General features: G+C 47.3%; 50 protein-coding genes (1 of these 50 running past the window's edge). 13 read left to right on the top strand and 37 right to left on the bottom strand.

Annotated features, from left to right (window positions below; all coding sequences use genetic code 11):
* The 17 genes from OXH39_21015 to leuS form a co-directional block, all read right to left on the bottom strand.
* A protein-coding gene (locus OXH39_21015; protein ID MCY3552950.1) for a hypothetical protein crosses the window boundary here: on the bottom strand, positions 1-109 show its 5' portion. Its footprint begins 698 nt before the window's first position; the window shows 109 of its 807 coding nt (coding positions 1-109); the start codon lies at positions 107-109; its stop codon lies beyond the left edge, outside the window.
* 57 nt (positions 110-166) lie between these two features.
* Entirely contained in the window at positions 167-940 is a 774-nt protein-coding gene (locus OXH39_21010; GenBank protein ID MCY3552949.1) for a hypothetical protein, read from the bottom strand.
* Position 941: 1 nt separating this feature from the next.
* Positions 942-1493 carry a hypothetical protein gene (locus OXH39_21005; GenBank protein ID MCY3552948.1) on the bottom strand — a complete coding sequence of 184 codons (552 nt, stop codon included), beginning with the start codon at positions 1491-1493 and terminating at the stop codon, positions 942-944.
* A gap of 234 nt (positions 1494-1727) precedes the next feature.
* The gene (locus OXH39_21000; GenBank protein MCY3552947.1) at positions 1728-2504 is read right to left on the bottom strand and encodes a hypothetical protein; all 777 of its coding nucleotides are present in this window, start codon (positions 2502-2504) and stop codon (positions 1728-1730) included.
* A 126-nt stretch (positions 2505-2630) separates the two neighbouring features.
* The gene (locus tag OXH39_20995) at positions 2631-3356 is read right to left on the bottom strand and encodes a hypothetical protein (protein ID MCY3552946.1); all 726 of its coding nucleotides are present in this window, start codon (positions 3354-3356) and stop codon (positions 2631-2633) included.
* 57 nt (positions 3357-3413) lie between these two features.
* Positions 3414-4169: a hypothetical protein gene (locus OXH39_20990; GenBank protein MCY3552945.1), complete on the bottom strand. Its 756-nt coding sequence runs from the start codon at positions 4167-4169 to the stop codon at positions 3414-3416.
* 2 nt (positions 4170-4171) lie between these two features.
* Positions 4172-5674, bottom strand: a complete 1503-nt coding sequence (locus OXH39_20985; protein MCY3552944.1) for an IMP dehydrogenase — start codon at positions 5672-5674, stop codon at positions 4172-4174.
* 66 nt (positions 5675-5740) lie between these two features.
* Positions 5741-6439 carry an HAD family hydrolase gene (locus OXH39_20980; protein MCY3552943.1) on the bottom strand — a complete coding sequence of 233 codons (699 nt, stop codon included), beginning with the start codon at positions 6437-6439 and terminating at the stop codon, positions 5741-5743.
* Positions 6440-6678: 239 nt separating this feature from the next.
* Positions 6679-7260 (bottom strand): 3-isopropylmalate dehydratase small subunit, encoded by a 582-nt coding sequence (gene leuD / locus OXH39_20975; GenBank protein MCY3552942.1) that lies wholly within the window; start codon positions 7258-7260, stop codon positions 6679-6681.
* A 243-nt stretch (positions 7261-7503) separates the two neighbouring features.
* Positions 7504-7710, bottom strand: coding sequence for a DUF2281 domain-containing protein (locus OXH39_20970; protein ID MCY3552941.1), 207 nt, complete (start codon positions 7708-7710; stop codon positions 7504-7506).
* 66 nt (positions 7711-7776) lie between these two features.
* Positions 7777-9177, bottom strand: coding sequence for a 3-isopropylmalate dehydratase large subunit (gene leuC / locus OXH39_20965; GenBank protein ID MCY3552940.1), 1401 nt, complete (start codon positions 9175-9177; stop codon positions 7777-7779).
* A gap of 61 nt (positions 9178-9238) precedes the next feature.
* Complete coding sequence (locus OXH39_20960) at positions 9239-10150, bottom strand: Bpu10I family restriction endonuclease (protein MCY3552939.1); 912 nt, start codon at positions 10148-10150, stop codon at positions 9239-9241.
* A 2-nt stretch (positions 10151-10152) separates the two neighbouring features.
* Positions 10153-11400: a DNA methyltransferase gene (locus OXH39_20955; protein ID MCY3552938.1), complete on the bottom strand. Its 1248-nt coding sequence runs from the start codon at positions 11398-11400 to the stop codon at positions 10153-10155.
* A gap of 204 nt (positions 11401-11604) precedes the next feature.
* Positions 11605-12780, bottom strand: a complete 1176-nt coding sequence (locus tag OXH39_20950; GenBank protein MCY3552937.1) for an ABC transporter substrate-binding protein — start codon at positions 12778-12780, stop codon at positions 11605-11607.
* Positions 12781-12924: 144 nt separating this feature from the next.
* Positions 12925-14736, bottom strand: coding sequence for a ribonuclease J (locus OXH39_20945; GenBank protein MCY3552936.1), 1812 nt, complete (start codon positions 14734-14736; stop codon positions 12925-12927).
* 117 nt (positions 14737-14853) lie between these two features.
* Positions 14854-15879 carry a hypothetical protein gene (locus OXH39_20940; GenBank protein ID MCY3552935.1) on the bottom strand — a complete coding sequence of 342 codons (1026 nt, stop codon included), beginning with the start codon at positions 15877-15879 and terminating at the stop codon, positions 14854-14856.
* Positions 15880-15934: 55 nt separating this feature from the next.
* Positions 15935-18490: a leucine--tRNA ligase gene (leuS, locus tag OXH39_20935; GenBank protein ID MCY3552934.1), complete on the bottom strand. Its 2556-nt coding sequence runs from the start codon at positions 18488-18490 to the stop codon at positions 15935-15937.
* A 235-nt stretch (positions 18491-18725) separates the two neighbouring features.
* Here leuS and OXH39_20930 point away from each other — a divergent pair, with 235 nt between their 5' ends.
* Both OXH39_20930 and OXH39_20925 read left to right on the top strand, forming a co-directional pair.
* A complete protein-coding gene (locus OXH39_20930; protein MCY3552933.1) occupies positions 18726-20240 on the top strand; it encodes a DUF839 domain-containing protein in 1515 nt (504 codons plus the stop codon).
* Positions 20241-20585: 345 nt separating this feature from the next.
* Positions 20586-21455 (top strand): site-specific DNA-methyltransferase, encoded by an 870-nt coding sequence (locus tag OXH39_20925; protein MCY3552932.1) that lies wholly within the window; start codon positions 20586-20588, stop codon positions 21453-21455.
* Between the two features lie 29 nt (positions 21456-21484).
* Here the strand turns inward: OXH39_20925 and OXH39_20920 are convergent, their stop codons facing one another.
* The 4 genes from OXH39_20920 to OXH39_20905 form a co-directional block, all read right to left on the bottom strand.
* The gene (locus OXH39_20920; GenBank protein ID MCY3552931.1) at positions 21485-24295 is read right to left on the bottom strand and encodes a VWA domain-containing protein; all 2811 of its coding nucleotides are present in this window, start codon (positions 24293-24295) and stop codon (positions 21485-21487) included.
* 69 nt (positions 24296-24364) lie between these two features.
* Positions 24365-26053, bottom strand: coding sequence for a DUF4838 domain-containing protein (locus tag OXH39_20915; protein MCY3552930.1), 1689 nt, complete (start codon positions 26051-26053; stop codon positions 24365-24367).
* A gap of 14 nt (positions 26054-26067) precedes the next feature.
* Positions 26068-27330 carry an MFS transporter gene (locus tag OXH39_20910; protein MCY3552929.1) on the bottom strand — a complete coding sequence of 421 codons (1263 nt, stop codon included), beginning with the start codon at positions 27328-27330 and terminating at the stop codon, positions 26068-26070.
* Positions 27331-27344: 14 nt separating this feature from the next.
* Positions 27345-28379 (bottom strand): isochorismatase, encoded by a 1035-nt coding sequence (locus tag OXH39_20905; GenBank protein MCY3552928.1) that lies wholly within the window; start codon positions 28377-28379, stop codon positions 27345-27347.
* Positions 28380-28607: 228 nt separating this feature from the next.
* Here OXH39_20905 and OXH39_20900 point away from each other — a divergent pair, with 228 nt between their 5' ends.
* From OXH39_20900 to OXH39_20890, 3 genes are read left to right on the top strand one after another with little or no spacing between them, the layout of a single operon-like run.
* The gene (locus tag OXH39_20900) at positions 28608-29207 is read left to right on the top strand and encodes a hypothetical protein (GenBank protein MCY3552927.1); all 600 of its coding nucleotides are present in this window, start codon (positions 28608-28610) and stop codon (positions 29205-29207) included.
* 12 nt (positions 29208-29219) lie between these two features.
* Positions 29220-29768: a class IV adenylate cyclase gene (locus OXH39_20895; GenBank protein MCY3552926.1), complete on the top strand. Its 549-nt coding sequence runs from the start codon at positions 29220-29222 to the stop codon at positions 29766-29768.
* 44 nt (positions 29769-29812) lie between these two features.
* On the top strand, positions 29813-30004 hold the full coding sequence (locus tag OXH39_20890; GenBank protein MCY3552925.1) for a hypothetical protein: 192 nt from the start codon (positions 29813-29815) through the stop codon (positions 30002-30004).
* 125 nt (positions 30005-30129) lie between these two features.
* Here OXH39_20890 and OXH39_20885 read toward each other — a convergent pair whose 3' ends face one another.
* Both OXH39_20885 and OXH39_20880 read right to left on the bottom strand, forming a co-directional pair.
* Complete coding sequence (locus OXH39_20885; protein MCY3552924.1) at positions 30130-31077, bottom strand: hypothetical protein; 948 nt, start codon at positions 31075-31077, stop codon at positions 30130-30132.
* Positions 31052-32614 (bottom strand): O-antigen ligase family protein, encoded by a 1563-nt coding sequence (locus OXH39_20880; protein MCY3552923.1) that lies wholly within the window; start codon positions 32612-32614, stop codon positions 31052-31054. The genes OXH39_20885 and OXH39_20880 overlap by 26 nt, the downstream gene beginning before the upstream one ends.
* A gap of 150 nt (positions 32615-32764) precedes the next feature.
* Here OXH39_20880 and OXH39_20875 point away from each other — a divergent pair, with 150 nt between their 5' ends.
* Positions 32765-33961: a hypothetical protein gene (locus OXH39_20875; GenBank protein MCY3552922.1), complete on the top strand. Its 1197-nt coding sequence runs from the start codon at positions 32765-32767 to the stop codon at positions 33959-33961.
* A gap of 26 nt (positions 33962-33987) precedes the next feature.
* Here OXH39_20875 and OXH39_20870 read toward each other — a convergent pair whose 3' ends face one another.
* Complete coding sequence (locus OXH39_20870; GenBank protein ID MCY3552921.1) at positions 33988-35187, bottom strand: SpoIIE family protein phosphatase; 1200 nt, start codon at positions 35185-35187, stop codon at positions 33988-33990.
* Positions 35188-35463: 276 nt separating this feature from the next.
* Between OXH39_20870 and OXH39_20865 the strand changes: the two genes are divergently transcribed.
* Genes OXH39_20865 through OXH39_20850 form a run of 4 tightly spaced genes read left to right on the top strand, consistent with a single transcriptional unit; the run spans position 35464 to position 40838 of the window.
* Entirely contained in the window at positions 35464-39762 is a 4299-nt protein-coding gene (locus OXH39_20865; GenBank protein ID MCY3552920.1) for an AMP-binding protein, read from the top strand.
* 11 nt (positions 39763-39773) lie between these two features.
* On the top strand, positions 39774-40454 hold the full coding sequence (locus OXH39_20860; GenBank protein ID MCY3552919.1) for an HAD-IB family hydrolase: 681 nt from the start codon (positions 39774-39776) through the stop codon (positions 40452-40454).
* Positions 40445-40642 carry a hypothetical protein gene (locus OXH39_20855; protein ID MCY3552918.1) on the top strand — a complete coding sequence of 66 codons (198 nt, stop codon included), beginning with the start codon at positions 40445-40447 and terminating at the stop codon, positions 40640-40642. The genes OXH39_20860 and OXH39_20855 overlap by 10 nt, the downstream gene beginning before the upstream one ends.
* Positions 40632-40838, top strand: coding sequence for a hypothetical protein (locus OXH39_20850; protein MCY3552917.1), 207 nt, complete (start codon positions 40632-40634; stop codon positions 40836-40838). The genes OXH39_20855 and OXH39_20850 overlap by 11 nt, the downstream gene beginning before the upstream one ends.
* Before the next feature lie 46 nt (positions 40839-40884).
* Here OXH39_20850 and OXH39_20845 read toward each other — a convergent pair whose 3' ends face one another.
* From OXH39_20845 to OXH39_20820, 6 genes are all read right to left on the bottom strand, one after another.
* Positions 40885-41256 carry a type II toxin-antitoxin system death-on-curing family toxin gene (locus OXH39_20845; GenBank protein ID MCY3552916.1) on the bottom strand — a complete coding sequence of 124 codons (372 nt, stop codon included), beginning with the start codon at positions 41254-41256 and terminating at the stop codon, positions 40885-40887.
* Positions 41253-41648, bottom strand: a complete 396-nt coding sequence (locus tag OXH39_20840) for a tetratricopeptide repeat protein (GenBank protein ID MCY3552915.1) — start codon at positions 41646-41648, stop codon at positions 41253-41255. Before OXH39_20840 ends, OXH39_20845 begins: the two co-directional genes overlap by 4 nt.
* A gap of 167 nt (positions 41649-41815) precedes the next feature.
* On the bottom strand, positions 41816-42307 hold the full coding sequence (locus tag OXH39_20835) for a DUF3368 domain-containing protein (GenBank protein ID MCY3552914.1): 492 nt from the start codon (positions 42305-42307) through the stop codon (positions 41816-41818).
* Between the two features lie 3 nt (positions 42308-42310).
* A complete protein-coding gene (locus tag OXH39_20830) occupies positions 42311-43549 on the bottom strand; it encodes a tetratricopeptide repeat protein (GenBank protein ID MCY3552913.1) in 1239 nt (412 codons plus the stop codon).
* Between the two features lie 219 nt (positions 43550-43768).
* A complete protein-coding gene (locus OXH39_20825) occupies positions 43769-44041 on the bottom strand; it encodes a hypothetical protein (protein MCY3552912.1) in 273 nt (90 codons plus the stop codon).
* A gap of 651 nt (positions 44042-44692) precedes the next feature.
* Complete coding sequence (locus OXH39_20820; protein MCY3552911.1) at positions 44693-44845, bottom strand: hypothetical protein; 153 nt, start codon at positions 44843-44845, stop codon at positions 44693-44695.
* A gap of 181 nt (positions 44846-45026) precedes the next feature.
* On the opposite strand from OXH39_20820, the gene OXH39_20815 reads away from it, so the two are divergent.
* Together OXH39_20815 and OXH39_20810 are read left to right on the top strand one after the other, a co-directional pair.
* Complete coding sequence (locus OXH39_20815; protein MCY3552910.1) at positions 45027-45974, top strand: hypothetical protein; 948 nt, start codon at positions 45027-45029, stop codon at positions 45972-45974.
* Between the two features lie 116 nt (positions 45975-46090).
* Positions 46091-47350: a DegT/DnrJ/EryC1/StrS family aminotransferase gene (locus OXH39_20810; GenBank protein ID MCY3552909.1), complete on the top strand. Its 1260-nt coding sequence runs from the start codon at positions 46091-46093 to the stop codon at positions 47348-47350.
* A gap of 7 nt (positions 47351-47357) precedes the next feature.
* Here OXH39_20810 and OXH39_20805 read toward each other — a convergent pair whose 3' ends face one another.
* Positions 47358-48119, bottom strand: a complete 762-nt coding sequence (locus OXH39_20805; protein ID MCY3552908.1) for a GNAT family N-acetyltransferase — start codon at positions 48117-48119, stop codon at positions 47358-47360.
* 121 nt (positions 48120-48240) lie between these two features.
* On the opposite strand from OXH39_20805, the gene OXH39_20800 reads away from it, so the two are divergent.
* The gene (locus tag OXH39_20800; protein ID MCY3552907.1) at positions 48241-49041 is read left to right on the top strand and encodes an MBL fold metallo-hydrolase; all 801 of its coding nucleotides are present in this window, start codon (positions 48241-48243) and stop codon (positions 49039-49041) included.
* A gap of 36 nt (positions 49042-49077) precedes the next feature.
* Here OXH39_20800 and OXH39_20795 read toward each other — a convergent pair whose 3' ends face one another.
* The 6 genes from OXH39_20795 to OXH39_20770 all read right to left on the bottom strand — a co-directional run.
* Positions 49078-50958 (bottom strand): HlyD family efflux transporter periplasmic adaptor subunit, encoded by a 1881-nt coding sequence (locus tag OXH39_20795; GenBank protein ID MCY3552906.1) that lies wholly within the window; start codon positions 50956-50958, stop codon positions 49078-49080.
* A 128-nt stretch (positions 50959-51086) separates the two neighbouring features.
* Positions 51087-52403 carry an ABC transporter permease gene (locus tag OXH39_20790; protein MCY3552905.1) on the bottom strand — a complete coding sequence of 439 codons (1317 nt, stop codon included), beginning with the start codon at positions 52401-52403 and terminating at the stop codon, positions 51087-51089.
* 12 nt (positions 52404-52415) lie between these two features.
* On the bottom strand, positions 52416-53720 hold the full coding sequence (locus tag OXH39_20785) for an ABC transporter permease (protein MCY3552904.1): 1305 nt from the start codon (positions 53718-53720) through the stop codon (positions 52416-52418).
* 284 nt (positions 53721-54004) lie between these two features.
* Positions 54005-55306 carry an ABC transporter permease gene (locus OXH39_20780; protein MCY3552903.1) on the bottom strand — a complete coding sequence of 434 codons (1302 nt, stop codon included), beginning with the start codon at positions 55304-55306 and terminating at the stop codon, positions 54005-54007.
* 465 nt (positions 55307-55771) lie between these two features.
* Positions 55772-57073: an ABC transporter permease gene (locus OXH39_20775; protein MCY3552902.1), complete on the bottom strand. Its 1302-nt coding sequence runs from the start codon at positions 57071-57073 to the stop codon at positions 55772-55774.
* Positions 57074-57231: 158 nt separating this feature from the next.
* The coding region (locus OXH39_20770) for an RNA polymerase sigma factor (protein MCY3552901.1) at positions 57232-57671 on the bottom strand (440 nt) is incomplete at its 5' end.

The following is a 57671-nucleotide window of genomic DNA, read 5'->3' as shown; positions in this document are numbered from 1 at the left end:
CGAAGGTCTTACCTTCGCGTTCGCGTCGCCTTGCAATCGGTTCTCGTAAACTTGGCGTTCGTCCTAACTCCGCGTTGGGGACCCACGTGTTGATAAAGTTTTCGTTCAAAAATTCTATGATTCGATCTTCAGAGAGCTCAACTGCCCTCAGGATTTTACCACTCCCTCAGCACCCCTCGTCAAAGAGCGGTCCATCCACTGAGATGACATGGATTGGTTTCCCTTGCGCGGGTGCCATCTCTAACGCTTCCTCCAGCGATACCCAGTTAATTTGCTGAAACTCATAGAAACACGATACGAGCGCGCGTTCGGCTTCTTCTTCCGTGATTGACGCGGTGAATTCGACATCAGTAGGTTGTGTGCCAGCAGCAAGTTCTATTCGCGGGCAAAAGCCGATTTCCGCTGCGCCACCCGGGTGCGCCGGTGCTTTCCAACCCGCGTCAAAGTTCAGTGTCGTTTCAGGTACGTACATCCTGAAGGACACAACTTTCTCTCGGATTCGGTCAATAACCAAGTGTCCAGTAAATTGTGAAGGCGTAAACCACCCATTTTCCATGACGAATTCCGCGTGAATACGGAACAGAATCTCGGCAAATTCGTTATTGTAAGCACGCAGACATGACCACAAACCAAAAGAATCTCCATTATTGATGTGCAAATCCAAGCTCGGGTTCGGGTGAAGTTGCCTTAGCAACGTTAGCGCGCCTTCTGCTTGAATCTGCCAGCATCCACCGACCGAAGCCGCTTCTGATGGGAGAAACGCTTGAAAAACGGATGTGGGATGCTGCTTTTTTGGTTCAGCGACCCGAAAGTTCGCCAATTCGTCCCACTTCACGTGGAAGTTGTATTGCGTGTATTCGATCGGCGCGATGAAGCCTTTGACAGAGACTTCTGTGTCCCCATTAAGATTGAGCGTGATTTTGTCTGATAAAATACACATTTCAATTCTCCACTACAGAAATTTTTGCCTTAAAAGCGTTGGTACTGCCTTTCTCACTCCTACCGTAACACCCGGTAGCACCCAACTTAAAAAACTGACCTCGGTCAAAACGATGCGTGAGTTGCCCTGTTTCATCGGGTTCCAACCACTTCATCGCAAGTACCATGTATTTAGTCACTCTTTCTGTTGTAGGGAGGTCGTCGTCACCATCAACCAAATAGAAGTGCCCTTCTGCGTCGGCTCTACCGGTTTCAATATCAACGGTTAGCGTACCACCATTTTCAAACGCCCTTGTATCAATTACAACGACTGTGTAATCCTTATAACCAACCGTCGGTGTTCGGAAAACATCCATGACCTCCTGAGAAGACACCTCACTGTTCAAAGTAATATTACCCAACCCGGGCTGCTTTCCGTCTAAAGCTTCCTTGAGAAATATAAGGTAACTTTCCTCATCTCGGAGTTTAAATTTATTCCAATTGTAGTCGAAGAATTCATTGACAAGCAGTCTGCCCATCAATTCAAACTCTGGTGAGATGACGAAACAATCCACGGGTGAACCTTTCTTTGATCCGGTCTTCCACCCCTTTATAATGGCTTGTGCCAACGGATGGCTTGTGTCAAACGTTTTTCCCTCTCGTTCGCGTCTTTTGGCAATCGGTTCTCGCAGACTATGTTTACGCCCTAATTCAGCATTCGTTACCCAAGTGTTGATGAAATTTTCGTTCAGGAATTCAATGTTCTGATCGTCAGAGAGAGCACCTGCCCTCAGGGTCTTGCCACTCCCTCAGCATGATTCGTCGAAGAGCGGCCCACTTATCGAGATGGCATGAATTGGTTTCTGTTGTGCGGGTGCCATCTCCAACGCTTCCTCCAGCAGTACCCAGTTAATTTGTGCTGACTTGTAAAAACGTAACATCAGTGCTTGCAATGCTTCCTCTTGGGTGATCGCTTCTGTGAATTTGGCATCTTGCAAAACATCTTGTGTGCCTGCACAGAGTTCCATTTGCGGACAAAAACCGATGTCCGCTCCGCGGAGTCCATCTCTAATTTTCCAACGTACATCAAAGTTTAGTGTGGCAGCCGGAACGTGCATCTTGAGGGAGGCAACTTTCTTTTCGTTCTGGTCGATAATCAAATGTCCAGCAAACTGCGATGGTGCAAACCAGCCTTTTTCTAAAACGAATTCCGCATGGATACGGAACAGAATCTCAGCAAACTCATTGTTGTAAGCGCGTAGAAATGCCCATAAACCGTAAGAATCCTCCCCACCAATTTTCAACTCCAATTGTGGGTTTGGACTGAGTTGCCTCAGCAGTGTTAACGCCCCTTCTTCTTCAATTTGCCAGCATTCACCCACAGAGACCGGTTCTTGTGGCAAAAATGCTTGAAAAACGGAGGCAGGATATTGCTTTTCGGGTTCAGCAACCCGAAAGTTTGCTAATTCGTCCCAATCCACGTGGTAGTTGCGCTGGGTATATTCAATCGGTGCGATGAAGCCTGTGACAGACACTTGTGCATCACGGTCAAGATTAAGTGCAATTTTGTTGTTGAAAGTTTTCATTTTTCGTTAGGAACTTCCTTTTTCGTATAAAATACCATTGCTATTAGAAGGAGGCAATGATTCGCTTATACACATTTTTGGATGCACTTATGTAAATCATATTGTATCAATGAAGCCTTGCAAATACTACATTGATTCGGGTTTTTCTGCTGGCTCTACAGAGATTCTTGCTTGAAAAGCGTTGGTACACATTTCGCCTTCGTCCCAATATCCTGAAGCACCTAACTTAAAACGTTGCCCTCGGTCAAAACGGTGTGTGAGCTGTAGTGTATCTCCCGGTTCACCCCACGTCCCAGTAAGTGCATCTTTCGGTTCTTCTTCATCTATGGAAAGTTCGCCATCCTCGTCAAATAGATAAAACTCACCCTCACCACCACCCCTACCGATTTTAATATCAATGGTGAGTGTCCCGCCGTTTTCAAAAGACGTGACATCAACCACGACAACCGTGTAATCTAAATAACCGACAGTTGGTGTCCGAAAAACGTCCAGCACTTCCTCTACAGGGTGTTCACGGGTAAGAACAATGTTTCCCAATCCGGGCTGTTTTCCTTTCAAGGCTTCCCTGAGGAATGCGTGATAATATTTTGCTGGAGAGGTATTATCCCTTGCGAGTTCATTGAACTGTTGTTTACCCATCAGTTCAAATTCGGGTGATATAACGAAGGAATCCACCGGCGACCCTTTTCTTGAGCCGGTTTTCCATCCGTTCATGATGGCTTGTGCCAAAGCGTGGGTTGTATCAAACGGCTTGCCTTCGCGTTCGCGTCTTTTGGCAATCGGTTCCCGCAAACGACGGACACGTCCTAATTCAGAGTGGGGGACCCATGTGTTAATGAAATGCTCGTTCAAAAATTCAATAATTTCGTCTCTTGAGAGGACACCTGCCCTCAGACCTTTGCCACTCGCTCAGCAGGACTCATCGAAGAGCGGTCCATCTAATGTGACCGCGTGGATCGGTTTCTGCTGTGCCGGTGCCATCTCCAACGCCTCCTCCAGCGGGACCCAGTTAATGTGCTGAACCTTGTAGAAACACGATATCAGTGCGTGTTCGGCTTCTTCTTGTGTGATTGATGTGATGAATTCGACATCGTGAGGTGGTGTCCCTGTGCAGAGTTCCATTTGAGAACAATAGCCGATCTCGGATCCGATTGTGTTCCGATAAGCATCGAAATTCAGTGTCCCTTTAGGGACATGCATCTGAAAGAATGCGATTTCTTCTTTGATTCGGTCAATAACGAGATGACCAGCAAACTGGGAAGGTGTGAACCTCCCCCCTTCTATGACAAATTCCGCATGGATGCGAAAGGTGATGTCGGCGAATTTATCGTTGCAAGCACGTAGACATGCCCACGAGCCATACGAATCTCCGTTATTGACATCCAAATCCAATCTCGGTTTCGGATTAAGTTGCCTGAGTAATTCCAAAACACCCGCCTCAATTTGCCAGCAATCACCCACCGAAACCGGTTCCGATGGAAGAAATGCCTGAAAAATGGATGCGGCATGTTGCTTTTCTGGTTCAGCGACTTGCAGATTTGCCAATGCCTCCCACTCTACATGGAAGTTGTATTGGGTGTATTCAATCGGCGCGATAAACCCTTTAACATTGGCTTCTGTGTTCCGGTCAAGATTGAGTGTGATTTTGTTGTTGAAAGGTTCCATTTTCATCCATCCTGTGTTGTTCTTGGGATAATATCGTGAACACCGCCTTCGCGAATACTCGCTGAAGAGACTAACACAAACCTCGCTTTTTGACGAAATTCCGGTAGCGATATGGCCCCACAATTACATAGAAGTGACCGGATTTTTGCGAGGGTCGTTTTCAAATTATCGTTCATCTTTCCTGCATAAGGCACATAAGCGTCGGCACCCTCCTCGAACAGCAATTCTGGACCGCCCCCTTCGTGGTAGCGTTGCCAATTAGAGGCGCGTTTTGTTCCTTCGCCCCAATATTCTTTCACTGTATTCATACCCAATTTTCTTAGCTTACTTGGACTTTCATCAAATCTTGCGAAATATCTGCCCATCATCACGAAATCGGCACCCATAGCGAGTGCCAAACCGATATGATAATCTTGGAATATGCCGCCATCTGAGCAAATCGGCACGTAAACACCGGTTTCCTTCAAATACAGGTCTCTTTGCCGGGCGACTTCAATGACGGCAGTCGCTTGCCCACAACCAATCCCTTTCTGTTCTCTTGTTATACAAATGGCACCGCCACCGATGCCCACTTTTACAAAATCAGCACCGGCTTCTACCAAATACATGAATGCATCTCCGTGAACGACATTCCCGCCGCCCACTTTTACAGTATCATTGTATTCATTTTTAATAAATCGAATAGTGTCTGATTGCCATTCTGTATACCCTTCTGAAGAATCAACACAAATAATATCGACACCCGCTGCGACCAGTGCTGGCACTCTCTCTTTGTAATCTCGTGTATTAATTCCGGCACCCACCACGAGTCTTTTCTGGGAATCTACGGATTCAAGTGGATTTTTCTTATGGTCATCGTAATCTTTCCTGAAGACCAGATGTAACAGTTTACGATTTTCATCAACGATCGGCAGACAATTTATCTTGTGTTTCCAAATGAGGTCGTTGGCATCTTCAATCGTAATTCCCTTTTGACCGACAATCAGTTCGGGAAACGGTGTCATGAATTCGCGTACTTTAGCGTTTAAATCCACTCGACTCAGTCTATAGTCCTTATCCGTTATGAGTCCGAACAGTTCTCCTGAAGACGAACCATCTTCGGTTATAGGAATCGTCGAGTGTCCTGTTTCTTCGGTGAGTTTCACGACATCTGCTATCGTGCTATCACACTTTAAATTTGAGTCGCTGACGACGAAACCCGCTTTGTGGCTTTTAACTGTCCGTACCATTGCTGCCTGCTCTTCAATACTTTGGGAGCCATAAATAAAGGATATCCCGCCCTGTCTTGCGAGTGCAATTGCCAAATTGTGATCCGAAACAGCCTGCATGATTGCTGAAGCAAACGGAATGTTCACTTCCAGAGATGGCGGTTGCTGCCCAACTTTAAACTTCACGAGCGGGGTTCTCAGGATAACGTTTTCAGGGATGCAATCCTTCGTGGTTAAGTTGGGTAAAAGCAGGTATTCGCTGAAAGTCCGGCTTGCTTCAGAAAAAAAATGAGCCATGATTCATTCCTCCTGTCAAAAAACAAAAAATGGTTGTTTGAGATTCTCGATTTGGGTAACACATAATTATGCTAATTCGGAAACGATGTCGCACAACTCCGCGATCTCATCAATGGCAATCCCCTGCCAGTTTTCTACTTCCGGTCGATATGAGTCGTAGACATCTGTTAAATCGACTCGTTTTAGTATGGGTAGCATGCCGACCGCTGCTGCACCCGTCAATTCCTCACCACTCCCGTCTCCAACGTAAAGACACTCCTGTGGTTGGACCTTCAGCCGTTCACACGCTACCTGGTAGATGCGCCGCGATGGTTTCCTAATCCGTTCTTCACAGGAGAAAACAGGAACGTCAATGTACTGAGCTAACGAAGATTGCGAGAACGCAGATGGAATAGGCGGTCTGCAATTCGTAATAAGACCTAAAAGTAAACCATCACTTTTTAGTGTATCTAACGCCTTTAGGACCTTGGACTCAATCACGAGTGTACTCTCTGAGAATTCATAATGTAGAGTGACAACCTGCTCAATTTGGGTCGTATTCACTTTAACACTTAAGCGACGACATATCTCAAGTATATTGTCTTCAACGGCATAATAGCCGCCTGAGGATTTATCGTTGATTGTTTCCAGCATGACGTGCCGGAATTTTAGGTATGGAATATCAAGGGTTTTTGCCATCTGTTCTTGGACCTGGTCGTACGCTTGGCTGCTGAAATTTTCAACTAATGTACCGTATAAATCGAATATGATGGCTTTGTAAGGCATCTCTCCACCGGATGCTAAAGTTGGGACGATTTTAAGATGAAAACAGGCACTGTTGTTATGGTTAACTCGCAAGTGCCTGGTTTGTTCAGATTTTTGCTGTTAGCGTCTGGAAAAATTGGAATCTAAAACTCTCGATCCCATGAGCACCTTCAATAAAGGTTTGTGGCCCTTACAATCGTTTTTATTGCCATAAATATCTCTTTACTGAAAGCCGATGGTTTCCGACTGCTGACAGCCATTTATCGATTTTCATAAGCGGCAATGTCCGCTTCATATTGCAAAGTCCAACCGATTTCATCGAGTCCGTTGAGCAGGCAGTACTTCTCAAAATCACCGATTTCAAAAGTGTGGGCAGTGCCGTCAGAACAGATGACTGATTGTTCCTCTAAGTCTATCATCAGCTGGTAGCCCTCGGTGTTCTGTGCCTCTTGACTGAGTGAGGTAACAACGTCCGCAGGCAGTGCTATCGGGAGGATGCCGTTCTTATAGCAGTTGTTACGGAAGATGTCCGCAAATGAGGGGGCGAGAATCGCTTTGAAGCCGTACTGCTGGAGTGCCCACGGGGCGTGTTCACGGGAACTGCCACAACCGAAATTCGCACCGGCGATGAGAATACTCGCACCTGCGTAGCGTGGGAGGTTCAGCACGAATTCTGGGTTTGGATCTCCGTTTTCAAGGTAACGCCAGTCGTTAAAGAGAAATTCACCGAAGCCTGTCCGTTCAATCCGTTTCAAAAATTGCTTCGGGATAATCTGGTCAGTATCAACATTAATCCGGTCGAGTGGGACGACACGTCCGACATGTTCTTTAAATGCTTCCATTTTGTATTTTCTCCTAATATTTCATAGTAAAATTGGGTGCTATATCACCAAGGCATCTCATCCATAGTAAAATACACAATTACTTGGACATTACAAGGAGCGAGGTTGCAAACCTCGCCAGCGAATATGGGCCGCAGGGTGTCCAAAAGTGGACAGCCCCAGCCGTGGCGGGGTTGCAAACCTCGCCAGCGAATGTGGGCTTACTGTTCCCTGCAAAGAAAATATTGGTGTCCGCGAGGGACACTAATCCCTCCAATCTGACGCTTTTTTCTGGAGCTCGAGGGCTGTAAACTGGTCACGATACGCTTTTAATCCGCCAACCCATTCCAAGTTTGGTTCTTTCTTTCGTTTTGAACTTTTTTTGGTTCGTAGAAAATCAATGAAATGGATGACTTCTTCTTGGAGTTCGGGAGGAAGCTCCCTGATTTTTTCAATAATGGTAGATTCCATTGTTACCCCGTATTTCCTTATATTGGGTTGGAAGAAAAGGATCCGCCTTCCAATCTTCTACGTTTCCTATTGAAATTTTCGGATGTCAACGAAATGACCTGTAACCGCCGTTGCAGCTGCCATCTGTGGACTGACGAGATGCGTGCGTCCGCCTTTACCCTGCCTGCCTTCAAAATTCCGGTTCGATGTACTGGCACAACGTTGACCCGGCATCAAGATATCGGGATTCATACCGAGACACATACTGCAACCGGCTTCACGCCATTCAAAACCTGCCTCTTGGAAAACCTTGTCAAGTCCTTCCGCCTCCGCTTGACGTTTGACTGCCTGCGAACCCGGAACGACCATCGCATTGACGGTCTCTGCGACTTTCTTGCCTTTGGCGACTTCCGCAGCAGCCCGTAAATCGCTGATACGAGAGTTAGTGCAGCTACCGATGAAAACCCTGTCTACAGGAATATCTGTTATCGGGGTGCCGGGTTGGAGGTCCATGTATTCCAAAGCGTGTTCTGCAGCGCGTTTGTCGTCGGTTGTGTCCATGTCCGTAGGATCCGGTACGCGTCCTGTCACATCTGTTACCATCCCGGGGTTTGTGCCCCACGTTACCTGTGGTGCGATGTCCGCTGCGTCGAGTTGTAGCGTTCGGTCATAGGTTGCGCCTGCGTCAGTCGGGAGTTGTTTCCAGCGTTCAACTGCTGCGTCAAAGTCTTCGCCTTCCGGTGCGAAACGTTTACCAGCGATGTATTCGTAGGTGGTATCGTCAGGGGCAATCATACCCGCACGTGCGCCTGCCTCGATTGACATATTGCACACGGTCATCCGTTCCTCAATGCTGAGGGCGCGGATCGCAGAACCTGTGTACTCGACCACAGCACCGTTACCGCCGTCAATACCGATATGCCCGATAATCGAGAGGATGATGTCTTTTGCGGTCACGCCGTAGGGAAGTGTGCCATCAATCCGAATCTCAAAGGTTTCGGATTTCTGTTGCAAGAGGCATTGGGTGGCGAGGACATGTTCAATCTCACTGGTACCGATGCCGAAAGCGAGTGCGCCCAACGCACCATGCGTTGAGGTATGGCTATCGCCGCATACAATGGTTTTGCCGGGCTGCGTGATACCGAGTTCGGGTCCGATAACGTGGACGATGCCTTGCTCAGGACTATCGATGTCGTAGAGCGGGATGTCAAACTCGGTGCAGTTTTCTGCGAGCGTTTCCATCTGTTTTGCTGCGATTAGGTCAGTGATGGGCAGTGATCTATCTGTCGTCGGTACGTTGTGATCCATCGTGGCGAACGTCAGATCGGGACGGCGTACCTTTCGGTTGTTGAGCCGCAACCCTTCAAATGCCTGTGGGGATGTGACTTCGTGGACGAGGTGTGTGTCGATATAGAGGATCGGCACCTCATCCGCGGAGGCGCGCACGAGATGCGCCTCCCATATTTTTTCGTACATCGTTTTTTTCATGGTTTTCTTTTACCTATTAATTATAACGCAATTCAACTTGAGAATTGAAATAACCATTAAATTAGAAATAGCCTCTCGTAATTACATCATTCTCAGGACTCTCGCCAACAACCTTACGAACGTGATCTAAAAATCTGAGGAACACTTCCGCCGAAAAGGGATTGTGTTCTAAATATTGAGCGAATTTCCTTCTATTTTCTTTTCTCCCTTCAACACTACTGAACGCGCGACGAACCTCAGAAGAAAGCCTTTTTGCTTTACGTAATATGAGAATTTCGTCAATAGCTGTAGTATTAGTACTTATGGGGAACATATCAAGCCATTCACATAATAAATAATATTTCGCTCCTGGAACAGCAAGTTTAACATCCAAAGCGGTCGCGGCCGCTTCTTGAAACATTGTTTTATCAAGATTTGTTTTGCACTCCGCCGCAACATAAGCGATATTAGTTTCTTCCGTCACATTGCTATGAAAATCCTCATAGTGCGATGAGCGAACAAATAATCTCCTACTTATGGCAAAATCATGATCTTTATTTCTGAATCGCATACCTCCACCTACTCTATCTTCCCTAATACTTGACTCAAATCTAATTCCCGAAAAACAAGTCATTGGACCAAAATCTAAATCATAGTCTTGAAATAAATTAGAAAGGGTTGACATTAATAATATGGGAAGAAATTCTTCAATAATGGTATTATCAAGCTTAAGTTGACCTTTCTGCCGATAAAGGAAATTGTTGTCGCTATCAAATATTACATTTAACTCAATATATTGTTTGTATTCATTGAGTATGTCAACCATATCAATGACAATTTTTCGATGTTCACCCGATACTGACTTTAGGTTCTCTAACCACTTTTTATATAGTGTCCCTGCTTCCAAGATACGGGGACGGTCAGTTTCAGGAAGTTTTTCATTTGTAAGCAACGCGTTTAACTTATCACCATGAGGTGTTGGTGGAATATACACACTTAAATCCCTTTCGTACTCTTAGCATTAAACAAAGGTGATGGATGAACGCCGTAAATATTCTTTACGGCTAATTTTATATCTTTCTTTGACTTTTCCGGGACTGTTGAATACGAAGCTTCTAATGTTTCTTGAGCCACGTTCCGTGCCTTCTCTAAATATACCTCAGGTAATGAATGTTCAAAAGGCGGGGAAAAGTGGAGAATATCTTCAAAAATACTTTGTCCAAAACTATTACGAAATACCCTCTGTTGCTTGAGAATTAAGTTAAATCCCAAAGATCTATGACAAACTTCGGCCACAATCTCACCGTTAAAGAACCGTGTCCCTTTTACCTTCGATTCTCTACCTACCACCAAAATTAATCTTGCCCCGGAACAACATATTCTCGCTAACTCACCGAGTGCTTGAGCCATGTCAAGACAAAACTGTACAACTGTCAGAAATCTATTGGCTCTGTGTTTTCTATTAGCGCCGAACTCTGATCTTGAGACTCCTAACAAATTCCAATTCAAAGCTTCCATTGATGCCCGATATTGCTGGTGATAATTAAAAACGTTAATATATGGCGGTGAGGTGATTACAAGATCAACCGATTCATCGCATAAGGGGACTTCACGGGCATCTGAAAGAAAAACCTCAATCGGTTGATGTGAAAACGGCAGTTTAATCACAAGTTGCCTGAGATTTTCCCAAACTTTAAAAATTTTCTTCACTGATATATCGGTTTGATAAAAATCTAGTAAGGTAATCAAGGTTTCCAACAATCCCTGCTGGAAACGGTCATCCACCTTTGGCAGCAATCCAACAAGTTTAAGTTTAACCGCCTCAAAGTTTGCTTTACTATGAACTTGTTCAATATTCTGAAAAAGTGGCAATTCGAGCAAAAATTCATCATGAAGGAGATTTGACACTGTCTGTAAATGTGAACGGCGTAAATCAAGAGGGATGTTTATAAAACGGTAAGTCTGTGCTAGCATGACAGCAGCAGGATTAATTTCAGTGCCGCTAGCTTTCAGCCCAGCCATTCCGGATTCCAAAAGAACAGTTCCACTCCCAAGAAATGGGTCAAATACAGTAGAATCGCTATCAGAATAATTATCTAAGAACACCTGAACCAGCTGAGGTGAAAATTGCCCTTTCCAACGTAGAGGATTACTCCGATACTTATTCGCAATATTGAGATCCGCTTGAAGTATTTCCTCTGTATCAAAGGGCGTATCTGCATAAATCCCATTCAAAATTGGCATTATAATACCTATAAAATTTGTTTGTTCTCTGCTGTCCAGTTAATGGATTGCCAAATTACAGGCAGATAAGTTCGTAGTAGAATGATTCATCACCCGTCGCAATGTGAAATAAATCACACGACTCCAAGTCTCCCTTAATTTTAGATTGGATAATCCAGTAGATTTCCAGAACTTATTACGCGAAGGCTACCGTCGAGTTGTTCTTTACTCAAAAGGTTGCAATGTACCGTCTTTGGCTATCAGTACCCGCGGCTCGTAAACAGCGTCTCCGTCGGCATTAAAAGAGAATTTGCCAAAAACTGTGTCAAGATTACTGATGTTCGCCAACGCGTCTCGGATTGAGATAGAATCGGTTGCTTGAGCATTCTTAATCGCCTCTGCTAAAATGTGAACGGAGGCATACGATGCCGTAGCGAAGACATTTGGTTCCATGCCGTAAGTCGCGCTGTAGTTCTGAACAAAGGCTTGATTTCCGGGTGTGTCGTCCGTGGGGAGCCAACCGATAAAAGTTATTACGCCTTCAGCGGCGGCACCTGCGGCTGCCACCTCAACATTGGTTACTGAGCTCACAATAAACGGAACGGATATCCCGAGTTGGTGGGCTTGAATCAGTATTCCGGGTTTTTCAGGTGGTAATGCCGAAACAAAGATGGCATCGGGATTTAACGCCTGTATTCGGGTTAATTGCGGTGAGAAGTCGGGATCTCCACTCCGGAAGGATTCTGTAGTGAGGACCTCAATACCCTTTGCAGTAAACGCTTCTTGTAATGCCGTGTCTCGATCTGTAGAAAAGCCATCGGTTTCATCATACATCGTAGCGACGCGTTGATAGCCGAGTTTCGCGTATGTTATTTCAATGCCTTTAGGAACCACAACGTCTGTCGTGAGCGGGATCCGAAAGACAAAATCACCGATCGCGCTAAGACCACGCTCACCCGATGTCGGGCTGATTGCGACAATCTGATTCTCTTGCGCAATGGGAAAAGCCGCTCTCGTCGCGCTTGACGACGCTGGCCCGATAATAACAGACATGCTGTCTTCATGAATCAGTTTATTGAAAGCATCAACCGCACCCTCCGGCGTACTGGTGTCGTCTTCAATAATAAACTTGAGTTTTATATTGCTGGGTCGCGATTCGGAAATCGTTCCTACAGGTTGCGGGTTGTTAATTTCACTGAGAGCGAGGTCGAAGCCTTGTTTCATGAGTTCGCCTGCGGCAGCCAAGTGCCCCGTCAAAGGTAAAACGACTCCGATGGAAATTTCGTCACTTTTACCTTCTATTTCAGGTGTGGCAGGTTGGACAATTTGGGATACCCGCTCACAGGCGGAAAAGCCTATTATCAAGGTGGCAATTGCCACGATTAACATAAATGATTTCATACTATATGTTCCTTTCTTTTTCGTAGTCGTCAGCGATCAGCAGTCGGCTATCAGTTACTGTCATCGAAGGTCTAAGTCCTCACGAGAACGCAAAATGTTGTCAATGGAGACTGACAGCTGATGGCTGAAAGCCGATAGCCATTATCAAACCCGCATGACGACGGGGAAAACGAGCGGGGTCCGCTGCATCTGTTTTGAGAAAAACCGGCGGAGCGCGCCTCGAATTTCGTCTTGGACGGTCTCCGTTTCGTGTTTCTGTTCATCGCTCAAATTTTCGATGACGCGCCGGGTGATTTCTTTTGCTTTTTCTACCAGTTCTTCCGATTCGTCCATGTAAATAAACCCACGTGAAATAATCTCTATTTGTCCAGCGTTGAGTGCTGTTTTAGAGTCGCTATCGGCTGTCGGCTCTTGGCTGTCGGTAGTTGCTGATGTTTCGTCTGTCCCAATGTCCTCTTGCTGACTGCCGGCTGCTGATTGCTGATTGCTATCACCCGTGTCGCTGTGCAAGACAACAATAGGGACGAGGATGCCCTCCTCCGAAAGTTGGATGCGGTCGCGTAGGACGATATCCTCAAGTTCAATTTCCGGCTTGCCGTCAACGAGGACGCGTCCAGAGCGTCCCTCACGTCCAAAAACCTCGCACGTCTCAGGTGTAAGGCGGATGAGTTCACCATCTTCAGCGACTTTAATGTTGTCGCTGGGGATGCCGACAGACTCAGCGAGTTCAGCGTGTCGTACAAGGTTTTGGTATTCGCCGTGCATCGGGATAAAAAACTTGGGTTGTAAGAGATTGAGCATCAATTTTAGGTCTTCGGTTGATCCGTGTCCCGAGACATGAACGTTGGCGTTACGCTCATGGTATATCTTCGCGCCGCGTCTGATCAGGTGGTTCACTACATTCCCGATCGCCTTTTCGTTGCCGGGTATGATTCGAGCAGAGATGACGACCGTATCGCCCTGTTCCACCTTTAAAAACGGGTGATTGTCGAGTGCCATCAATGACATGGCAGATCGAGGTTCACCTTGGCTGCCGGTACTCAAAATCACAACTTCGTGCGGTTTGAACATAGACGCATCGCGAGCGTCAATGAGATAGTCCGGGTTCAGGTTGAGATAGCCGAGTTCGGAAGCGATACGCACGTTATTGAGAAGGGAACGTCCACTGACAGCAATAAGCCGTCGATGTCTATTTGCTAAATCAATGAATTGCTGGATTCGGTGTAGACTTGAAGAAAAGGTACAAAGAAAAAGTTTCTGCTCTGTTTTCTGGAAAATATTGTCTATGGTATCATAGATGCTCCGCTCAGAAGGCGTTTGCCCGGGGCGTTCTGCGTTTGTGCTGTCGGAGATGAGCAGAAGCACACCTTCTGAACCCAAGCGAGCGAGCGTTTGGATGTCACTCAATTTGCCATCGACAGGGGTCATATCAAACTTGAAGTCGCCTGTATGGACGATAACACCGATCGGTGTGCGCAGCGCAATCGCTACACTATCTGGAATGCTGTGTGTGACATGGATGAATTCAGCCGAAAAACCGCCTAATTCGACGGTGTCACCGGGGGCAATGGTATTGAGTTGTGCCTTGCCGAGTACGTTATATTCACGTAATCTCCCACTTGCAATCGCGAGCGTGAGTTGCGTGCCGTAGACCGGTACATCTAACTGTCGTAAAACGTAGAATAAGGCACCAATATGATCCTCATGTCCATGGGTTAGAAGGATGCCGCGAATCTTCTCTTTCCGTTCAACGAGATAGTGGATGTCTGGGAATATCAGATCAACACCGGGCATGTCTGCATTCGGTAGCATGAAACCGGTATCAATGACGATAATGTCGTCCTCGGTCTCATACACCATCATGTTGAGTCCAAATTCACCTAAGCCTCCTAATGGAATAATCGAAACGTTTTTCGTATTTATCTGTTCACTCTTAACAGGTGTGGAATTTGTCATAAAAAGTTATTCAGCCAACTACTGACTGCCGCTTAGGTTTACCAATACTTGCGGCAATTATTGTTATTGATTAATTTCAAATACATGTTTGTGTTGTCTAAGCCTTAATGGTTTGCTTTACCGCCAATGCAGATCAAGATAATCGTAAGCAGTTGAGGTAATCTGCTGCATTTTGGCGGTTTCAACGTCTAAGGTGAAGATTTCGCTGGTACGTCGCCCGTCCAAATCGGCTCCGATAAATGCGACCCGGCTTCCGTCTGGAGACCATGTCGCGTTACGTCCCTTGTACAAGCTCAGATTCAGATAGTTCTTAAATCGTCCGCGCGCTACAGTCGCAACGCAGATTTCGCCTGATACATAAAACAGGAGCTGTTTACCATCTGGTGACCATTCTTCAATCTTTTGACACGGCGGCTCGTCGCGCTGTAGAAACCATTTTCTATTTATACTGACGACCTCCGGTTCTGCAAGCGCGAGGAGGCCATCGGTCATAAACGCGATCCATTTACGGTCTGGCGACCACTCGGGCCATGTTGTTCCATTCGGTAATGCCTCAAGCAATCTTCTTTTCGGTTCTTTAACGGTTTCACCTTTGGCATCCCAATGTAGCCATCCCTTTGCCCACTGCTGGGTCCGCCACCGTTTTATTTTTCCATCAACCGTTACCACCCAATTTTCCAATGGATCTTTCGGACGGTCAATCTCGACCACAACCAGAAGGGCATGACTTAACGGGGACCACCAGAAATCGTGAATCTCGTACTCTCTTTTGATGAGTCGCTTTTTCTTGGTACCATCTGCCCACATTACATATAGCGATTTTGCGCCGTCCACCCCGGATATGTAAGCGATTCGTTCCGTATCGGGGGACCATCGCGGGTTGCGCGAAAGCCCATCATCGGTGAGTCGGCGGAAATCCGTGCCGTCCGGATTCATCGTACAGATGTTATACTGATAGAACTCCCACCACTTTTCTGTATCCCTGCCTCTCTCCAACATCCGCGTCGAGGCTCGAAAACCGTCTTCATGCAAAAAAGGCTCGCGAATGGTAAAGACGAATTTTCCCGTACCATCCTCTGCAAACACGCCTCCGCCTAACGTGACAACTAACATGAGAACACCGATCAGACATTTGATAGGCATAAATCTACTTTCTTGGACGTTTTGTGGTGATGTTCTACCTATTTCAAGGTGATTTCTAAACAACGATATTGATAAGGTTGCGCTTCGGCACGACGATAACCTTCCGAACTGGCTTCCCTTCAACGAAACGCTGAACCCGTTCATCTGCAAGTGCTGCTTCCTCAATTTCTTTATCAGTTGCATCGGCAGAAAGTTCGAGACGGCTGCGAAGTTTCCCGTTGACCTGTGCAATGATGGTTACAGTAGCACTCGTCAGGACGGATTCGTCGTGTGTGGGCCACTGCTCGTGCGCGATGAATCCCGTTTCATTGAGACGATGCCACAATTCCTGCACAATATGCGGGGCATAAGGCGAAAGCAGATGCAGGAAGATTTTCAAGGTCTCCTTGGGTAGCGATTTCGCCTGTGTAGCAGTATTAACGAAAATCATCATCTGGCTAATCGCTGTATTCATCTTATCAATCGACTCCGTATCCTCTGTTACCTGCTTGATAGTTTTGTGGAGTTCGCGCCAAAGTTCGGGCACTGTTGTGCCGGCAGCGTCGGTCAATTTCTCGCTGAGTTCGCCGCTCTCTTCATCAATAACAAGCCGCCAGACGCGTTGCAGGAATCGGTAGACCCCTTCTACCCCTGCATCCTGCCACGGTGTGCTAGCTGTGACTGGACCGATGAATAGCAGATAGAGACGGAGTGCATCCGCACCGTAATTGTCAATAACGTCGTCCGGATTGATGACGTTAAAGCGCGATTTCGACATCTTCTCTATTTGCACATTGAGGGGTAGGCTGGAAGTTTTCACAACCGATTTTCCATTGTTCTGTTCAACTTCGTGTGGATAGTAGTATTTACCCGCATCGTCTTGATACGATTCAGCGAGGATCGTGCCTTGGTTTATCAAGCCTTGGAACGGCTCTTTTGTGGAGACGAGGCCACTATCGTAAAGCACTTTATGCCAGAAACGGGCATAGAGCAAGTGCAAAACGGCGTGCTCGGCACCTCCCATATAGAGGTCTACCGGCATCCAATAGCGTTCAAGTTCAGTATCAAAAGGTGCCTCAGTATTATGTGCATCGAGGAAGCGGAGATAATACCAACAAGAACCTGCCCATTGCGGCATAATGTTCGTTTCCCGCGTCGCCGTTTGACCATCAGGCAGTGTCACCTTCAACCAGTCTGCATCAGCGCGGGCAAGTGGCGGTTTGCCATCTTCTGTCGGTTTATAGGCATCAATAGACGGCAGCTCGACAGGTAGTGCCTCGTCTGGCAGTTGAACAATCGTTCCGTCGTCAAGGTGTGCCAATGGGAAAGGTTCACCCCAATACCGTTGCCGTGAGAAAAGCCAGTCCCGTAAGCGGTATTGAACTTGACGCGTGCCTCTTCCCTCGCTTTCGAGCCAGGCAATCATCTTTTCTTTCGCTGCAGCAACTTGCAAGCCGTTGAGGAAATCTGAATTGACGCAGACACCATCTCCTTCAAAAGCCTCCTCCTCAATAGGTTTTTCACCTCCGCTAATGACCTCAACGATAGGAATGTCAAAAGTCGTAGCGAATTCGTGATCGCGTTCATCGTGGCCCGGTACTGCCATGATAGCACCCGTGCCATAAGTCATCAGAACATAGTCCGCGACCCAAATTGGGATAGGCTGGTTGTTGCAAGGGTTAATGGCATACGCCCCTGTGAAAACGCCAGTTTTTTCTGTCGCCAGATCCGTACGTTGGAGATCGGATTTGTTAACGGCTTCCTCAACGTAAGCATTAACAGCGGATGCTGCATCAGGGTGTGTTATTTCAGAAACGAGAGGATGCTCTGGTGCAAGTACGCAATAGGTTGCCCCAAAAAGCGTATCGGGACGCGTTGTGAAAACGGTGAACGTTTTATCGCTGTCTTCAATATTGAAAGTAATGTCTGCACCTTCCGATTTGCCGATCCAGTGCCGTTGCATCTCTTTGAGACCCTCGGGCCAATCCAATAGATCTAAGTCTTCCAACAACCGTTCAGCATAAGCGGTAATTTTGAGCATCCACTGGTGCATGAGGCGACGTTCGACTGGGTCTTCAGTTTCGACGTATTTTCCATCTTTTACTTCTTCGTTTGAGAGGACAGTGCCTAACGCTGGGCACCAGTTGACCGGCACATCGGCGAGATATGCTAAGCCCTTTTCATAGAGACGGAGAAAGATCCATTGCGTCCATTTGTAGTATTCAGGTAGAGAGGTGTCAATTTTGCGAGACCAGTCGTAAGTGAGACCGATGCGTTGGATCTGCTGCTGAAAGGTTTCCGTATTCCGTTTTGTAACATCCGCTGGGTGTTCATTTTCGCGGACTGCGTACCGCTCTGTGGGAAGTCCGAAGGCATCCCATCCCATCGGGTGCATCACGTGATAGCCCTGCATCCGCCGAAAATTGGCGAGTACATCGGTCGGGACATAGTTTTTGGCGTGTCCCATGTGAAGCCCAGCACCTGAAGTATAGGGGAACATGCCAAGCACATAGAATTTCGGCTTCGTCTTTAGGGTCTCAATATCGTTTGGAACTTTGAATGCTTCTTTTTTTTGCCACTCGGCTTGCCAATAGGGTTCTATTTTCGCCGGGGCGTAAGGATGGTTCTCCATTTCTTGTTCTTCTCCTTTTTCATAATAAGCGTGTTGGTTTTACGAAAATAAATTTTAACACAACTCTGCTCTATTGTCAAGATGGCTTTTTTCAGTGAGGTTGCGATAAACTTTTGAAAAAAAATCAAAAGTATTGTAAAATATTAAAGTTATACTTTAATATGTGAAGAAAAGCATTCCGTCTACAATACAAAGATTTGATAACCGCTTAACGTTCGCTTGATGAGGGAAATTTATGAAAAATAAACTATCTCGACGGCAGTTTCTACACTCTGGCGCGCTCGCGACCGCATCTGCAGCGGTCAGTCTCGGATTTTTAGGATGTAGCAATGCATTGATTCAAAAGGTGCCGGGCTTTGAACCTCCACCGCCCTTTGAGTTTGTGCCGACTGCGAACCGTCTCCTTGATCTCCCCGAAGGATTTACCGCGCACGCTTTTTCGAGAACGGGTGAAAAGATGGACGATGGACTTTGGGTACCGGGCGGACACGATGGCATGGCAGCTTTCCCGGGTCCCAACGGTAAGACTATCCTCGTCCGAAATCACGAATTGGTCGCTACTGCTAAATCTGTGGGACCCTTTGGATGGAATAACGAAAAGATTGCGCGTGCTGCTGTTGACAAATTCTATGACGCTGGATCCGGTGAACTACCCTGCCTCGGTGGGACGACGACGCTTGTCTATGACACGCGGACAAAAACACTGGAAAAACATTTCTTGAGTCTGATAGGAACAATCCGGAATTGTGCCGGTGGACTGACACCTTGGAATACGTGGCTTACCTGTGAAGAGAATGTACAGAAGTTTGACAAAGAAAACACCTATGAAGCAGACCACGGGTACAATTTTGAAGTCCCGGCTTCCGCTGACATAGGATTAGCCGACCCGATCCCGTTGAAGGCGATGGGCCGTTTCAATCATGAAGCGGTGGCTGTTGATCCCAAAACTGGGATTGTCTATGAAACCGAAGACAGGGGTGATAGTTTAATCTATCGGTTTATCCCGGACCAACCGGGGGAACTCGCTGCAGGCGGTAAACTTCAGGCATTGAAAATTCGAGACCTTGAAAGTGCAGATACCCAAAACTGGCGAGACCGGAATCAAAAGATTTTCTGGTGGACATACAATCCGGTACCAGTCGGAGAAACGCTTGCGGTTGAATGGGTGGATATTGAGAATGTGGAATCGCCAAATGATGACCTCCGTATACAAGGGGCTGAAGATAAAGGTGCGGCGAAGTTCGCACGCGGTGAGGGGATATGGTATGGCGATAATCAAGGGACAGGAGAGTTCTATATTGCCTGCACCAATGGCGGTATTGAATATAAAGGGCAAATTTGGAGATATAGACCGAGTCCTTACGAAGGTACAAGTCGTGAGGAACAACAACCCGGTACGCTTGAACTCTTCATCGAACCAAACGATGTCAATCTCATGGAAAATGCAGATAACTTGACAGTCACACCTTGGGGCGATTTAATCATCTGTGAGGATGGTCCAAATGAGGAGTTCCTCATCGGCGTAACACCTGAAGGAAATATCTACCGATTCGCTCGAAATGCCGGTAATCTGTCTGAACTCGCGGGTGCGACGTTCTCACCGGATGGTACAACGCTTTTTGTAAACATTCAGAGTCCTGGGATTACATTGGCAATCACTGGTCCTTGGCACCAAATTCGGCAGCGTTCTGAGGTACTATGGCAGAAGCCTAATAATACGGCATCAACGAGCGCGTCTCTTGGTGGCTAACAATCAAAATCTCGCTGCTTAAAACTTTCCAAGGGCACTTGAAACCCAACGCATTCTCACACTGACAGTGTTTTGAGGTGTTGGGTTTCGCTATATCTATTCTACAGGAATAGTTCAACCAAAATTAGCATCCTCCGCATAAACTATAGATTCTTTGTCTTTTCCCTCTCAACCCAACCTACGTGCTTTTGACAAAATATTTACACACCCGCTTGATTTCTTTTCCTAAACGTGGTATTATTTTGATAACTGCTTACAGTGAAAAATTTCTGTGCGATACGATAGCATTTTTCAGCAAAACCTTCATATTCATATCACGAAAGACGATTAAAGGCAGATCATTGGATGACAGGAATAAAAACAGACCTTTATCTTGGAGATTGCTTAGAGGTACTCTCCGATTTTGATGCAGATTCATTTGACCTGATTATAACCTCTCCTCCGTATGCGGACCGGCGTTCTAAAACTTATGGCGGAATCAGACCAGATGAATACGTCAATTGGTTTCTGCCGCGTGCCGAAGAATTTTTGAGAGTACTCAAGCCATCCGGCACATTTATTTTAAATATCAAGGAGCAGGCTATTGACGGAGAACGGCATACTTATGTTATTGAGTTGATACTTGAAATGAGAAAGCAGGGGTGGTTGTGGACAGAGGAATTTGTGTGGCACAAGAAAAACTGTTATCCGGGCAAGTGGCCCAACCGATTCAGGGATGCTTGGGAAAGATGTTTGCAGTTTAATAAAAACAGAAAATTCAACATGTATCAAGAATCAGTTATGGTGCCGATGGGAGATTGGGCGGAAAAAAGGTTGAAAAAACTCAGCGAGACAGATCAGAGTCGAGATACGTCGAAGGTCGGAAGCGGATTCGGCAAAAATGTCTCAAATTGGCTGGATCGAAAGATGGCATATCCGACAAATGTTTTACACTTAGCAACAGAAACGGGAAATCGAAAGCACAGTGCCGTTTTTCCCAAAACGTTGCCTGAGTGGTTTATTAAGCTGTTTACGAAAGAAAACGATTGGGTACTCGATCCATTTGCTGGTGCTGGTACGACGTGTCAGGTCGCTCAAGCGTTGTTGAGAAATTCCGCTGGTATTGAGATTTTACCTGAGTATTATCAAATGGCAAAGGAGAATATTAAGCAGAGAGCACATCTTGAAAACCAATCCCAGGTTCAATTTAGTTCACGCCAACTCACATTTCAATAATTCAACCTTCCTAACGAAAGCCCACCGAATCATCGTACCCTTCTTTTAGCAGCCAATAATCGGTTCATTGAAGTCTCTGCTGGCTGTGGAGATGTTGTGCTTTCTGGAGCGCGTTCGCCCGGTGGAATAGCATCTGATGGTGTAGGTGTGCCATGGATTCCTGCTGGGCTGATCGCGGGTTTGCTACGGAATCTAACGAAAAGTCGCGATTCGGAGATCGCTCCTACGAGTCTGTGTGTTATGCTGAAACGTCGGAGGATCATCTCCAATACAAAGAGTAGCGCAGCGGCGACTAATAACGCTTGGGCAAGCGACATCTGCCTTTCGATTGGCGTTCCCGCGGGTGTTGCTATTTGTGTAGGTGTCGGTTCGTGGATACCGGCGGTGCCAGCTACAAGCATTTTTAGTAAGGCGGTATCGGTCCCAAATTCCGCATATTCTGCTGGATAAGGGAGCGACAGGACTTCGATTTGTTGATGCGCATCGCCTTCGCGCTGGGCAGTAACTATATAGGAGCCGCTATCCTGCATCTGGAATGTGCCGTTGTAGCGCGTCGGTGTCAATTGTTGGATTTCAACGATTTCGTTTGTGCCGTCCGGAGCAACGACGTGAACCCTATAAGATGCTTCTGAGGGTGTCCGTGTGTCAATATTAACCTCCCCTACGCCGTGGTTCGCGGACACCACGAGATCGAAATCGGAACCTGCGTCCGCCGCGGGCACCGTCCAATTGATAACTTGTCCCCAAAATTTCCCGAAGTTGTGCCACGGTATCCACGCTTTCGACCATGCTGGTTTAGCATCCGATGTCCACGCGATTGCTTTCCCCAACCCAAAATTCCAAGCCGCAAGAATCGGTTCCTCCTTATGTGAGCGGATGAGTACTTGCGCGGTTTCTTTTTCCGTCGTCGCGACATAGCCGTAGAGAAGCGGTGGTGTTCCGATGTCTGCCACAATCGGTTCATCTGGCGAAACAATGACAGGTTGGAAGGGTTCTTGAACCGTGTAGTGCTGCGTTTCTCGAACGGCTTCCGTCAAAACCGCTGGCAATTGGACATTTTTCACAAAGACGGCACTTCCACCGCCGATTTCTGCGAACTGTGATAGGAGTTCCTTGTTCTCATCGCCTATCGCGATTGTCGTCGTGCGGATGCGCGCCTCAGCAATCCGTTCTGCTAAGGCAAGAAAATCGGACGCTGCGCCACGGGATTTACCGTCGGACAAAAGGACGATATACTTCCGTTTCGCATCGTTTGCTTCGAGCATCTCGTATGCTCGTTCAATAGCATCCTTCATCTTCGTGGTGCCGCCTGTCGGTTTAAGCCGACCTACGACTTGACGGAGCGCACGGTGTTCGGACGTAAGATCGGAGATGGTATGAACCTCCGTGTTAAATCCGAGGATCCCTGCCACATCCTCCTCGTCAAGGTTGCGGATACCGGCGCGAACCCCTTCAATGGCGAGTCCAATTTTCTGCCGTGCTTCAACGTAGTTTGCCATACTGCCCGATGTATCCAGCACAAAAACGATGGCAACAGCGTCCTTGCGTTCACGCGGTGTCATTTCCACGGGGAGTACACGTTCCAACACCGTGTCGGTATAGCCTCCAGGTCCATAAGCACGTTCGCCACCGATGACCACTAATCCGTGCCCAAGATCACCGACGTAATTTTCGATGCTCCGCAACTGTTCTGTTGAGAGTGTCTCTGCGGAAACATTGCTCAGAATTAGTACATCGCTGCGTTGGAGTTCCACGAGTTCCGTTGGCATCTCTGAAGGAGACATCACCTCGACCTCAAAGCCGTTTTCTTGAAGGACAGTTTCTAAGTATGTTGCATGTGCCAAATCATTCTCTATGTATAGCGCGTGTGGTTTGTCAGCAAGTTTTACAACGCCGTATCCTTCGTTGTTTTCAGGGACTTCGTCGGTTACGTTCAGCTGCAGGGTGTATCTATGGTTTCCTTCCGTTGAAATCGGTGGCACAGGTAAAGTGAAAGGATGTGTACCCCTCGATAGGGTCCATTCAAGCGTATTGATCGGCACACCTTGGTGATAGAGCGTCGCGGTGAGTGTCGGGATACTGCCATCGGTTTCGATCACTGCTCTAATCTCAAAACTTTGTCCTTTGCGGACCTGCGTAGGTACTTGCAAATGCACCACCCGAACTGCATCGTTAACGGCATCAAGAGGGACAGTCAATATTTCCATGTTGCTTGCAGAGAGTAAGGGTAAATAGTCCATGAGGGGTATGCCGCCAGCGTTATGCATTCCGTCGCTGAACAGCACGATGCGTCGATGGTGATTGTCTGGTAATTGGGCAATTGCGCGCTTAAGGGCGGCGAGTATATCGGTCCCATCTCGTCGAGCAGTCTGTTCTGCGAACGTTTCCAGCGACACAGTAGACGCACTGTCTAATAGATGGTCTTGTTTCTGACGGATTTCCAGTAGAACTGAGGTTTCCTTCGCAAAACCGATGATACCGAACTGGTCGGTGGGTTTCAACTTTTCGACAGTAGCTTTTATCTGTTTGCGTGCTTCCTCGTGTTGTGAGCGCGGAATACTTTCGGAAGTATCAAGCAAAAAAGCAACCGCGAGGCGTTGCTCCTTATGCGTTCGGTGCAGATTGGCTAAGGCGAGGATTGCACAGAGGAGCGCGGCACCTCTGAGGATGAAGGTCGCCTTTTTTCGCCACTTCACCGTGCTAAGGCGTGCGCTTCGCTGCACAAGGATCAGCAGAGGAATCACAGCAAGTAGAATCAAGAAGAGCGGGGCTCGGAAATCAAACATTTTTGAGAAGTTATCAGTTGTCAGTTGCCAGTTAAGAGATAGGTTTGGGTCCATCACAGTCCGTTTTACCGATGACCAATATCCACTTTTCGGAAAACTGCCAACCGGTGATGATAAATGAGATTATTGGCTGCGGAGTTCTTCAAAATATGTTTCTGCTGCTTGCGTTTCTGCGGCGTGCGACATATTGTAGCGTTTACACAACGTGATATATTCGTCAATCAGCGTCTGCCGTTTTTGGGATGGCATTTCACCACCAGCAACGATCATCGCTTTGTAGGCGGGGATAGAGGCTTTTTCAACACGCGCCCGAATTTCTGGTCTCTCGGCGAGTGCTAACGCTTGCTGGAAATAGTCAAAAATGGTTTGTGAGCTCTCCGCATCCAATCCTACATCCTCTGGTGTCGGAAAACACCGTGGGTGGAGACCTCTTTCCTCAACGTCATCGTGGAGGAAGTTGATGTATTCCAAAATCGGCGGTGCCGCAGCTTCGTAGTGGAGGTTCACGAATTCATCTAAGTGTGCATCGGCATCGAGGTGTGGGTTCCAGATGAGTTGTGAGATGAGGTAATTCCGTAGATCGGAGAATTCGCCTGTTAACCCGTTACCGTTTGCCTGCATGAAGACACCTTTGGCGTTATTGCTTAGGAAGTAACGGACATTCGGAGCAATACTCCGTAGATTCGGGAACGGCAAATCATAGGCGCGGAAATTGGTGTTGTAATTCCAAATCCAGATGTCGTCACAGATTTTTCCCCACTCATTAGTATCTTGGCAGAAGGCTCGATTCTGCTCGCAATCTGGATTATCAATGGCGTGGAGCGTGCAGCATTCAATACTACAGAGTTGGATCTGCACGTTGTGCAGCGGCTTCACGGTCTTGGGGGGTTTGCGGGTATACCAGTATGCCAGCGTCCCAACTTTGACGTGAGGATATGCTTTTTCAATGCGTTCTGCGACGGCATTGACAAATGTCAAGTGCGAACCCATTGGCGACTCTTCCGCTTCGTTGAGTGTCTCGCATATTTTGCACCGGCAGTATGCCGCTGTATCCGCTTGGCTTACACTGATATTGGCGGCTCCGGGACGTTCCGAGAGTTGCTGAATTGCGGATTCAGCGGCAACCGCAATGACTTCGGGGTTCGTCACGCAGAGCTGCGGTCCACCACCGTGTGTATCCGTATCCCGTTTTCCGTCTACAAGTGCGTAATACTCTGGATGACTTTCGCCATACGTGCCGAAGGGGACTAATGCGTGGAACGAGTGATTGATAAGTTGCTGTTGGGTTTTCCCACCGAGATTTTCTGCATCGGTGACAGTATTGACTTTCCGTTTCGCCGCGAATTCCGGTGCATCTGAATTCTCACGGTAATAACTCCAGCGAAATGAGAACGGTGGGGAGTAGGTATAACTCCCGCACGGTATTTGCAGGGCAGATGCATCGGGGATATAGGTATGATCAACCGTTAGGAATCGGACACCGACCAATTCCTCAAGAAACTGGTACACAGCGTAGAGAATACCACGTGGCATGCCCCCCTTGATCTGAACCTGACTACTATCAACGGTGATTTCGATGTCTTCATCACCCAACGAGGCGGATCCTCCAATTGTGACTTGCCCGCCGTTGGTTGCGGTACCCAACGGTAAAGTCAATCCGGTTGCTTGGTTGAACCATTTTTGGAATTCTTCGACGGCGTATCGTTCAGAAGCAGTAGCGTCATCGGAAACAGTGATGTGCCAGTTCTGCATTGCTGAAACCGTTAGATTACCGCCAGCGGTGTTAAACACGAGTGTTTTATGCATTGACATAATTTTTCCCTCAACTATGTGTTCGCGGGGTCTTGTTCAATAGCGTCCGCATCCGCCTGATACTTCTGTTCATTGAACAACGCGATGAAGGCGATTGCAGCGAGGACTGTTACAACAATCGGTACCATAAAGATTTTTGCCCATGCGTGTCCACCTTCTGCATAAGCGAAGTAATCATGCACACGACCGCTAACAATATGTCCTACCAACATTCCGAATCCGTTCGTTACGAAGAGAAGCAGTGCTTGAGAACTCGCACGAATATCCTTTGAACTGAGGCGTTCTACGGCAATCATTCCACCGACGAAAAAGAATGAATAACAGATGCCGTGCAACGTTTGCGCACCAATAACTAACCACACGGGTTGTCCAATGGCGAAGATGGCATAGCGGACGGGCCACGCAAGAATACCCAAAAAGATAGTAAATCGCATGCCGAACCGGCGCAGACACGGAAATAGCAGGATCATCAACGCGACCTCAGCGACCTGTCCGAGACTCATCGCAAGATTGGCACTGCTTCCTGCTAACTCAACGCCGTGTTCTGCCTCGGTCAGGAACAGGTAGGTCAGGTTGTAATAGAAAGGAAGTTCAATAGCAACGACGAAAGAGATAATCAGGAGTACCGCGAAGTTCCGATTTGAGACGAGGGAGAACGCTTCAAGAAAAGCGTAGGGGTTCTTCGCCTCTTTACTGGGAGGCGTATGGGGCAGCGTCAGGCAGTACGCACCCATAATGAATGAAAGGACAGCTCCGAAGAGAAGGCAATCACCCACGTGTGGAAGGGTTGTCTCTTGCCCTTCCCAAAACCGGAGATACCAACTCAGTAGCCAATTGATTGCGATCCAACCGAGTGTTCCAAAGACCCGGATATTTCCGAATTTATCTGACTGTCCCATGTGGTGGAAGGCAATCGCGTTCGTCAGCGCGATGGTCGGCATATAGAGAACGGCGTGCAGGAAAATCGCGCCCCACATCATCGGAAAGGTCGTCTGTTTCCAGGCAAAGAGGAGGCACACTCCACCGAACAGGTGCGAGATCGCTGCGAAGACTTGTGCTGGCATGAGCCGATCTGCAACCCACCCTGCTATAATCGGAGAGATTATCGAACCGATAGCCGTCGTGCCGAAGACGTAGCTAATCTGTTTGCCAGTGAACCCAAGGTTCTGCATGTGTCCAGCGATAAGCACTGCCCATGCCCCCCAGATGGCGAACTGTAGAAACATCATTCCGGATAGCCGTACATAGGTACCCAATTCTGTCCGTTGATTTTCCATAAAGGGTCTCCTCCTTAAGTCCAATGATCAATCGGTTCTGTTGACTGGACAATGTGCATTCCTGCTTCCGAAAACTCGGCGAAAGCAGCGTCTGCTGGTTCTGTATAGTCTACGACTCCCGGTACAACAACGGGTGAAGTTAAGTCCTCCACCAAATAGATTTTTTTCGCTAACGCAAGATTCGTTTGCTGGATTTCTGTGAGCAGATCGCTGACCGTCCACGCGACACAATGGCTTTTTGCCTGTCCTGCAATAATCACCTGATCGTATCCGAGAAGCATTTGGAGAAAGGGGATGTTTTTTTCTGCAATCGGTTTCCCGTCCGCGTCGTTGAGAACTTCTGGACGCAGGACTGAGTAGTTTTCGGTTAGCGGATTCTGTCCTTTCGTTTCGTAATGTACCTGACTCTTACGGGCAATCGTATGAAAAAAGCAGGCTTCATCAACAGCGGAAACGACAGCGTGTCCAATCCCACCAAGCATCGCATGGTAGGGCCATATCGTGAGCGGATATTTCCCATCCGCAGTAAGCACTTCGACGTAGTGTTGCCCGTAAGCCTCAAGCCATTCATATTGATCTGATTTTCCGGTTACGCTTTCCGAAACAGCAGGATTGACATGCCATCTGCCTGCTTCGATGTCCGCTTGTGTAATCAGTGTCTGTAACGGAGTGGGATGTTCACCTGCATCGTTAATCCAGAAGATTTCGTGGAATATCTGCATCGCTGTATGCGTGTCGAGCGTGCAAGCGATTTTGCTGATGTGCGGTAGATTGCGATAGATAAACTGACACAAACGGATGTTATCTTCTACTGCACCATTTCCGGATCTACCGCCAACGAAGAGTTCATAGTCGGGGATACAGAATGTATTTTGCACATCGACAAGCAGCAGACATGTCCGAAAATCATCCTCAAATGCGGGGTGGATGTCGTGCTCCTTTGCCCACGTTTGCGCCTCGTGTTGGCGTTCTTGATAGGGAATCCGCCAGACTCGGTCTACTTGATCGGTGTTGAAATGTGACGGGAGTGGAGGTTGTGGTGTAGGCATGTTCTTCTATCCTTTTCCGCCGGTGTCTCTATAAGAGGGCTGCGCGATCGTTTGTTGCCACGGTTTCGGTTGTAGACACTGCTTACTGCTTTTCTGTGTTGGAGATTCTATAGTATTTCGCGGTTTTTATCAACAAAAATTGCTTGATATGTGTCCTGAGATGCGGTACAATTAGGTAAAAGAAATTTTCCTGTTAGCATCTTTTGGGGATAGGCATGGTAGGACCAGATGAAAAAATTTTTTAAACCACTCCCGGACTTAGACGAGAGATTGGATCGCGTCAACGATCAGATGCGAAGTGCACGCAGAAGGCTGGAATGGCGGACGAGAGAAGCACGTATCCCGCTTGATATTCAAGAGGATTTCGGCATCTCTGAATTAGAAGGCGATGTGATGCTCGTTTCACGTGATGGTAACTTACATGATAAGGTAAGGAACCTCATTCGCTCCGAGGGCTACGGATGCGATTTTCCAGAGCGATCCTCGGAAGCCATCGGTTTGTTGAAGATGCGCAAATATCAACTGGTCATTGCTGACTACACTCGCCGCCAGCGAGGAAGGCTCTTTGAATATATCAGGAGGTATCAGCCGCATGTCAAAATCGTCTCGATTGTCCGTAATGATCACGAGGGACAACGGGCGATGAGAGCCGGTAGCTACAGTTACCTGTTAGGACGCGGTTTCGACCCTGAGCAGTTGCGCACTTGTCTGATAAGTTCCCTTAAATTAAAGCATCAAACCTGTTGGTTATTGGCACATGGTGAACGTTGCAACCGCTCGTGTGTTGACAACTTCCAATCCGATGAAGATTTTGGAGAAATTGAGTAAGTCCGAATTCACATGGCAACAAATTTAGAATTTAAAGCGCAGTGTCAGTCGCTTGAGAGCCTCTATCCGAGACTTGCAGACTTAAACGCGACACATCGTGAAACCGTCCATCAAGTTGATACGTATTTTTATGTAACGGGGGGAGAAGATTCTTCAATATCAGAAGCCTATGAACCGCGACTCAAATTGCGCGAGATTGATGAGGCGACCGAGGCTTGGCTCATCTATTATGAGCGTCCGAATCATGAAGCGTCGCGTTACAGTCAGTATCAACTCTGTGAAATTGCCGATCCTGAGACCCTCAAAACACTGCTAACTGCCGCGCTGGGTGTCAAGACAATTGTCAAGAAACAGCGAGAACTCTGGATGTTCAATCATACTCGCATCCACCTTGATACGGTTGTGGATTTAGGGCAATTCATCGAATTAGAAACGGTGTTTCAGGAACAAACAGAAGCCGAAGCGATAAATGAACATCACCACGTTAAAGCCATACTTCATTTAGATACTGCCGATCCGGTTGCTGTCTCCTACAGCGACCTCGTTATGCAAAAATCATAACTGATTTCGGTGGGACTTGCCAACGATTGGAGAGATTTATAAAGATGGATAGTTCAACATATCGGAAAATTTTAGAAGGTTACGCGAACGTAGATAGTGCTAAACGGGGTAAACTCTTAAGAATCTATCTACATATTCCGTCATTGCCGAAATTACGAGCTGCCCGCGCGTTACTGATGAAACTAAAAACAGGGCGCGGGAAGGGTTCGTTAATGCGTTTCTCGAACCGAAAATAGCGTAGCATACCGTTGATCGTATAATGCTGAGTTCAATAGTAAGCCAATCGTGTACTTTGAAAGGCGCGCGTTGACAGCGTGCTTTTTTTATTGACGGACTTAACTCTAAGAACACAGTTTACTATTTATAGTCGGGAAAGGACTGACTGCGCCAGAAGTGGGATCATCAACTCGTGGTGTCCAGTGAATGTATAACCCTTACCCCCCATCTCTGTTGGGCGTTTGACGACATTTTCTACGGGGCGATACTGTTGGTTCATGTCGAAATTGGCAGTCGTGAAGTGGGATACCGTATGCCCCAGATTCCGCGCAATCGTCAACGCTTTCAAGAAAACCTCCGGTAGAATCACAGCCGAACCCAAATTTAGCACAACGCCACCACCTTCCAAATCTGTCACTAACGTTGTCAATAACCGGAAATCGGTGAAACTCGCCGCGCCGATAGCTGCACCCCCCGCAGATGGATGCTGATGGATAATATCCGTACCGATAGCGACATGCACCGTGATTGGAACATCGTATTGAACACCCGCAGCTAAGAGACTATACGCATTGTAGGGCGCGCGCATTTCTAACAATTGTTTGCCCAATGCTTCGCCTATTCCGATATCTGTATCTGCGGCGTGCTGAATTGCCTCGTTCATCAATCGTCCGGTTTCCTCCCACATCCCGAACTGTCCCGTCTGAATGTAGGCAGCGACATCTTCAGAGGTTTCGCCGATGAGAGCTATCTCGAAGTCGTGGATACTGCTTGCGCCGTTGAACGCAAACCCGGTAATCACCCCGCGTTTCGCCAAGTCGATTAAAAGTGGACTTAATCCACACTTGATGACATGCCCGCCCATCATCACGATGACAGGTTTTTTGTTTTGATATGCAGCAACGATGTCATCAACCAGTGCCAAAAAATCTTGTCCCTTGAGGATGTTCGGAAGACTCGCTAAAAATGGAGTCAAGTCCATTTCTGATTCTGGGAGCGTCGCGAAGTCCTGAACGGAGACTTTGTTGATGCGATTCTGAAGTGGATAGGTCTTCACGGAAGCCATGTCAATTGGTTTCAAGGATTTCTTCATGTTTTTCGTCCTTAGGCAATTGTATATAAAAGATTATTCCAATAATAAACCAGAAGAGCAATACTGTGCGTTGGTGTAGAATGTTGTCTGCGAGTCCATAAACGAGTGCGGAGATGAGAAATCCACTTGCCCCGATGAAGGTTCCTGTCCCCCAAAACCCATTTGCCTGTCGCATAGTAAAAACCTGTTGACAGATAATTACCACCATCCATAAAAACATCAGAAGCGAAGGGATACCGTGCTCAACAGCGATGTGCAAATAGATGTTATGCGCGTGGTAAGGGATATTATATTGCTCAGGCGGTCCATTGCGTTGATACTCATAGCGAAATCTACCCAATCCGATGCCGGTGAGTGGGTATTTCCGAATGAGTTCCAGTGAGGTTTGCCACCACTGCGGACGTTCTCCCATGAATCCCACTGGATGTTCAATCATCGTCTGGAAACGAGCCTTAATATGCTGCGGCATGACGAATAACGAGGCACTGAGAAGCAGAGCAATTATAGTGAACCCTAACAAGACACGCTTCCACAGGCTGTCTACCGGTCCAAGTTTCCGTAGTGCCCTTACGATGAGATAAACGCCGAGACAAACGGTGGCGACGGTGACGCTTACCCAAGCGGCACGTGTGAGGGTCAATACGAGATTCGCGCTCATCATAATTACGACGACCCCAAGTACTAAAGTTCCCCATAGTGGAATCCGCTGTTCTGGATATTTCCGCCAACTTGCTATAAAGTAGCCTATCACAAATGGGAGGCTGAGGGCAAGGTATGCGCCTAAGTCGTTTGGCATCTTGAAGGTTCCAGTGAGCCGTTGTTCGATCATGTACACCATAAGGTGCGCTTCATTCTTGCGGACCACGTAACGTCTCTCTCGCGCTGGATCATCAATCCTCCATTCGCCTGATTGCTTTGAAGCCACAAACAATGCAGTTTGGGAGAGCGGTACGTTGCATTCTCGCAATTCGGCGCGTAAGTCATCAGATATTTGTAAATTTGGGGCTTCGCCAGCATCAAGTTCCTCCTGAAATTGTAACCCAATCCGTCCCATAAAATCAATCGCTAAGCGATTATCGTTTGCGTAATACCAGAGTCCGAGCGTGGAAGAGATTCCAGCCGCAGCGATAAAAACGATAACGACATGTCGCCATCGGATACCCAAGTGGCTGTGAATAACGGCATAAAAGAGCAGAACCGCTCGGAGGTGTTTCCAAAAATAACCGAGGCTACTGGTGGCAGGGTGTGGTGCGAGGAGGGAGGCGATCAACGCCAATCCCAGAAACAACGCAATTGGAATATCAAGCGATGTACGCTGCCAACCGAGTTTCCATTCTGAAACCATTCGTCCCACCCATCCCAATAGCACAAATGAAAGCCCGATGTTGAGGAATGCTGTCGAGTAGCCGAACGGCAGGGCAAGCACAAAAATCAGGAATCCGATGTAAATAGCAGCGTTAAAGATTTCTGCCGATGTCCATCGTGAATCTTTTAGGCTTGTAATCTGTGCAAAAAACGGAAGTTTCAATCCTGACATAACATAGAACGACACAAAAAATGCTTGAAAATTCAACGGAGATATAATACAATATCTATATAAAATTCGCTGGTTAAGAACATCAAGTTTATGGAATTAAGGGTTTGATTTCATCTGACCGTGTCTATGATCTTTAAAGGGGATTCCACCATGCGCTTTACATACAACCTCATTGCTCTATTATTAGGGTTTTGTTTTATGGGATTGCTTTTCACGCCAACTACGTCTGCGTTTATTGAGCGCGAGTATACGATCCGTGAAGTCCTTGATGCTTGTACGAACATCGTTTTCGGTGAAGTAAAGAGCGTTGACAAGGGGCGTTTGCGAGGCGTTGTTACCGTCCAGAAAGATGTCAAAGGAAAAAGCGAACTCAAGGAAATCAAGATGAACTTCGCTACCGGGCATTACAAACGGGGTACCTCCCCAGAAAAGATGGTCCGACTCCTCAAACCGGGGATGCCTATCATCGTTTTCTATCGTGAGCATTACGGTATAGATAGCATGTGCTTTATTGATAACACATGGTTTCAGATGCGTGCGTATCGCGGTGGATATGGTGGCTCTTGGTGGACCTTCACGCATATTGATCCGATGATGTCACGGACCTTTGATGGCAAAACGAAGGCGTTCCAAAAGATAGTTGTTGACATGTTAGCCGGTAAAATGTGGGTTGCCGCGCCAAAAGATGCCGTAAAAGTTCTCGTCCTGACGGGAAACAGCACACATCCCACATGGAGTCAAACGCCTGTTTATACAAATACTGCTACGTATGAATATCAAGCAGTACGTTCGGTAAAGGAGGTTGGCAAACGCACTGTTGCCCACGAACCTACCAAAGAACATAAGTTGCCGCAGCTGGAGAACGCGGATATTTTGTGGATCGGATACGAAGAAATCTCCAGTTATGGTCACTATCTCCTTTCTGGTGAAGTAGAAAAAAAGATTAAAAACTTTGTGAAAAAAGGCGGTATTGTTGTCGTTACGGGACAGGACAGTAGTGCCGAAAAGCCTTGCGGTGTCGGGTGGTTGCAGGGTAAGCTGAAGGGTGTTGAAAGCCCGCCGACCCAACATTTCGCCGTTACTGAAAAGGGCAAGTCTCTCTTCTCTATCCCGAACGTGATTGCGTCTGGCAAAATCTTTATTGATGATGCGTGGGTAGACTGGGACCGGAAAGATGAGATTTTTGCGACGACCAAGGACAACAAGGAACTCGTTGTTGGCGCGAGACGGTATGGCAAGGGATTATACATTATTACCAGCCTTCGCAACGATAGCCAATATACAACTTCTATGAACAAAGCACTCATGGAAAATATCATGCATTATGCTGTCAGCCAGCTTAAGTAGGAAATTTTTACACGGACGATTCATATCTATAGGAATTTCGCCACGACCAACGTAATGTCATCATTGGCACTCTCGTCTTGCTGGTGTGCTTGAAGGTCAGATAGAATCTCCGTTTTTATTTCTTCGGGTGACAAATGGCGTTTTTGTGAGATGAGTGCTTTGAAACGTTCAAATCCGTACATTTCGGCGTTAGGATTGAACGCTTCGGTAATGCCGTCTGAATAAAGGACAAGCAAATCACCCGGATGCCATTCGATCTCGGTGCTGTAATATTGTGTTGGTGTCTCGGACATTGAGATACCGACGGGTAGAAACGCAGATTCTAACTCAAGTAGGTTGCCATTTTCATCGTTAGTGCTGTTCTGCTCCGCGCGATAGAGAAGCATCTGTGGGTGACCGGCATTGGCGAATTCCAACCGATTGTCCGGGTGAATGATCAGATAACAGCAGGTCATGTAGATAAAGGCTTGCGCATCCTCTTCTGTGACTCGAGTAATGGCTTTCATAACTTCCGGTACAGAAGCGTCAAAGCGGATCTGCGTTTGCAAACAACTTTTGGTCATCGCTGCGACCATTGCTGAATGATAACCGTGCCCCATAACGTCACCGAGGAAGATTGCAACACTGTTGTCGGAGAGTTCCAGATAGTCGTAATAATCGCCGCCGACGGTGTTCGCTGGTCGGCAATATCCGGCGGAACGAACACAAGGGTGTGCGATTTCTTTGTCTGGTAGGAGAGACTTTTGGACTTCAGCGGCGAGCCGCATTGATTCTTCCTGTGCAATCTCTTTGCGGATGGCACTCATCTGAATTTCAAGGTCGCGTCGGATTTTATCGTTCAAAACCCGAAACATCCCACTACCAATCCGCGGTTCTCGCGCCATAGCGTTGTAAAAGTCGTGTCTGGTGATTCTCAGGAATTGCGTAGGTTTCACCGTTTTTACTGTGGCACTTCGCGGTTTGTTGTCAATCAAGGCGATTTCGCCGAGGCAGTAACCTTTCTCATCAAAGAACAACACCTCTGTCCCAGCCTTGATAATGCTGACTTCACCATCCACCAACAGATAGAGAGAATCGCCTTCGTCCCCCTCCTCAAATAGCGTTGAATCGGCGGGATACGCAACTTCGCTCGTAATGTGACAGACCGCTTTTAATTCGGCTGGTGGGAGTTCTGCAAAGAGTTCCGTCTTTTTTAAAAATTGTAACTTATCTTCTTCTGCTAACATTGTCAATTCAGCCTTTGACTTTTTATAGAAAATGTGTTATCTTTAATAGGATGTTTTGGCTTATAAACCGCGTTTTAGGTGATTTACCGAAAGATTAGACGAAATTCATAAATGGAGTTCTGCCGAACGCCTTGTATCTTTGCAAACACCCTGTCAACGAGCGGATGGATTTCTTAGCCGAAAAGGTCAAGAGAAAAACACCGGTTCACACAGAAGTGTGCTCGAGTTACTAACGAATATTCTAATATTTTTCAAACTTTATGTCAATAACTGATTATGCCAATAACTGATTTTTTTCGGGGGAAAGTTCTGTTCATTACCGGCGGTACCGCATTTTTGGGGCAACCGATGGTGGCGAAAATTTTGACCACACTTCCCGATGTTGAAAAAATTTATCTGCTCATCCGAAGCCGTACGGATACTGCTGGGAAACACGCTTCTGCTCAGGAACGCTTAGAAAATGAACTTCTCACCTCAGACGTTTTCGCCTCCCTCCGGCGTTTGCATGGTGCAAATTTTGATGCATGGGCGAAGCAGAAACTGGCTGCTGTCGAGGGTGAACTCACTGATGAACGCCTCGGATTCAATGATCTTGAGTATCAACAACTTCAGGACGAAGTCGAGGTCTGTATTAACATCGCTGGACTCGTGCAATTTGATCCACCTTTTGATGATTCTCTGTGGGGAAATGCGCTCGCTGCCAGACACGTCATCAATTTCGCAAAAGGCTGTCGGGATGCCGTGTTTCTCCATGTTTCGACAGCATACGTATGTGGTGACAATCCGGGGCGAGTTCCCGAAGAACTGCCGCTGCCATACCCAGAGTACGCGGCACAACATCGGGAAAAGACCGGAATGGCTATTCCAGAGACGCTCTCCGAGGAAATCGAGGGGCTGCTTTCTTTGAGTACTGCGATCCGTGCTGAAGCCGATTCACCCGAAAATCTGGCGCGCTTTCAGCAGGAAGCAGAACAGGAAAGAAGAGGCGCGGGATCGCGTAAAAAACTTGAGGCGCACGTTGAAGAATTGAAGGTAGAATGGCTTGAGAATCGTTTGGTCGAAGAGGGGTTGAGGCATGCCCGTTCACGCGGGTGGAACGATACCTACACCTATATGAAATTCCTCGCCGAGCAGGTAGTTATGGAATTGCGGGGTGAGCTGCCAACGGCTATCGTACGCCCCTCAATTATTGAGAGCAGCTTTGATGAACCTGAACCCGGTTGGCTCGGTGGGTTTCGGATGTCCGAACCTCTGATTGTCGGTTTTGGCAAAGGACGGCTGCCCGATTTCCCTGCTGATCCAGACATAGTTCTCGATATTGTCCCCGTTGATTTTGTTGTGAACGCTATGCTGGCAGCTGCTGAGGCAACAGCAAGACGCGGTGGTATTGAGGTATATCACGTGGCGACGGGAACACAGAATCCTCTCTATTTTCGGGATATTTTTGAGGCGACCTACGAGTATTTCACTGAATACCCGATGTTGGAAGATGGGAAGCCGATCCCTGTACCGATCTGGAAATATCCGAGTTTAGAGGAGTTTCAACGGAAATTAGATAGCCGGATGCGTTTGGCGGATCTTGCCATTTGGACGCTTGGTAAACTCCCAATACGCGCTGCGAAGCGGAAACGTCGTCAGCTTGCCCTTAAACAGAGCGGCATCAAGACACTCCTGCATTACATCAGAATCTATGCCCCTTACACGCGGACCAACTTTGAATTTGAAACGGAAAAGACGCGCGGGCTTTACGACGCACTTTCACCGACAGAACAGCAACGTTTTAACTTCGATGTCTCAAGGATCCATTGGAAGCGGTATTTTCAAGAGATTCACATTCCCGGTATCAAACGGCATGTGTTGAAAATTGAGGAGAGCGGCGCAGCGGACGATATGGAGGAGTCTTCCTCTACAAAACCGAGGAAGACGGGTTCGCAAGATGAATCGGAGGAGTCTGCTGCGTCCCCTGAATGGATCAACCCAAAAACAATCGTAGATCTGATTAAGATACAGGCATCTCGCATTCCAGATAGAATTGCACTGCAGATGGCAAACGAGGACGGGTGGGAAGAATACACATACTCGGAGACCTATACGTTGTCGCGTCAAGTCGCTTGGCAGCTATGGCAGAGCGGTTTGCGCAAGGATGACCGGGTGGTCCTTGTCTCTGAAAATCAGCCTGAATGGTGTATTGTCTACCTCGCCGCTGTCCAGATTGGTGCTGCTGTCGTGCCTCTTGACGCGCAAACACCTGCCCACGAAATTTCAGCAATCGCTGAGTTTACCACTGCGAAATCAATTTTAGCGTCTGAAAGCGTATTAGAAAAATTCGGCGCGGCGTTATCAACCTCGGAAGTCCTTCTACAGAACATCAATAAGAACTGCGAGATTGTGGGTGCTGACCGGACAGCGGAGGATGCCTCAACCACCGATATTCCAACCGATTTCCCGAATGTAGAGGTTTCACCAGACACAGTCGCATCAATTATCTTCACTATGGGTACGACTGTGGAGGCAAAAGGGGCGATGCTCACACACGGTGGTTTTATATCCAACGTACAAGCAGTAGCGAAAGCACTCCCACCAACAGACACAGAGCGAATTCTGTCAGCACTCCCGTTGTATCACGCCTTGAGTTTCTCATGCAGTCTGTTGATGGCACTTTACAGTGGTACAACAGCAATTTATGTCAATGCGCTCCGCCCTACAACACTTTTAAAGACAATGCGTGAGGCAAAGACGACAGCATTTATCGGTGTTCCGCGCCTTTTTCAGATGCTCCAAGGCACGATTGAACGGCAAGCGACGAGAGAAGACACACCGGGTGAGACATTGGCGGAAAAAGCACAGACTGTCATGGGTGGGCAAATTCGTGTCCTTGTGAGCGGTGGTGCCTCGCTCTCCGACGCGATTTACGACGGATTTCAAAAGTTTGGAATGACGCTTTACCAAGGCTATGGAATGACAGAAACGGCACCTGTGCTGAGTGTCAATCCGTATCTAAAAAGCAAACGCGGATCCGTGGGGCCAGCAGTGGAAGGTGTGGAACTTAAGATTGAAAGTCCGGACGGTGAGGGTATCGGCGAAATCATCGCTAAGGGACCGAGTACAATGCAAGGCTACCATCGGAACCCTGATGCCACAGAGAAGGCTATCCGCGATGGATGGCTCTATACAGGCGATTTAGGGTATATGGACGCGGATGGCTATCTCTATCTCACTGGGCATTGCAAGGACATTATTGTTCCTGCCTCTGGAAAGAATATCTATCCTGTCGAACTGGAAGCACTCTATGGGGATAACCCGGCTATCTCCGAAATATGTGTCGTAGGTATTCCATACGAAGATGGGTCGGATACGGCTGTCCACGCTGTAATTGTGCCGGCAATGTCTGATGAAACAACAAAGACGGAGATTCAAAACCACCTCCAAGCACGGGCGAAGCAGTTGCCGAGTTACCAGCAATTTCACAAATCTCATTTATGGGACAACCCGCTACCGAAGGGTGCGGATGGCACGATAGATCGCCAAAGTCTAAGATGCAGCTTGGAGGCGCATATTAAAAATATGGCAGACCTTCAGGAGGCTTCAGAAACGGATGTAGAAGGGGCAACACCGAGAGAAGATATACCGGAAGAGATCCTCTCTACCCTCGCGCGGTTAGCGCGCATGCCCGCACACCAAATTCAGCCGGAAAGTCGTTTGGATACCGATCTGGGACTTGACTCCCTCACGCGACTTGACCTGTTGTTAATTCTTGAATCCAGACTCGGTGGAACAATTCCAGATGCACTTCTCGCCAATTTGGAGACTGTTGGCGATGTCGTTAAGTTAATTGAGACCTTTCCCACAAGAGCTGCGGCGGAAACAGAGGGTTTTCATGAAGACAAGAAACCGGAACTTAGACAGGTGCCGCGATGGTACGCACGCGCCTTCCGTTCCGTGATCACTGGTATCTATAGGCGTTATTTTTCGTTGAAGTGTTATGGGCTTGAGCATATCCCGCAAGGCAAACCTTATATCATTATGCCAAATCACACCAGTCATCTTGATACACTGACGGTGATTTCTGCGCTCGGAACGAAGGCGTATCAACTTTGGACGCTCGCCGCGCGGGATTATTGGTTTGCTACCCGTCTCCAAGGTTGGTTTGCTCAAACGTGCCTCAACGCACTTCCGATAGAGCGGGAAGGCAATTTCGCCGAATTCCTACAAGACCTCCGGGCAGCGAATGAAGTGATGGTGCAAAATAACGGCTTACTGATCTTTCCTGAGGGGACACGCTCGCTTGATGGTGAACTTCAGCCTTTCAAACAAGGGGTGCTTAGTTTGCTTATCTACGGTCCCGATGTTCCGGTTATACCGGCTTATATTGAAGGCACCTATCACGCGTTGCCGAAAGGGCGGAACTTGCCCAAGAAACACCCCGTTCGCATCGTTTTTGGGGAGCCGCTTACTTTTCCACGCGAGCGTTGCGAAAGCCAAATTGACCCCGATAGATACCAAGAATTTTTAGAATTGGCACAAAACCGCGTCGCCGAACTTGGGGCAACGCTGAGAGGACAGGAAAACGCTTAGGAAATTTTATCATGTCGGATCCCAACCCGAAAAAGACAGTCGCATTTTTTGATGTAGATGGCACCCTGTTGAAATCCACGATCGTGCATTACTACATCTGGATGCGCTCTGCACAGATTCCATTCCTGCTAAAATACTTGTGGCTCATCGGTTTCCTCCCGAAGGTTGTTTATTACTTGATTTTGGATAGGGTGAGTCGCCCGCGTTTCAATCAGGTATTTTATCGTAACTATCGTGGGATGAATGTTGCCGATATTAAAGAATTAGCCTTGAGAATGTTTGAGGCTTACCTTCGCCCCAAAATTTTCTCCGAGGCGGTATCGCAAGTGCAGGAACACAAGGAGCAAGGTACAGCCGTGGCTCTCGTAACGGGATCGCTCGATTTTATTGTCCAACCGATTGCGGACTACCTCACCGTTGATTTCGTCCTGGCACCGCAACTTCGAGAAAAGGACGGGAAATTCACAGGTGAACTGACAACCGATCCACTCATTGGGAAAGAGAAGGCGAAAGCGATCCAAACTTATGCGGAGCAACACGAAATTTCATTGGAAGAGAGTTATGCTTACGGCGATAGTCAATCCGATCTACCGATGTTGGAATGCGTTGGAAATCCGGTCGTTGTGAATCCAGGAAAAGCACTTCGTGAGAAAGCACTTAAATCTGGTTGGGAGATGCATGAATGGCTGTAACGGCTATCAGCAGTCAGCCATCAGCCGTCAGCCGTTCGTGTGGCAGTTATTCCACACAAACCTCTATAAGAAACTTAAAGGACAATGCCAGCAGTTTTGCTCTGGATAGTGCTCTCTTGCTGAGAGCCGAAAGCCGATGGCTGATAGCCATTCCACCACTAAAAAAGGAGAATAATTATGAATGTTAGGCGTTATTTAGAATCCATGTCCGAACCGCAGGACACTATGTTTGTTGAAATTGAGGATAGGCACCGGTTTACCCGCCGCGGCGACGATTGGCTTAAATTCCGTGAAGATCTGATTGAACTCTTGGAACAGACGATTTCTGAGGATTTGTCGAAGGAATTCGCAGAAGCGACAGAGGATTGGATTTCGGAGGGTTAACATCCTTTTCGCTTGCAGCAAGAAATATCATAACAAAATCTGTTTGTTACAGAATCCATGACTGTATATGGTCGGCGATGTCCTCAATATCGGTGATGGATCCGTCGGCAATCTTAAAACCGAGTTCAATAATTGAATCATCAAGGTCAAGCCGCAGGGTACAACCGTTAAATTCTAAGAACAGGATCGCGCAGTGTAAACCGGTACGTTTGTTTCCATCTAAAAATATATGTCCCGTGATAATGTGATGGGCGTATACAGCGGCTTTCTGCGACAAAGTCGGATACAGTTCTGTGTCACCAAACGTTCCACTAACTGCTTCAACCACATAGTGTAAACGGTTTTCATCCAGTAAATGATAAGTCCCGACATGTCCCTCGGCAACCTCCAAAATCTCTGCAATTGTCAAATATCTCATACATTACCGAGGGCTTTCCATGCGCGGGCATAGTTACGTAGGGTTTCGTCTAAAGCAGTGCTGCTGTTTATCCCGATGTTGCTAGCGGTTTGCATGTCCGCTTTCGCTTCGTCTTGCTTTCCAAGGCGTAACCAAGCCTTGCTGCGCCTGTAATAAGCATCCGCATAGTCGGGTTTGAGTTCTATTGCTGTGGTATAGTCCCCAATGGCTTTGTCAAGTTCGCCATTTTTAGCGTAAGCAAGCCCGCGCTGATAATACGCTTCGGCAAACTTCGGATCCAGTGCTATTGCCTCAGTGTAGTCCTCAATTGCAAGTTCAACCTCGCCTTTTTCGCCGGATGCTATACCGCGCGTGTAATATTTATTGATAAGTTCTTGATTCGGTTTTTGCATTTCTTTTTTCTCCATAATACATCTCGGATAATTATTATTTATAGGGCTTACGTAAGTTTCTGGTAAACCTTAAGGTCCGCCCACTGCTGGCGAGGTTTAAAACCTCGCCAGCAAAGAGGGTGCGTAAGTCCTAATTTAATTTATATAGTCTTCAACAGTAAGCCCAACTAATCTGCCTCACCTGCGTCTCGCAGGGCGTTATTGATGAGCGATTCGCTCAGGTACACTCCGTTATCCTGCAACCGAATTAAAAGCGGCTTGATGACATCAATCAAGCCTTCTTCCTTTGCCTGAAGTAAAATGCCTGCTATTCCCTTAACCGTTAATCCGATTTTTTTCGCCTTCTGTCTTCCCTTCTTTTCATCAAGAAGAACGAGACGTGCGTCATGTTCATTAGCAAGAGCCAACGCCTCGGCTTCGCCATCATCAAGTTCCGCATGAACCGAAGCGGTTTGGGGATCCGTTAAATCAACAGTCTTAATCCAGGGAGCATTTTCGAGTGCCTCCTGGCGGACTATCGGATCCTTTCTGAGAAACTCCTTTTCAACTTTTCGTGGAATCCACACCTCTGTATAAAGGTCTCGCAATAGAGAAAAAAGATTGAGCCCGAGCAGTCCAACAAGCGGACTATTATTGCTAATCACTGGTTGTATCGGCATTCTTTAATATCCACTCTTGGCGTACTCTTCCTCATCACCAAACAGTGAGAGTCCGTAATCCCCCATCAAATACCAGAATTCTTCTCGTGATACTCCTGCAAGTTTTGCGGCCAGGCCGCTGCTGAGTTCATCGTTTCCGTAGTACTTCATTCCCAACGCGATCCGCGCATCTCTATCAATTTCAAACGGTTCGCTCCGCGGTGTCAATAACTCTACAATTTCTTTCGGCAAACGACTCCCGATCTTCTCCTCAAAGGCATCAATGCTCTCGTGGGTATTGTGAAACGCAGCGGCGACATCTACATCTTGTAGGAGTGCAGCTGTCAGGTCAGTCTTCGCCTCTTCCCAACTTTTTGCAAGCAACCATGCTTCACCCCGTGTGTAATAGAATTCAGCAATCTTTGGCCTGAGTTTTAGTGCCTCAGTATAATCCGCAATTGCGCTGTTTAACTCTACTTTAGCACTGTAGGCGTTGCCTCGATGCGTGTATGCCTCCACAAGTTCTGGGTTGAGCTCTATAGCTTTGTCGTAATCTTCAATCGCTTTGTCCAATTCGCTTTTAGTGTAGTAAGCCTGCCCCCGATTGAGGTATGCCTCGGCAAATTCTGGGTTGCAGGCAATTGCTTTACTATGATCTGCAATCGCTTTGTCTAACTCGCGTTGTTGATTGTAGATGAGACCGCGGTAGGTATAAGGCTCAGCGAGTCCCGGATTGAGTTGTATGGCTTTGTTATAATCTTCAATTGCCTTGTCTCTCTCGCCTTTATCACGGTAAACTTGACCGCGCGCCGTATAAGCCTGTGCAAACGCTGGATCCAGTGCGATCGCAGCGTTATAGTCCCCAATAGCATGGTCTACGTCACCTTTAAGGTGGTGGGTTACACCGCGCTCGGTATAGGCATCAGCAGCTGCATCAGATTTGAGACGTATTGCTGTGCTAAAGTCTTGGATGGCTTTCTCAAAAACAAGCAGGCTCCGGTAAGCGAACCCGCGGACATAATAGGCAAATGGATCGTCCGGCGTGAGACTTATCACTTTGCTAAAGTCATCAACTGTGCGGTAAAACCTGCCCTTGTTGTAATAAGCCACGCCCCGATTCGTATAGGCAAAGACATCTTCTGAATTGTGTTCTATCGCTTTGGTAAAGTCTACAATGGCACGCTCATAATCCGCTTTTTTCCATTGAGCGAACCGGTGTTTGTAATACACCTCGGCACGTTTCTGACTGTGTTTTTTTGTCACGTTTTCTTCTCCATGATGCGGATGACTTGGGGAATTTGGCTCTTTGCTTGTCTGAATCGCGGATTTCACCGATGACGCGGATTGATTTTTGCTCATTTTTAGGTGATGCTTTCAGCAATTTGTTCTATCAATTCGCTCGGATGGATTGACAGATATTCTCTGACCTCCGGCTCCAGCGGAGCGATATTGCTTCGCAATGAGAATAGAACGCTTAACTTGCTATGTTACCGATGTGGGTGTTATTTCAGAGACAATGGGTTCTGCCTCTTGAATAGCATTCCAATCAATTACCGCTGTCCACAATTTTTCTTTTTCGGAGTAGTGAACAACCCCCGTAACCTCCAATTCTTCCCTATAGATAATAAGAGATTGCCCATCTTGCAGCACGATTTTTTGACGTTTGATATCCGCCATCGTCCCATCGCAATTCAACCGCACTCTTCCTTTTGCGTCTGCGCTATGGAAGTCTGCGAAAACTCTTGGTTTGTTCATTTTTTTCTTCCTTTCCAGGATTTGGAACTGTAGGTGTAAGCAGTTTACTGACTTGTTCAGGCGTAAGTCCTGTTAGCGTTGCATGATAAGGCCTGCGTCCAGTAGTGCAGTTATCCGCTTGCCCAGTTTTGCGGATGCTCTGAGACAAACCGTTGTATTAATGCTGACTTGCCAGATCCATTCGGATCTACTATGAATAATTGGTTGCCATTTTTTTAAGGTTAAGTTTATTGGCTGATTCGATATCCTCGGAATATTCCAGTCTATTTGTAGCATCAGAAATCCTTTTTCTCCTATTCTTAAATTTGGTATTTAACTTTTCTTCACAATCCCAATTTCTTTTGAATGAAACCTTGTAAGTGTCTGAATCACCCATGGCACGGATGTGATTCTGTCTACCTAATCCGCAGCTTGTATGACCCAGCTTCAAAAATCCGCCAAATCTACGCAATTCGTGTAATCCGCGATTCAGATGATTTACTACGTCGCTTGAAATTAATGATAACATACAAAACGCACAGATGGCAACCGAATTTGGAAGTTTGAGACCGAATTAACTTCATGTGCAACATACCGCTCCACTGGAGCGTAATCCGCGAAATCTGTGTAATCCGTCTAATCCGCGATTCAGACAACTTATGCCACGCGCACCTATGATTTTCCTTTCAGACCCCGCGCCTTCCGCAGCCGAGATTCCACCAGATTGACAACCGCTTCATACACACCATCGCGTTCACCTTGCATGAGACCGAGAGCATCAAAAGATGATTGCGTCAAGGGCGCGACGGTCATTCGAGGGATCAAGCATTTCCGCAAAAACACCCTCGCCAGCGGTAGAGCGAGGCTCCTTCACTGAATGTCGAAACCTTCTACGTCTCTTGACAAACAAATTCCGTTGGGTTAAAATAGTGGTCAACGTTTATTCGTGAACCAGACCAGATGCGATAAATTCATCACAGAATCCGGCAAGGAAATTACGTCTCCTATGTCAAATCCAATCGCTAATGCGCAAGCCTTAGAAACCGAAGGCAAACTCGCCGAAGCCATCCAAACCTACGATAGCATTCTCAGCACAACAGATGACACATCCACCCTCGCGCTCGCTAATTTTCGATTGGGGACAATCTATCGGACGTGGCGAGAACTTTTCACGGCGCAACGATTTTTGTCGAAAGCACATCAACTCGCACCAAGCGATGCCGACATCCGAGAGGCAATTGAGGAGCTCAATCTGCATTTTTCAGAAAATCGGGAGGCAATTGCCGAGGAGATGTCCCGTAAAAATAGCGACCAGATTGTGTCCCTGTTTCGTATCGCGACGGGAATTAAACTCATCACAATGGATAAGGCGGTTCAGGCGTATCCGTTGCTGAAAAGCCGTACTAAGATTTTTCCGAATGCTGCGGTCGCCAAGCATCTCCTCACCGATATCCAGATCACGGAAGAAGAACGAAACTCAGCGATCGATTTCCTGTTGGAAAGGGATTGGCTCGTCAGTACTGGCGTGTTGCTTTACACGATAGCAGAGAGCGGGTTGTCCGCTTTTTATACGGAACTTGCGCAGTTGCACGTCGCCAATGCGGATTACTCGGAGGCGGTGACGTGTTATGAACAGACATATTGGCTGGACCCGTCGCAACACCATCTGCGCTATCAGCAAGTTATCTGTCATGCTGAAGCGGAGGCGTGGGATGCAGCGGTCGAGATGCTTCAACAACTTCCGACCGAAGTCCCAGAAGGCGTAGACCTCGTGATGTATCATACGGCTGTTGCGCAGAGTTATCACTATATCTATCAAACAACGCAGAGTGAAGATGCCAAACAGAGAGTCGTTGAAGCCTGTAAGGCGGTGTTGCGTCTGGACAAGAAGGCGAAAGAAATCTCAAAGCTCCTTGCATTGTATCAGGGAAAAAAGAGTTGGTGGCGTAGGTAGAAGGTGTGAGAAAAACGCGATTGACAAAAAGAGATGCGTCTGGTAAAGTATCACCATATTTCAGATTTTTCTAAGTGGATTTACAAACGACGCGCTAAGATTTGTGGAGGAAAAAGATGCCAGCACGTTTAGCAATAGATGGCGGAACTCCCGTTATCGCAGAATCAATACCGGGCGGAATGCACGGACCCAGTGTGATAGATGAGCGTGAGATCAACGCTGTGACTGAGGTCTTGCGCAGTGGGAAACTCTTTCGGTTCGTTGAGGATTCAAATGTCGCCAGTTTTGAGAAGGAGGCAGCCGCGTACCTCGGTGCAAAACACGCTTTGATGGTGAACTCAGGCACCTCAGCGATCATCTGCGCGTTGACTGGGGTCGGCATCGGACCGGGGGATGAGGTGATTGTACCGGGCTATACCTTTATCGCAACCGCTGCTGCTATTGTCGGTGTTGGTGCGATTCCGGTAATAGCAGAGATCGACGATTCGCTCGGTTTAGACGTTGCCGACGTGGAACGGAAAATTACGCCACATACTAAAGCCATCCTACCGGTACACATGCAAGGCGTGCCGTGCCGACTTGAAGCAATCGTTGAACTCGCGCAGAAGCACGACCTTCTCGTTGTTGAAGATTGCTGTCAGTGTGTCGGTGGACAGTATAAGGGTAAATATGCGGGAACATGGGGAGATGCAGGGGCGTGGAGTCTCAACTACTACAAGGTGATTTCTTGTGGGGAGGGTGGACTCGTCTTTAGTGATGACTACGATGTCTATGAACGTGCAGCATTCGCAGCAGAACCCGGTTTGCCGATGTGGATGAGCGATTCTGAATGGCAGAATAAACCCTTCTCACGGCAGTGTTACCGGACGAGTGAGATTTTAGGGGCGATCGCACGCGTGCAACTCTCAAAATTAGAGAACATCTTGGGACATACACGCCGACTCAAAAAGGCGTTCACGGCGGAACTCGCTGAGAATCCGAAAGGTTATATTCGACAACACGTCGATGATCCGACTGGTGAGTGCGGTATTAGTGCCGCCATTATTGTGCGCGATCTGGAACTCGCCAAGAAGTACGCTGAGGCACTCAAGGCAGAAGGACTGAACGCAGGAACTGCTTACAATGAAGGCTTTCCCGACCGGCATATCTATACCTATTGGGATTCGATCCTATTCAAGCATTCTCCGGACGCGTCTGGATACCCGTGGAAGGATCCGCGTTATAAAGGAGATGTTGAATACTCACCGGATATGTGTCCGCAAACGTTGTCTATCCTCGGTCGCGCACTACGGTTTGGGTTTAACGTGAATATGCAGGAGGAGCACGCGCGGTTGATGGCAGCGGCTATCAACAAGGTAGACGATGCCCTTGGGTAAACAAGTGCTATTCTGGTGAGGTGGGAATAACGTAGGTGCGCCGTGCGACTTCGGTGAAGCCCAATTTTTGTGCCACCTGAAGTGAAGCGATATTGTCTTCACCGCAACTCCAGGCAGGGACTTTACCTTTCGCCTGAATTTCTTGTGCGACGACCGATGCCGCTGCGGTGGCGAATCCTTTTTCACGCCATGCCTTTAGTGTAGAAACTCCGATGTCGGCATGGAGCTTTGTTTCAGCGTAGGTGTGCGCAATAGCAACAATGTTCCCGTCCACAACGGCTCCAGCAGCGATGCCTTCTGTCAGCATGGCTTCGTGTGTTTTGTAACCGTTTCCTTGGATTTCTGCGGGGGCTTTTGCCAGACGTTCTACATCTTCCAATGACAAGCGGCGAACGCTCTCGTTTGGATAACAGTGGACAGGCTCTAAGAGCGCGTAACAGACATCACCGTAATAGCGGATGGATGTGCCCCTGTCCGCTTCAATAAGCGCGCCGAGAGCTGCAGCACAGGAATTGTCAACGTTGATACAACTCCATCCGTCGGTTGCTTTCAAGAGTTGCCACAGAGCATCGGCATCGGTGCCGAAACCGGCGGGTTCGTCCGAGCAGTATGCGTCAAAAACGATGGCGGCATCAACATCTGGTAGCGAACCAGCGATGTAAGCATCGCACATCCGTTGTTGCAAGCGGGAGGCAGAGATAACTGTCATTGGTGTGTCGCCAATGACATCAGCCAGAACGAGATATTCTTGGGATGTAAGTTTAGTCATTTAATAGTTGTCAGTTATCGGTTGTCAGTTCTCAGAAAGAAAAAGATCTTCTACATGAAAACCGACAACTGAAAACCACGCCTCCGAGATATAAAAACTATAGAAAATTGAGAAATAAGAAATGAAGATTACGATTTTGGGTTCAGGCACCTCAACAGGCGTTCCTGAGTATAAATGCGACTGCGAAACCTGTGAAGACGCGCGGGATGTTAGTTCAAAAAACTATCGAACCCGTTCATCGGTCCATATTGAAAAAGACGGAAAAAACCTCCAATTTGACCTCGGCCCTAATTTCATGGATCAGATCGTCCGGAATCGGATTGAACGGATAGATGCTGTTATTTTCACGCACCCTCACGCCGACCATGTCAGTGGCACCAACGATATCGTAATGCCGTGCCGAAAACAGCAGATGGATATGCCGATTTACGGTCCCGAACAGACAATGGGCATCCTACAACGAAACTTTGATTATATGTTCACAAAGGAGACGTTCCAAGGTGGAGGAGTCGGTCATCTACTCCCAAATGTCGTTGAAAAAGATAAAAGATTTTCGTTGCTGGGTTTTGACATTACACCGATTCCGGTTGAGCATGGAAACGTTGACACTTACGGCTATCGTATCGACAATTTCGGGTATCTACCGGATGTGAAACGACTGCCGAAAGCGTCACAAGATTTATTAAACGGGATTGAGGTGTTGGTTATTGATGCGCTGAGTTTTAATCCGAGACACCCAACGCATCTCTCGGTTGGTGAAGCGTTAGAAATTAGCGATGCCTTGAAAACGAGGGAAACCTATTTTACACATATTATGCACCGATTAGATCATCGGTATTTCCCGGAGCAGTGTAAAGAAGTAGATATTGAACTTCCAGACAACGCCTACCTTGCTTATGATACACAGGTAATTCAACTGTAGTCTCGATCTGAAGATCGAGACTACAAAGCTACTGTTTTACCTTCCGAATCCGCCACCTTGTGGTTTCCGCTGCTGCAGCACAACGCGGTCACCTGCCTTAAGTCCGCTTTTAACAATCACGTGTGTTTCGTTCTGCATACCGACTTCAATCCCTGTACGTGTGCCTTTACCCCCATCATCTAACATGACAGATTTTCCTTTCGACATTGTGATTGTGGCACGCACACCGTCTGCTTTCTTCTTACCTTTCACGAGAAGGGACAACGTTGTTGGACCCGGACGAATACCGCGTTGTGAACTGTCAAGGCTGATGGTGACATCATTCGCGCCAACGTTTGACACAGTGCCTCTGAAAATTTTCTCGCTGACAGTCTGGACTTCAATCGGTTGATTTACCTTGTAGGGTTTGGTATCATCAACTTGAGCGGTGAGGGTTGCCGAAGCCTCATTTATAAGCGCATCGATCGGTAGCAGCAAGACATCCTTTTCCTCGTAGGTAATGATGTCGACATCTGAACTCATGCCGGGTTTGAGTTCCGCTGGGGACCCACTAATCTCTATCATCACCTCGAATGAGATGATATTATCTTGTTCCTGTCCACTGGGTGAAATTTCATAAACTTTACCATCATAAGTTTTTGTCTGGTAGGCATCCACCTTGATTTCTGCGCGTTGATCGAGACTGAGGCGTTCCATATCGACTTCGTTGATGAAGGTTTTGACGACCATTTTGGACGGATCAACGATGGTCATAATGGGCGGGCTTTGCGAGAATGCGGAGCGTCCAGAGGTCACAATTTCACCCTCTTCCAACTCAAGGAGTGTAACGACTCCTGCCATCGGTGCCTTGATTACGGTCCAGTCAAGCCGTTCCGTCTGATTTTTCAGCGTACTTTGCCGTCGGAGTCGGTTTGCTTTAGCACTGACTTCGGATTGTTTTGTCAACAATTTCTCATTGTCGAAAGTCTCTATGAGTTCCTGATACCGAGTACTGGAATTTTCGACGCGGAGCTTGGCTTCCTCCTCTGCTTTCTGCCGCATGTTTTTGAGGTGTTCAAGGTTCTTTTCCTCGGTTGCTAAGTTTGTCTCACGTGAATTAATGGCACTCTCACGTATTTCTACTGTTTTCTCTTGTGAAGTGATCGATTCTTTCTGTGAGTCCACCCGTGTACTGGCATTTTCATGTTGGACTTCCGCATTGGCGTGCTGTGCTTGTGAGTCTTCCAATGCCTTTTTGGAAATCAGTTTCTTGTCATAGAGCTCCGTGTTCCGGTCAAGTTCTGATTTCGCGTTATCCAAGGAAACCTTTGCGGATCTGAGTGATGCTTCGTTTTCAGATAACGTAATTTTTGCCTGTGCAAGGGCGATCTTGGCTTGCGCCAGGGCAATTTTATCCTGTTCAAGCGAGTTCTTGGTTGTCTGAATATTTGCTTCTGCTTGGCTAACTTGTGTTATGGTTGAGGCTTTGGTGGTCTCAAAATTTGCCTCAGCGATTTTCAAATCTGCGTCAGCCTGCGTGAGTTGGCTGTCAAGCCGCTCATCTTTAAGTTTAATATTGAGTTGTGCTTGCGTAACTTGTGCTTCAGCAGCTGCGACATCGGCTTCTGCCTGTTTTTTCTCTTCTTGGTAGAGTTCCGGGTCGAGTTCGAGCAGCACTTGGTCTTTCTCTACCGTCTGACCGTTTTTAACATGGAGTTTAATAATTTCACCTTCCACGTTGGATTTTATCTCTACGTCGATGAGAGGTTCCAAGTTACCAGTTGCACTGATACGCATTTGGAAATCGCCGCGTTCAACGACCTCAATTTTTTGCTCTTGCGTTGGATCTTGACCGTTTCCGCCACGACCCAGGAAGGCCCAACCGATTGCAACGACGAGTACTAAAACAACGGCGGCAGCAATAATTACTTTCTTCAAGGGTAATCCCTCCTATAGAATAGGAGTTATCAGTGGTCAGTTGTCGGTTGTCAGTTAAGAGGTTTTCGTTTAACAAAACGCTCTTCTCTGCTAACTGACGACTGCTAACTGATAACTAATAAAATAGACTAATCTGTACGCAGTGCTTCAACGGGTGTGAGCTTCGCTGCCTTGTTGGCAGGATAAAGCCCGAAGAAAACACCGATAGCTACAGAAACGAGTAAGGCAATAACCATTGTTCCGAATGAAATCACCGAGGGCCAGTTGCTTCCTTCCCAGACAAACTTGGAAATGAGGGCGGCTGTTCCTTTCCCTATGAACACACCCGCAATTGCTCCGATAATTCCACCAGAAAGGGTCAGTACCGATGCCTCAATCAAGAATTGGGCTAAAATGTCGTTGCGGGTTGCACCGAGTGCTTTGCGAAGCCCGATTTCCTTTGTCCGGTCAGTTACGGAGACGAGCATGATGTTCATCACACCGATACCAGCGACCATGAGTGCGATACCGGCGATGCCTCCCATCAGTGCCTTCATGACTAAACCAACCTTATTGGCGGTTGCCAATTCCTCTGTAGCAGTCCAATAGTTATATTCTTCTCCAGTGTTGTTGTGTTGTCTTCCCAAGATCTGTTTGGTATCCGCTATAGCCAACGGAATCGTATCCACGTCAACGGCTTCTACGCGGATGCGTTCAACATCGTTCCGACCTTTAAAACGTTGTTGTAGCGTTGTTATCGGGATAATGAATCGGTCATCCCAACCGGAAGTGTCCATTGCATCGCCTTTTTCTTCCATAACGCCAATGACTTTTAGGCGAACTTCATAAAGTCCACCTCTTCCGCGCCAATAAGAGGGACGCGATGCCGTAATCTCTTTTCCGACAGGATCTTCGTTGAGGAAAACTTCTTCCTTAATTTTAGAACCGATAACAGCGACACTACTGGCAGCTTCCACTTCTTCCGCTGTGAAAAACCTGCCTTCTGAGGGGTACCAGTTGTGCGATCGGTCGTATCCAGCCGTTGAAGCCACGATGCGTGACTCTTTAGTTCTACCCTTGTGGCTCACGCTCCAGCCGCCCATATCGTCTTCAGCAACGACACTGACGATCCCTCTGGCTCTCTCAAGAATCGCAAATGCATCTTCGGTTTCCAGGTCTTCGGCGCGGTTTCTTCTCCATCGACTTCTCCCACGCACTGCCGAGCCAGCTGCACGGCTCAAGGTTCCCGACTGTTTGTCCCAATCGTCCTTATAGATTTCGATCATTTTTGTGCCGCCTGTCCGCTCAATTTCCCGCAGAACCATGGCACTCGACCCGTCTCCGACGGATACCATGCTGACAACGGAACCTACACCGACGATAATCCCTAAAATCGTCAGTGCTGATCGGAGCGGATTCCGTCGCAAACTCGATATGCCGAGTATAATACACTCTATCAAATTCATGTAAATTCCCTCCTAATCAGTCCTGAGTGCCTCAATTGGTGAGAGCGAAGAGGCTTTTATGGCTGGGTACAGTCCAAAAGAGATACCGATCATCGCTGAAAACGATACTGAAATCAATATCCACTCTGTGGAAATAACCGAGGGCCATTCGGGAACAATTTTGACGATGTTGACAGCGAGCAACGCCATCCCTTCGCCAGCGAACATGCCCAATAAAACGCCCAGTACACCGCCTACACTACACATAGCAATTGCTTCCATTAGAAACTGTACCATGATATCCAAACGCTTCGCACCGATTGCTTTTCGTAAACCGATCTCACGGGTTCGTTCGGTGACAGCAACAAGCATCATGTTCATAATCCCAATGCCGCCGACAAGCAGCGAAAATCCGGCGATACTCCCTAATGCGATTTTTATGACTTTACTGATTTTATCCAACTGCGCCATGCCTTCGCGCATATCCCTAAGCATGAAGAAATCATCTTGACCTTTATGCCGTTTCCGGATGACTGCTTTTACTTCTTCAATTGCTTGTGGGATCTCTTCAACAGTGTTTGCGTGAACTGAAAGCATCATAATTCTATCGTTACCGGTAAAACGCTCTTGTGTTGTTGTGATCGGAATGAATATCATATCGTCCAAATTCCAACCAAACCGTAGACTGCGTCCCCGGCTTTCCATGGTCCCGATAACGGTAAAACGTTCGGTTATCCGCTTCTGGTCTCTTCTACCATACCGATCGAAACGACCTCCGGAACCTCTGCCGATTTTAATTTCTTCTCCTATGGGTGATTTACCTGCAAACAGATTAGCAACCACTTCAGAGCCGAGCACACAGACCTTCGCTTCATTATCAAGGTCTTCCTCTGAAATAAAGCGACCTTGCTGTAGGTCCCAATCCATCGCTTCCGAAAACGATGCATTTACGCCGTTATACCCTGTCCGGTGTTCTGCTCCACCAGCAGCCTGAACAAGTACACCGCGCCACTCTGGAATTCTCGGCACGACCAACTTTACAGATGGACATTCCGCTTCAATTGCCAATACGTCATCATATTCAAAGTATTCATTGCTACGATTCGGCATCCAACGGTTTCCGACGCGCTTGTAAGAACTACGGTACATTGTGAACTGGTTCACACCACCCAATTTCTGTGCATCTTGTAGCACGATGGTCTTGGCACCATCGCCGATCGCTATCATTGCAAGTACCGAGGCAACACCGATAATAATGCCAAGCATCGTTAGTAAAGAGCGCAGTTTATTGCTACGGATTGCGGAAATTCCAACGGATACCCCCTCAATTATACGCATTTCATGCCTCCAAATTAAATATATTTCTACGCTTGTTATTTAGACAAAAAAGGGGTAAATAAAGTTCGATTTTTTCGTAGCAATCTTTTTAGAACGATTTCCGAATCGCGGTGCTTATGGCATTTGTCGGGTTAACTATTCTATTTAGATTAGACGCAATTGCGTGAAATAGGTTTATTGTTTGTTTATTGTAAATTCTCGGATAAAGAAATTGGGAATGAAAAAATTTAATACGGTGAAGCACTCTTGAAAAGCGTTCCCTATATTAACTGGACAACTCTATTTTAATCTTTACGAAGTGCTTCAATCGGTGAGAGCGATGATGCTTTTATTGCGGGGTACAGTCCGAACGAAATGCCAATCGCAGCGGAAAATGAGACCGAAATTACGACCCACTGCATGGAAACAACGGCGGGCCATTCGGGGACAATTTTAGCGATTTTGACGGCGAGCAGTGCCATTCCTTCACCGGCAAAGATGCCCAACCCAACCCCGATTGCGCCGCCTACAGCACACATTACAACCGCCTCTATTAGGAACTGAGTTAAGATATCCAGAGGTTTAGCACCGAGTGCCTTTCGGAGACCGATTTCCCGGGTGCGCTCCGTAACAGCGACTAACATCATATTCATAATGCCAATCCCCCCGACAAGGAGTGAGAACCCAGCGATACTCCCTAAGGCGATTTTAATCATCTTACTGATTTTCTCTAACTGTGCCATGCCTGCTCGCATCTCAAAAATTCTGATGAAGTCGTCTTGGTTTTTATGTCGTTTTCTGATGACGGCTTTTACCTCTTCAATCGCCTGTGGAACATCTTCGATGGTATGTGCATAGATTACAATGTCCTGAATTCGGTCGTTGCCGGTAAAGCGTTCTTGTGTTGTGGATATTGGCATAAAGACAAGGTTATCAAAACTCCACCCGAACCGTAGACTTCTACCTCTGGGCACGAGTGTACCGACGACGGTAAAACGTTCCGTGGATCGCTTGCCCTCTTTCCGACCCCATCGGTCGTAATAGCCCTGCCCCTTTGCGATTTTAATTTCTTGCCCTAAAGGCGATTTGGCACCGAATAGAGCGACAGCGACCTCATCGCCAAGGACACAGACTTTTGTTGCGTTTTCAACGTCTTCATCCGTAATAAAACGTCCGTCTTTGATATCCCAATCCATTGCGGTTTGATAACTTGCATCCACACCATTGTAACCCGCACGGGTTTCAGCACCGCCTTCAGTTTGAATTAATACACCCTTCCAATCTGGGATTCTCGGTGTAACTGCGCTCACGGATGGACATTCTGCCTCAATAGCCAATACATCTCCGTATTCCATGTATTCGTTGCTGCGGATACGGACCCATCTGTTATTCTCCCGCTTATACCATGTACGGTACATGGTAAACTGATTCGCACCGCCCAGTTTCTGGGCATCTCGCATCACGATTTCTTTGGCACCATCACCGATGGCAATCATCGCCAATACAGATGCGACACCGATGATGATTCCGAGCATCGTCAGCAACGAGCGCATTTTGTTTGAACGGATCGCGGAAATTCCAACCGATACTCCCTCAACTATGTGCATTTTTCTCCTCAGTCTTTTTCGGTGTAGTTACTGATTGTTGTTTGACGTTGTAGAGCAAAATAGGTTTATTAATATGAGTTCGATTACAAAATATGGATGTGATCGTAGGTTGGGTTGAGCGGTAAAAGACCAAAAAACTTCCGATTTATACGGAAAATGTCGATTTTCTATGGATTATCCGTGTAAATAGAAATAGCGAAACCCAACACCCAAAACTATCGGTGTGAAAATGTGTTGGGTTTCACTCGTATTTTGGTAATTTTAGGTTTCTTGATGAGTTCAAAGGTTATCTTGTCTATGCAGTTTTCAGTTAGATTCCATTCAACCCAACCTACCAATTTATGTTGAACGCACGTTTATTGTGTATTGGTTGTGAGTTTCGGGATTGGAGAATGGAGACAATGAAGAAAGGCGCGCCTGGAAAGCGCGCCTGTAAGAATAGATACTGGTTGGGTAGCCAGTTTTTTAGTCTTTGCGTAATGCTTCAACGGGTTGGAGGGTGGAGGCTTTTATTGCCGGATACATACCAAAGGCGATACCAATTGCCGCAGAGAAGGAGACCGAAATCATCACCCACTGCATAGAGATTACCGAGGGCCATTCGGGAACGATTTTAGCGATTTTAACGGCGAGCATCGCCATACCTTCTCCAGCGAAAATACCTAATCCGATGCCGATTGCACCCCCTACACCACACATTATGACAGCTTCCATGAGGAACTGTGCCAGGATATCTAAAGATTTAGCACCGAGTGCCTTCCGAAGTCCAATTTCACGGGTGCGTTCGGTGACAGCAACTAACATCATATTCATAATGCCGATGCCGCCAACGAGAAGCGAGAAGCCAGCAATACTGCCCAAGGCGATTTTAATCATCTTGCTGATTTTTTCTAACTGTGCCATGCCTGAACGCATCGCCCGAATTCTAACGAAATCATCTTGGTTTCTATGTCGTTTTCTGATGACGGTTTTCACCTCTTCGATCGCTTTCGGGACCGCGTCAACATTATTGGCGAAAACCATAATACTCCCCACCTCATCGTCCCCGGTGAAACGCTCTTGCACAGTTGACACAGGAATAAAGGCAAGGTTATCGTAACTCCATCCGAACTGGAGACTTGTGCCCCTCGGCATGAATGTGCCAACAACCGTGAGACGTTCGGTGGACCGCCGCCTCGTTCTCCGTCCCCATTGATCGCGGTAGCTAACCCTTTTGACAATTTTGATTTCTTGTCCTAAGGGGGATTTGGTGCCAAACAGCTCGGTCGCGAGTTCATCGCCCAGCACACAGATTCTTGCTGCGTTCTGAACATCCTCATCTGTAATGAAGCGTCCTTCTTGAACATCCCAATCCATTGCGGTTGTATAACTGGCATCTACACCGTTATAGCCAGCACGGGTTTCACTACCGTCTGGACCTTGAATCAATACGCCTCTCCAATCCGCAATTCGAGGCGTGACTGCGCTCACAGATGGACATTCTGCCTCAATAGCCAACGCATCTTCGTATTCCATGTATTCATTGCTACGGATGCGGACCCATCTGTTGTTTTCTCGTTTGTATGATGTTTGGTACAGTGTGATTCGGGTTGCACCGCCCATTTTCTGTGCGTCCTGTATCACAATTTCTTTGGCACCATCACCGATAGCGATCATTGCCAGTACAGAGGCGATACCGATGATAATACCCAGCATTGTTAGTAAAGAGCGCATCTTATTTGCGCGAATCGCGGAGATTCCAATAGATAGCCCTTCAATTAAACGCATGTTTCCTCCTGAACTTTCCTGAACTTTTTGTCTGTTTATTGTCAATTAAAAGTGTTTATTCCGATTGTTTGACATAATTATCGTAAATAGGTTTATACAAGTTTCAAAATTCAGAATTATAGACCCTCATTTTCAAGCGATATGGGGATTGTGAAAGTTCATGTGAGCCAAGAAATGTGTTGATTTTCCAGGTAAGGGGTGAGGAGTTCTCGGAGGTGGAGGCGTGCGTTGCGGAGATGTGTCTTGATGGTACCTTCGGAACGTTTCATACGGGTTGCGATGGTTTTGATGGGCATTTCATGAACATAGTATAGCAGAAAGACGCGTTTGCGTGTCGGTGTCAGGCGCGCAACAGCCTCCTGAAGATGGTGTCGAAGTTCCTGACGCGCGAGGTGTTGGCTCGGACAGGGGTGTGTGTCTGTGATGCGGCGTTCATTGATGTCATGAATGGGTTCGATGGTGTGTGCTACCTTCCGTTTTCGGTAGTAGTCGATACAGACGTTTTCAGCGATGCGGTAGAGCCAACTGTAAAACGAAGCATCGGCGCGGAAGGTGTTGATGGCACGAAACGCTTTTATCCAAGTCTCTTGTGTTAAAT

The organism is Candidatus Poribacteria bacterium (assembly GCA_026702755.1).
GTDB lineage: Bacteria > Poribacteria > WGA-4E > WGA-4E > WGA-3G > WGA-3G.
Note: the sequence above shows the minus strand (reverse complement) of the source record. Positions and strands in the feature narration are given on the sequence as shown.

Coding starts and splice junctions, on each gene's coding strand:
- OXH39_20940 (MCY3552935.1), bottom strand. CDS start 15,879: ATGCCTATCAAATGTCTGATCGGTGTTCTCATGTTAGTTGTCACGTTA.
- OXH39_20870 (MCY3552921.1), bottom strand. CDS start 35,187: ATGTTAGCAGAAGAAGATAAGTTACAATTTTTAAAAAAGACGGAACTC.
- OXH39_20915 (MCY3552930.1), bottom strand. CDS start 26,053: ATGTCAATGCATAAAACACTCGTGTTTAACACCGCTGGCGGTAATCTA.
- leuS (MCY3552934.1), bottom strand. CDS start 18,490: ATGGAGAACCATCCTTACGCCCCGGCGAAAATAGAACCCTATTGGCAA.
- OXH39_21010 (MCY3552949.1), bottom strand. CDS start 940: ATGTGTATTTTATCAGACAAAATCACGCTCAATCTTAATGGGGACACA.
- OXH39_20800 (MCY3552907.1), top strand. CDS start 48,241: ATGAAGATTACGATTTTGGGTTCAGGCACCTCAACAGGCGTTCCTGAG.
- OXH39_20955 (MCY3552938.1), bottom strand. CDS start 11,400: ATGCCAATTTTGAATGGGATTTATGCAGATACGCCCTTTGATACAGAG.
- OXH39_20925 (MCY3552932.1), top strand. CDS start 20,586: ATGACAGGAATAAAAACAGACCTTTATCTTGGAGATTGCTTAGAGGTA.
- OXH39_20930 (MCY3552933.1), top strand. CDS start 18,726: ATGAAAAATAAACTATCTCGACGGCAGTTTCTACACTCTGGCGCGCTC.
- OXH39_20895 (MCY3552926.1), top strand. CDS start 29,220: ATGGCAACAAATTTAGAATTTAAAGCGCAGTGTCAGTCGCTTGAGAGC.
- OXH39_20850 (MCY3552917.1), top strand. CDS start 40,632: ATGAATGTTAGGCGTTATTTAGAATCCATGTCCGAACCGCAGGACACT.
- OXH39_20815 (MCY3552910.1), top strand. CDS start 45,027: ATGTCAAATCCAATCGCTAATGCGCAAGCCTTAGAAACCGAAGGCAAA.
- OXH39_20875 (MCY3552922.1), top strand. CDS start 32,765: ATGCGCTTTACATACAACCTCATTGCTCTATTATTAGGGTTTTGTTTT.
- leuC (MCY3552940.1), bottom strand. CDS start 9,177: ATGAAAAAAACGATGTACGAAAAAATATGGGAGGCGCATCTCGTGCGC.
- OXH39_20805 (MCY3552908.1), bottom strand. CDS start 48,119: ATGACTAAACTTACATCCCAAGAATATCTCGTTCTGGCTGATGTCATT.
- OXH39_20785 (MCY3552904.1), bottom strand. CDS start 53,720: ATGCGTATAATTGAGGGGGTATCCGTTGGAATTTCCGCAATCCGTAGC.
- OXH39_20910 (MCY3552929.1), bottom strand. CDS start 27,330: ATGGAAAATCAACGGACAGAATTGGGTACCTATGTACGGCTATCCGGA.
- OXH39_20790 (MCY3552905.1), bottom strand. CDS start 52,403: ATGAATTTGATAGAGTGTATTATACTCGGCATATCGAGTTTGCGACGG.
- OXH39_20845 (MCY3552916.1), bottom strand. CDS start 41,256: ATGAGATATTTGACAATTGCAGAGATTTTGGAGGTTGCCGAGGGACAT.
- OXH39_20840 (MCY3552915.1), bottom strand. CDS start 41,648: ATGCAAAAACCGAATCAAGAACTTATCAATAAATATTACACGCGCGGT.
- OXH39_20775 (MCY3552902.1), bottom strand. CDS start 57,073: ATGCGTTTAATTGAAGGGCTATCTATTGGAATCTCCGCGATTCGCGCA.
- OXH39_20835 (MCY3552914.1), bottom strand. CDS start 42,307: ATGCCGATACAACCAGTGATTAGCAATAATAGTCCGCTTGTTGGACTG.
- OXH39_20810 (MCY3552909.1), top strand. CDS start 46,091: ATGCCAGCACGTTTAGCAATAGATGGCGGAACTCCCGTTATCGCAGAA.
- OXH39_20985 (MCY3552944.1), bottom strand. CDS start 5,674: ATGGCTCATTTTTTTTCTGAAGCAAGCCGGACTTTCAGCGAATACCTG.
- OXH39_20920 (MCY3552931.1), bottom strand. CDS start 24,295: ATGGACCCAAACCTATCTCTTAACTGGCAACTGACAACTGATAACTTC.
- OXH39_20825 (MCY3552912.1), bottom strand. CDS start 44,041: ATGAACAAACCAAGAGTTTTCGCAGACTTCCATAGCGCAGACGCAAAA.
- OXH39_20950 (MCY3552937.1), bottom strand. CDS start 12,780: ATGAAATCATTTATGTTAATCGTGGCAATTGCCACCTTGATAATAGGC.
- OXH39_20855 (MCY3552918.1), top strand. CDS start 40,445: ATGGCTGTAACGGCTATCAGCAGTCAGCCATCAGCCGTCAGCCGTTCG.
- OXH39_20900 (MCY3552927.1), top strand. CDS start 28,608: ATGAAAAAATTTTTTAAACCACTCCCGGACTTAGACGAGAGATTGGAT.
- OXH39_20780 (MCY3552903.1), bottom strand. CDS start 55,306: ATGCACATAGTTGAGGGAGTATCGGTTGGAATTTCCGCGATCCGTTCA.
- leuD (MCY3552942.1), bottom strand. CDS start 7,260: ATGGAAGCATTTAAAGAACATGTCGGACGTGTCGTCCCACTCGACCGG.
- OXH39_20890 (MCY3552925.1), top strand. CDS start 29,813: ATGGATAGTTCAACATATCGGAAAATTTTAGAAGGTTACGCGAACGTA.
- OXH39_20945 (MCY3552936.1), bottom strand. CDS start 14,736: ATGACAAATTCCACACCTGTTAAGAGTGAACAGATAAATACGAAAAAC.
- OXH39_20865 (MCY3552920.1), top strand. CDS start 35,464: ATGCCAATAACTGATTTTTTTCGGGGGAAAGTTCTGTTCATTACCGGC.
- OXH39_20970 (MCY3552941.1), bottom strand. CDS start 7,710: ATGGAATCTACCATTATTGAAAAAATCAGGGAGCTTCCTCCCGAACTC.
- OXH39_20905 (MCY3552928.1), bottom strand. CDS start 28,379: ATGCCTACACCACAACCTCCACTCCCGTCACATTTCAACACCGATCAA.
- OXH39_20990 (MCY3552945.1), bottom strand. CDS start 4,169: ATGGAACCTTTCAACAACAAAATCACACTCAATCTTGACCGGAACACA.
- OXH39_20860 (MCY3552919.1), top strand. CDS start 39,774: ATGTCGGATCCCAACCCGAAAAAGACAGTCGCATTTTTTGATGTAGAT.
- OXH39_20980 (MCY3552943.1), bottom strand. CDS start 6,439: ATGCCTTACAAAGCCATCATATTCGATTTATACGGTACATTAGTTGAA.
- OXH39_21000 (MCY3552947.1), bottom strand. CDS start 2,504: ATGAAAACTTTCAACAACAAAATTGCACTTAATCTTGACCGTGATGCA.
- OXH39_20885 (MCY3552924.1), bottom strand. CDS start 31,077: ATGAAGAAATCCTTGAAACCAATTGACATGGCTTCCGTGAAGACCTAT.
- OXH39_20880 (MCY3552923.1), bottom strand. CDS start 32,614: ATGTCAGGATTGAAACTTCCGTTTTTTGCACAGATTACAAGCCTAAAA.